The 57,671-nt window shown below is 66.5% G+C and carries 43 protein-coding genes and 1 tRNA gene (2 of these 44 cut by a window edge); 17 read left to right on the top strand and 27 right to left on the bottom strand.

From position 1 onward, the window contains the following. The 5 genes from D579_RS0100480 to D579_RS0100465 form a co-directional block, all read right to left on the bottom strand. On the bottom strand, positions 1-816 hold the 5' portion of the coding sequence (locus D579_RS0100480; RefSeq protein ID WP_026289393.1) for a 5'-nucleotidase. It extends 165 nt beyond the left edge of the window; only the first 816 of its 981 coding nucleotides appear in the window; it begins with the start codon at positions 814-816; its stop codon lies beyond the left edge, outside the window. Between the two features lie 5 nt (positions 817-821). Beyond that, positions 822-2,321 (bottom strand): reverse transcriptase domain-containing protein, encoded by a 1,500-nt coding sequence (locus tag D579_RS14435; protein ID WP_081621671.1) that lies wholly within the window; start codon positions 2,319-2,321, stop codon positions 822-824. Beyond that, the gene (locus D579_RS15170) at positions 2,308-2,457 is read right to left on the bottom strand and encodes a hypothetical protein (RefSeq protein ID WP_018950741.1); all 150 of its coding nucleotides are present in this window, start codon (positions 2,455-2,457) and stop codon (positions 2,308-2,310) included. The genes D579_RS14435 and D579_RS15170 overlap by 14 nt, the downstream gene beginning before the upstream one ends. Positions 2,458-2,689: 232 nt before the next feature. Then, complete coding sequence (locus D579_RS0100470) at positions 2,690-3,928, bottom strand: ribonucleotide-diphosphate reductase subunit beta (protein ID WP_018950740.1); 1,239 nt, start codon at positions 3,926-3,928, stop codon at positions 2,690-2,692. 97 nt (positions 3,929-4,025) lie between these two features. After that, positions 4,026-6,920 (bottom strand): ribonucleoside-diphosphate reductase subunit alpha, encoded by a 2,895-nt coding sequence (locus tag D579_RS0100465; RefSeq protein ID WP_018950739.1) that lies wholly within the window; start codon positions 6,918-6,920, stop codon positions 4,026-4,028. A 437-nt stretch (positions 6,921-7,357) separates the two neighbouring features. Between D579_RS0100465 and trxB the strand changes: the two genes are divergently transcribed. From trxB to gloA, 5 genes are all read left to right on the top strand, one after another. Next, a complete protein-coding gene (gene trxB, locus D579_RS0100460; protein WP_018950738.1) occupies positions 7,358-8,473 on the top strand; it encodes a thioredoxin-disulfide reductase in 1,116 nt (371 codons plus the stop codon). 4 nt (positions 8,474-8,477) lie between these two features. Next, the gene (locus tag D579_RS0100455; protein WP_018950737.1) at positions 8,478-9,755 is read left to right on the top strand and encodes a GNAT family N-acetyltransferase; all 1,278 of its coding nucleotides are present in this window, start codon (positions 8,478-8,480) and stop codon (positions 9,753-9,755) included. Positions 9,756-10,202: 447 nt separating this feature from the next. Then, positions 10,203-10,958, top strand: a complete 756-nt coding sequence (aat, locus tag D579_RS0100450) for a leucyl/phenylalanyl-tRNA--protein transferase (RefSeq protein WP_018950736.1) — start codon at positions 10,203-10,205, stop codon at positions 10,956-10,958. A gap of 581 nt (positions 10,959-11,539) precedes the next feature. Beyond that, positions 11,540-12,115: a lysozyme-like domain containing protein gene (locus D579_RS0100445; RefSeq protein ID WP_231362682.1), complete on the top strand. Its 576-nt coding sequence runs from the start codon at positions 11,540-11,542 to the stop codon at positions 12,113-12,115. A 714-nt stretch (positions 12,116-12,829) separates the two neighbouring features. Further along, the gene (gloA, locus tag D579_RS0100440) at positions 12,830-13,330 is read left to right on the top strand and encodes a lactoylglutathione lyase (protein WP_018950735.1); all 501 of its coding nucleotides are present in this window, start codon (positions 12,830-12,832) and stop codon (positions 13,328-13,330) included. Positions 13,331-13,454: 124 nt separating this feature from the next. Here the strand turns inward: gloA and D579_RS0100435 are convergent, their stop codons facing one another. The 5 genes from D579_RS0100435 to D579_RS0100415 all read right to left on the bottom strand — a co-directional run bounded on the left by D579_RS0100435 (position 13,455) and on the right by D579_RS0100415 (position 19,095). Then, positions 13,455-14,081, bottom strand: coding sequence for a peroxiredoxin (locus D579_RS0100435; RefSeq protein ID WP_017941735.1), 627 nt, complete (start codon positions 14,079-14,081; stop codon positions 13,455-13,457). A gap of 181 nt (positions 14,082-14,262) precedes the next feature. After that, on the bottom strand, positions 14,263-14,919 hold the full coding sequence (locus D579_RS0100430; protein ID WP_018950734.1) for a hypothetical protein: 657 nt from the start codon (positions 14,917-14,919) through the stop codon (positions 14,263-14,265). Positions 14,920-15,095: 176 nt separating this feature from the next. Next, positions 15,096-16,577 carry a sigma-54-dependent Fis family transcriptional regulator gene (locus D579_RS0100425; RefSeq protein ID WP_018950733.1) on the bottom strand — a complete coding sequence of 494 codons (1,482 nt, stop codon included), beginning with the start codon at positions 16,575-16,577 and terminating at the stop codon, positions 15,096-15,098. Positions 16,578-16,680: 103 nt separating this feature from the next. Continuing rightward, complete coding sequence (gene cydB, locus D579_RS0100420) at positions 16,681-17,685, bottom strand: cytochrome d ubiquinol oxidase subunit II (protein ID WP_018950732.1); 1,005 nt, start codon at positions 17,683-17,685, stop codon at positions 16,681-16,683. 3 nt (positions 17,686-17,688) lie between these two features. After that, positions 17,689-19,095, bottom strand: coding sequence for a cytochrome ubiquinol oxidase subunit I (locus D579_RS0100415; protein WP_018950731.1), 1,407 nt, complete (start codon positions 19,093-19,095; stop codon positions 17,689-17,691). A gap of 368 nt (positions 19,096-19,463) precedes the next feature. Here D579_RS0100415 and D579_RS0100410 point away from each other — a divergent pair, with 368 nt between their 5' ends. Genes D579_RS0100410 through cydC form a run of 3 tightly spaced genes read left to right on the top strand, consistent with a single transcriptional unit; the run spans position 19,464 to position 24,258 of the window. Continuing rightward, the gene (locus D579_RS0100410; protein ID WP_018950730.1) at positions 19,464-20,849 is read left to right on the top strand and encodes an NAD(P)/FAD-dependent oxidoreductase; all 1,386 of its coding nucleotides are present in this window, start codon (positions 19,464-19,466) and stop codon (positions 20,847-20,849) included. A gap of 3 nt (positions 20,850-20,852) precedes the next feature. Further along, complete coding sequence (cydD, locus tag D579_RS0100405; protein ID WP_018950729.1) at positions 20,853-22,580, top strand: thiol reductant ABC exporter subunit CydD; 1,728 nt, start codon at positions 20,853-20,855, stop codon at positions 22,578-22,580. Further along, the gene (gene cydC, locus D579_RS0100400) at positions 22,573-24,258 is read left to right on the top strand and encodes a thiol reductant ABC exporter subunit CydC (RefSeq protein ID WP_018950728.1); all 1,686 of its coding nucleotides are present in this window, start codon (positions 22,573-22,575) and stop codon (positions 24,256-24,258) included. Before cydD ends, cydC begins: the two co-directional genes overlap by 8 nt. A gap of 355 nt (positions 24,259-24,613) precedes the next feature. On the opposite strand, the gene D579_RS0100395 is transcribed toward cydC, so the two are convergent. The 10 genes from D579_RS0100395 to D579_RS0100350 form a co-directional block, all read right to left on the bottom strand. After that, positions 24,614-24,704 (bottom strand) — tRNA-Ser (locus tag D579_RS0100395). A 95-nt stretch (positions 24,705-24,799) separates the two neighbouring features. Further along, entirely contained in the window at positions 24,800-25,054 is a 255-nt protein-coding gene (csrA, locus tag D579_RS0100390; protein WP_018144301.1) for a carbon storage regulator CsrA, read from the bottom strand. Positions 25,055-25,122: 68 nt separating this feature from the next. Next, positions 25,123-26,367, bottom strand: a complete 1,245-nt coding sequence (locus tag D579_RS0100385) for an aspartate kinase (protein WP_018950727.1) — start codon at positions 26,365-26,367, stop codon at positions 25,123-25,125. Between the two features lie 281 nt (positions 26,368-26,648). Then, entirely contained in the window at positions 26,649-29,258 is a 2,610-nt protein-coding gene (gene alaS / locus D579_RS0100380; RefSeq protein ID WP_018950726.1) for an alanine--tRNA ligase, read from the bottom strand. Between the two features lie 345 nt (positions 29,259-29,603). Further along, positions 29,604-29,894: a GIY-YIG nuclease family protein gene (locus tag D579_RS0100375; protein ID WP_018950725.1), complete on the bottom strand. Its 291-nt coding sequence runs from the start codon at positions 29,892-29,894 to the stop codon at positions 29,604-29,606. A gap of 339 nt (positions 29,895-30,233) precedes the next feature. Next, positions 30,234-30,713 carry a regulatory protein RecX gene (locus D579_RS0100370; RefSeq protein WP_038050062.1) on the bottom strand — a complete coding sequence of 160 codons (480 nt, stop codon included), beginning with the start codon at positions 30,711-30,713 and terminating at the stop codon, positions 30,234-30,236. Next, the gene (gene recA / locus D579_RS0100365) at positions 30,688-31,734 is read right to left on the bottom strand and encodes a recombinase RecA (RefSeq protein WP_018144305.1); all 1,047 of its coding nucleotides are present in this window, start codon (positions 31,732-31,734) and stop codon (positions 30,688-30,690) included. The genes D579_RS0100370 and recA overlap by 26 nt, the downstream gene beginning before the upstream one ends. Before the next feature lie 228 nt (positions 31,735-31,962). After that, positions 31,963-35,283, bottom strand: coding sequence for a mechanosensitive ion channel domain-containing protein (locus D579_RS0100360; protein WP_018950723.1), 3,321 nt, complete (start codon positions 35,281-35,283; stop codon positions 31,963-31,965). Positions 35,284-36,003: 720 nt separating this feature from the next. After that, positions 36,004-36,528: a CinA family protein gene (locus D579_RS0100355; RefSeq protein ID WP_018937809.1), complete on the bottom strand. Its 525-nt coding sequence runs from the start codon at positions 36,526-36,528 to the stop codon at positions 36,004-36,006. Between the two features lie 7 nt (positions 36,529-36,535). After that, positions 36,536-36,838: a PilZ domain-containing protein gene (locus tag D579_RS0100350; RefSeq protein WP_018144308.1), complete on the bottom strand. Its 303-nt coding sequence runs from the start codon at positions 36,836-36,838 to the stop codon at positions 36,536-36,538. Between the two features lie 562 nt (positions 36,839-37,400). Here D579_RS0100350 and mutS point away from each other — a divergent pair. Then, on the top strand, positions 37,401-39,998 hold the full coding sequence (gene mutS, locus D579_RS0100345) for a DNA mismatch repair protein MutS (RefSeq protein WP_018950722.1): 2,598 nt from the start codon (positions 37,401-37,403) through the stop codon (positions 39,996-39,998). A gap of 15 nt (positions 39,999-40,013) precedes the next feature. On the opposite strand, the gene D579_RS0100340 is transcribed toward mutS, so the two are convergent. Genes D579_RS0100340 through D579_RS0100330 form a run of 3 tightly spaced genes read right to left on the bottom strand, consistent with a single transcriptional unit; the run spans position 40,014 to position 45,914 of the window. Beyond that, the gene (locus D579_RS0100340; protein ID WP_018950721.1) at positions 40,014-41,501 is read right to left on the bottom strand and encodes an efflux transporter outer membrane subunit; all 1,488 of its coding nucleotides are present in this window, start codon (positions 41,499-41,501) and stop codon (positions 40,014-40,016) included. Beyond that, entirely contained in the window at positions 41,494-44,640 is a 3,147-nt protein-coding gene (locus D579_RS0100335) for an efflux RND transporter permease subunit (RefSeq protein WP_018950720.1), read from the bottom strand. Before D579_RS0100335 ends, D579_RS0100340 begins: the two co-directional genes overlap by 8 nt. After that, the gene (locus tag D579_RS0100330; RefSeq protein ID WP_018950719.1) at positions 44,640-45,914 is read right to left on the bottom strand and encodes an efflux RND transporter periplasmic adaptor subunit; all 1,275 of its coding nucleotides are present in this window, start codon (positions 45,912-45,914) and stop codon (positions 44,640-44,642) included. Before D579_RS0100330 ends, D579_RS0100335 begins: the two co-directional genes overlap by 1 nt. Before the next feature lie 714 nt (positions 45,915-46,628). On the opposite strand from D579_RS0100330, the gene fdxA reads away from it, so the two are divergent. Continuing rightward, a complete protein-coding gene (gene fdxA, locus D579_RS0100325) occupies positions 46,629-46,952 on the top strand; it encodes a ferredoxin FdxA (RefSeq protein WP_018168634.1) in 324 nt (107 codons plus the stop codon). A 259-nt stretch (positions 46,953-47,211) separates the two neighbouring features. Here the strand turns inward: fdxA and D579_RS0100320 are convergent, their stop codons facing one another. Genes D579_RS0100320 through D579_RS0100305 form a run of 4 tightly spaced genes read right to left on the bottom strand, consistent with a single transcriptional unit; the run spans position 47,212 to position 50,099 of the window. Then, entirely contained in the window at positions 47,212-48,177 is a 966-nt protein-coding gene (locus D579_RS0100320) for an arsenic resistance protein (RefSeq protein ID WP_018950718.1), read from the bottom strand. Between the two features lie 33 nt (positions 48,178-48,210). Beyond that, positions 48,211-48,600 carry a hypothetical protein gene (locus tag D579_RS0100315; protein ID WP_018168632.1) on the bottom strand — a complete coding sequence of 130 codons (390 nt, stop codon included), beginning with the start codon at positions 48,598-48,600 and terminating at the stop codon, positions 48,211-48,213. 56 nt (positions 48,601-48,656) lie between these two features. Continuing rightward, positions 48,657-49,547: an EamA family transporter gene (locus D579_RS0100310; RefSeq protein WP_018950717.1), complete on the bottom strand. Its 891-nt coding sequence runs from the start codon at positions 49,545-49,547 to the stop codon at positions 48,657-48,659. Positions 49,548-49,586: 39 nt separating this feature from the next. After that, positions 49,587-50,099, bottom strand: coding sequence for a hypothetical protein (locus D579_RS0100305; protein ID WP_018950716.1), 513 nt, complete (start codon positions 50,097-50,099; stop codon positions 49,587-49,589). A 123-nt stretch (positions 50,100-50,222) separates the two neighbouring features. Between D579_RS0100305 and D579_RS0100300 the strand changes: the two genes are divergently transcribed. The 7 genes from D579_RS0100300 to D579_RS14420 all read left to right on the top strand — a co-directional run. After that, on the top strand, positions 50,223-51,101 hold the full coding sequence (locus tag D579_RS0100300) for a decaprenyl-phosphate phosphoribosyltransferase (RefSeq protein ID WP_018950715.1): 879 nt from the start codon (positions 50,223-50,225) through the stop codon (positions 51,099-51,101). Next, positions 51,098-52,072: a lysylphosphatidylglycerol synthase transmembrane domain-containing protein gene (locus tag D579_RS0100295; RefSeq protein ID WP_018950714.1), complete on the top strand. Its 975-nt coding sequence runs from the start codon at positions 51,098-51,100 to the stop codon at positions 52,070-52,072. Before D579_RS0100300 ends, D579_RS0100295 begins: the two co-directional genes overlap by 4 nt. Before the next feature lie 213 nt (positions 52,073-52,285). Further along, the gene (locus tag D579_RS0100290; RefSeq protein ID WP_018950713.1) at positions 52,286-53,584 is read left to right on the top strand and encodes an FAD-binding oxidoreductase; all 1,299 of its coding nucleotides are present in this window, start codon (positions 52,286-52,288) and stop codon (positions 53,582-53,584) included. Between the two features lie 5 nt (positions 53,585-53,589). Beyond that, positions 53,590-54,342 (top strand): SDR family oxidoreductase, encoded by a 753-nt coding sequence (locus D579_RS0100285; RefSeq protein WP_018950712.1) that lies wholly within the window; start codon positions 53,590-53,592, stop codon positions 54,340-54,342. Between the two features lie 286 nt (positions 54,343-54,628). Next, the gene (locus D579_RS0100280; RefSeq protein ID WP_018950711.1) at positions 54,629-55,309 is read left to right on the top strand and encodes an HAD-IB family hydrolase; all 681 of its coding nucleotides are present in this window, start codon (positions 54,629-54,631) and stop codon (positions 55,307-55,309) included. Beyond that, positions 55,306-56,817 carry a glycosyltransferase family 39 protein gene (locus tag D579_RS0100275; protein ID WP_018950710.1) on the top strand — a complete coding sequence of 504 codons (1,512 nt, stop codon included), beginning with the start codon at positions 55,306-55,308 and terminating at the stop codon, positions 56,815-56,817. Before D579_RS0100280 ends, D579_RS0100275 begins: the two co-directional genes overlap by 4 nt. Before the next feature lie 149 nt (positions 56,818-56,966). Beyond that, positions 56,967-57,671 carry the 5' portion of an autotransporter domain-containing protein gene (locus D579_RS14420; protein WP_018950709.1) on the top strand. 3,057 nt of this gene lie beyond the right edge of the window, so only the first 705 of its 3,762 coding nucleotides appear in the window; it begins with the start codon at positions 56,967-56,969; its stop codon lies off the right edge, out of view.

Here is a 57,671-nt window from a genome sequence, read left to right as displayed (position 1 = left end):
AACGCCTCCGAGAAAAAACACCTCATCCACGTAAATACCCCAGTTCCGGAGGGTGTTTACCACCCGAATCTCTGCAGGCGCATTTCGAGCGGTGACGATAGCCACACGGACCTCACACCCCTCCACCCCCCCGGGCAATCTTTCCTGAAGCCGCGATAGCTTTTTCAAAAATGACGCGTATGGACCTTCGGCCATCGGCTCATCTTTTTTCTGATCCTCGTGTTTATGAAATCCTTGCAAGCCGTCGCGTTTATAGACCAACTCACTCTGCTCATCAAAAAGAACCGCGTCCCCATCAAACGCAATCCGAACCTGGTTTTCGATGGGTGAATTACCTTCCGAGGGAGGATCCTTAAGAATCGCTGCGGGGCAATACCCCCCATCAATCACAGCTTGGGCATCATCCTTGTCCGTGGTAAGAAAAAGATCGACATCGAACGCCTCAAGATACTCAACCACGCTCTCGCCACCCGTAAACGCAAATCGCGAGACCTCCAATCCAAGATTCCTGACATTATGAAGGACCCTGACGGCTGTCTCAGGGCTATTTCTTGACATCACGACCACCTCGACCAGCGGGGTCTTGTCGGCTTCTGCATGTCGATTCAATCCCACAAGACCTTTCATTAGCGGCATGCCAGTGCCGTCCGAAAGAGACTCGAGCTCCCTTTCCAACATATACTCTCGGTACCGACGAACCGCTTGGGAAGGATTTTCAGAAATCTGCTTTTTAAAGAACTGGTCTTCTTCTGAAAGATCAAACAGTGCGGTAGCCGAAATACCAACGACCAAAGTGTCTCTTAAATCAAATGCCATATGAATTAATACTCATAATCAAGAGAGGATGGGTTCATTACTCCTTCAACACCCCTCCTTTCTATTCCTTTTTGGATCGCGTTATAAATTCGAAGGAAACTCGGCACGTCTATCTCTATCCCTACTTTCCGGCCGTGCTGCCGACATACCTCCGGAAGATTATTTAGATTCTCACGATAGGGAAAGCAATCTGATACTCGAGCTACGCCCTTGAACTCCAAGAGCTCCCTTCTCTTTACCAAGCTTCTCCGAAACACACTAACCAACCACCCATCAAGCTCTTGCAGCTGTTTCTCATTGGTCACCAATGGGTAAAAACTCATCAACCCCTTAAATTTGATACTTCGGGCCCGCCCGGATATGTATTTCCGAATTTTATCTTCGTTTAGTTCACCGTATAGATAGCGCCGAACTTGCATAATCGAACGCACGAATTCGGGATCCAGCTCTCCTACCCGCAACGACCTCGGACCACCCCAGCGCCCGCGAAGCGGTAGAATTAGATTGCGGTAAAGTATGAGGCCAATCTCACGCTTGATCCTAGAAATTTTTTCTTCTTTGATCGATACGGCATCTACTGATATGGAATACCCAAGAAAATCGACTTTGGTTGCGGGATTACTCAACTCCACTGGAAGTCCTTCACGAGACAAGAGCCGAATCCCGTTCGATTTTCTGGCGTTTATTGGAACACCCGCCGAATCAGAGAAATTATTTATTAACGAGAATGCGCGGCAAATCTTAGAATAATCTGGATCCCAGATTAAAGTGTCGTCAGCGTAGCGCGCAAACTTCAGGCCCTCTCGCTCAAAACCTAGGTCCAACCTCCAACAGACAATATTTGCTAAAAACAGTGAAAGCGATGTCCCTTGCGGTATACCGGAACCAGTTCCATCTAGAAATGACCGGACTATCCGGCGCTCCTCTTCAGAGACAACGAAGCCATTCTGATCAAACTGGTCGAATAGGTAGCTGTGAGAGATTGATCCGAAGAAATCTGAAAAATCGAATTCCGCCACAAAGGTCCGAGCTTCTCGAGCAATATCCACCCATGCATCTTGTATGGCAAAATGGACGTTTCGGTCATTCCGGTAAGCATAAGAGAATGCGCTGAATCGGTGTTTATTTTTGTACAACAAACGGCGATAGTAAATACTAGATACGGCAGCATCTGGGATCTGAAAGATATTTACATCACGAACCCCACCATCAGACTTCGGTACTTTGTGAACATGGGGAGGATAGGGAGCGTACACACCAGCAGAGATCTTTCGAGATATCGATTTCGCTATGCTTCGAGAATTTGCTCTTACGTAGAATGGGTTAAATTTCCTATCATGACCCCAATAATCCGGCTTATAGATCTCCTTCTTCGGAGGATTGAGGAATCTGTCGCGATTACGGGAAAACTCTATGTGAAGTGCATTATGGTAAGCATGGTAACGGTTCGTGAGTTTTTCCGCCTCCTGCTTGATCTCCCTCTCCAACAATTCACGAAAACTCATCAACCCTCCTACTAAAAACAAAAGGCCCGATCATCTTGATCGGGCCTTCCACGGGCGTCACCACGAAAAAGTACGTTTCCATCTGGTTGAGCAGAATCGCTTCATACTCCCCAAAAGCCGGGTCGAGCCCGGCCAAAGGCCGCCCGTTTCCTCCCTTGGAGGATGCCTCAACCGTAAAGCAAACTTTGGGGCAGGGCAACCGTGGCTAGGCACGAGTCAGGATCTAGCGCATAGGCCGCGGGATCCAACCTTGCTTCTTGCCCCGAACACGATGAGTTCAGTTACAAAAGAGGGCGCCGACCGGCGCCCTTTTCGTCTGGGTCGTGGCCGCTTCCCCGGCTCCTTCCCTGGTGGCTCGCTTCGCCGGGTCAATCCCAGCTCAGCGCCCCCCCCGTCTGATACTCCGTAACCCGCGTCTCAAAGAAGTTCTTTTCCTTCTTCAGGTCCAGCACTTCGCTCATCCACGGGAACGGGTTGTCGGCGCCCGGGTACATTTCGGTCAGGCCGATCTGCGCGCAGCGGCGGTTGGCGATGAAGTGGAGGTATTCCTCGAACATCTGCGCGTTCATGCCGAGCACGCCGCGGGGCATGGTGTCGCGGGCGTACTGGGCCTCGAGCTCCACCGCATCACGGATCAGGGTGTGCATCTCGTCCTTGAAGTCTTCGGTCCACAGGTGCGGGTTCTCGACCTTGATCTGGTTGATCACGTCGATGCCGAAGTTCATGTGCATGGACTCGTCGCGCAGGATGTACTGGAACTGCTCGGCGACGCCGGTCATCTTGTTGCGTCGGCCCATGGAGAGGATCTGCACGAAGCCGACGTAGAAGAAGATGCCCTCGAACACGACGTAGAAGGCGATCAGTTCGCGCAGCAGCTTCTGGTCCGCCTCCGGCGTGCCGGTGCGGAAGTTCGGGTCCGCCAGGTGCTTGGTGAACGGCAGAGCCCATTCGGCCTTGACGGCGACGGAGGGCACCTCGCGGTACATGTTGAAGATCTCGCCCTCGTCCAACCCCAGGGACTCCACGCAGTACTGGTAGGCGTGGGTGTGGACTGCTTCCTCGAAGGCCTGGCGCAGCAGGTACTGGCGGCACTCGGGGTTGGTGATGTGGCGGTACACGGCCAGCACCAGGTTGTTCGCCACCAGCGAGTCGGCGGTGGAGAAGAAGCCCAGGTTGCGCTTGACGATGGTGCGCTCGTCCTCGGTCAGCCCGTTCGGGTCCTTCCACAGGGCGATGTCCGCGTTCATGTTGATTTCCTGCGGCATCCAGTGGTTGGCGCAGCCATCCAGGTACTTCTGCCAGGCCCACTTGTACTTGAAGGGCACGAGCTGGTTGAGGTCCGCGTGGCAGTTGATGATCTTCTTGTCATCCACGCGGATGCGCTCGGCACCCATCTCGATGTCTTCCAGGCCGGTGCCGGTCAGGGCCTCTTCGTTCGGCTCGGCCAGCGGCTGGCCGGCGTTCTCCGGCTCCGGCGGGACGCTGGGCGCAGCGCCGGCGGTGCTCATCAGGGCTTCGTTCTCCTGAAAGCCCATGCCCGGGCGTACGGCGGGTTGTTTCTGGCCTTCGCCTTTTACGGCGGCAATCGGATCGTCCCAGGAAAGCATAGTGTCCCTCTTCTTTCGGTGGCGGCCCGGCGCGGTGGCTGGGCCTTTGTTCAGTTTGCTTGGTCGTACGGTTTCGCTGCCCGCTCGCGGGCGGACCTTACTGGCAGGCCTCGCAGTCCGGGTCGAGGATGGAACACGCCGTGGGCGCTTCCGGCTCGGACGCCTGCTGGCCGCCGGAGACGGCGTTCAGCTTGTTGGCGCGCGAGGAGTCGGCCACGGTGCTCTTCTCCACGTGGGTCGCGCCCATGGAGCGCAGGTAGTAGGTCGTCTTCAGCCCGCGCACCCAGGCCAGCTTGTACAGGGCGTCCAGCTTGGGCCCGGAGGGCTCGGCCATGTACAGGTTCAGGCTCTGCGCCTGGTCGATCCACTTCTGCCGGCGCGAGGCGGCCTCGACCAGCCAGCGGGTGTCCAGCTCGAACGCGGTGGCGTACAGGGCCTTGAGGTCCTCCGGCACGCGGTCCAGCGGCTGCACCGAGCCGTCGTAGTACTTGAGGTCGTTGACCATGACCTCGTCCCACAGCTCGCGGTCCTTCAGATCGCGCACCAGGTACGGGTTGATCACGGTGAACTCGCCCGACAGGTTCGATTTGACGAACAGGTTCTGGTAGGTCGGCTCGATCGACTGCGACACGCCACAGATGTTGGAGATGGTCGCGGTCGGCGCGATCGCCATGGTGTTGGAGTTACGCATGCCGACCTTCTTCACCCGCTTGCGCAGCTTGTCCCACTCCAGGCGCTGGGTGGTGTCCATCTGCAGGTAGTCGCCGCGGGTCTCGGCCAGCTTTGCGACCGAGTCGATCGGCAGGATGCCCTGGCTCCACAGGCTGCCGGGGAAGCTCTCGTAGCGCCCGCGCTCCTCGGCCAGATCGGTCGAGGCCTTGATGGTGTAGTAGGACACCGCCTCCATGGAGGCATCGGCGAACTCCACGGCGGCCTCGGAGGCATACGGCAGGCGCAGCTTGTACAGCGCATCCTGGAAACCCATGATCCCCAGGCCCACCGGGCGGTGGCGCATGTTGGAGCGACGCGCCTGCGGCACGGAGTAGTAGTTGTAGTCGATCACGTTGTCGAGCATGCGCATGGCGGTGTTCACGGTGCGCTCGAGCTTGGCCTGATCCAGCTCGCCGTTGTCGCCTATATGCGCGGCCAGGTTGATCGAGCCCAGGTTGCACACCGCGATCTCGTCATCCGAGGTGTTCAGGGTGATCTCGGTGCACAGGTTGGAGCTGTGGACCACGCCGGTGTGCTGCTGCGGGCTGCGCAGGTTGCACGGGTCCTTGAAGGTGACCCACGGGTGGCCGGTCTCGAACAGCATGCCGAGCATCTTTCGCCACAGGTCGACGGCCTTCATGGTCTTGTACACGCGCATCTCGCCGCGCGCGGCCTTCTCTTCGTACTCGCTGTAGCGCTTCTCGAAGTCGGCACCGATCAGGTCGTGCAGGTCCGGCGCCTCGTTCGGGGAGAACAGGGTCCAGTCACCGTCCTCGGCCACACGCTTCATGAACAGGTCCGGGATCCAGTTGGCGCTGTTCATGTCGTGGGTGCGGCGGCGGTCGTCGCCGGTGTTCTTGCGCAGCTCGATGAACTCCTCGATATCGATGTGCCAGGTCTCGAGGTAGGCGCACACCGCGCCCTTGCGCTTGCCGCCCTGGTTCACCGCCACCGCGGTGTCGTTGGCCACCTTGAGGAACGGGACCACGCCCTGCGACTTGCCGTTGGTGCCCTTGATGTGGGCGCCCATGCCGCGCACGCGGGTCCAGTCGTTGCCCAGCCCGCCGGCAAACTTGGACAGCAGCGCGTTGTCGCGGATGGCGCTGTAGATGCCGTCGAGGTCATCCGGGACGCTGGTCAGGTAGCAGCTGGAGAGCTGCGGACGCAGGGTGCCGGAGTTGAACAGGGTCGGCGTGGAGCTCATGAAGTCGAACGAGCTCAGCAGGTTGTAGAACTCGATCGCGCGCGCCTCGCGGTCGATCTCGTTGATCGCCAGGCCCATCGCCACGCGCATGAAGAACGCCTGCGGCAGCTCGAAGCGGATGCCGTCCGAGTGGATGAAGTAGCGATCAAACAGGGTCTGCAGGCCCAGATAGGTGAACTGCAGGTCGCGCTCGGGCTTGAGCGCGGCGCCCAGGCGTTCCAGGTCGTAGCGGGTCAGCTCGCTGTCGACCAGCTCCAGCTCGGCGGCGCGCTTGATGTAGGCACCGAAGTAATCGGCGTAGCGCTCGGCCAGCTGGGCCTGGGTGGCCTCTTCCGGGCGGCCGTGCACGAAGCTCAGGGCCTCGCGGCGCAGCGCGTCCATCAGCAACCGCGCGGTGACCTCGGAGTAGTTGGGCTCCTTCTCGATCATCACCCGCGCGGCCATCACCAGCGCGGTAGAGACATCCTTCTCGGCCACGCCGTCGAACAGGTTGCGGCGGGCCTCGGTCAGGATCTTCTCGCCATCCACCTGCTCGATGCCGGCGCAGGCCTCGGCGACCACCGCCTGCAGGCGGTCCTCGTCCAGCGGGGCCAGGGTGCCGTCGGCCCGGGTCACGTTCAGCGTGGCGGCGTCGGCTTGTTCGTCCGCACCCTGCTCGGCGGCCTCGGCGGCGCGCTTCTGCGACTGCTGCTCGCGGTAGATCACGTAGGCCCGCGCGACCTTGTGGTGGCCGCTGCGCATCAGCGCCAGCTCCACGTGGTCCTGGATATCCTCGATGTGGACCGTCATGCCCTGGGTCCCGGCGCGGCGGAACAGGCTGTCCACCACCTGCCCGGCCACTTCCTTCGACACCTCGTGGATGCGCCGGCTGGCGGCGGCATTGCCGCCCTCCACCGCGAGGAAGGCCTTGGTCACCGCGACCTCGATCTTGGAGGCATCGAAGCCGGTCACCTTGCCATTGCGGCGAATCACCTGGTGCTGGCCCGGGCTGGTCGCCAGGACCTCGGCCGACGGTTCGGCTTGCGGCGGGTACTGGGTGCCCTGCTGGGCTGTGGCAGTATGGGAATCGCTGTGCATGACGGGCCTCGCGCTGGTGTTGGATCGAACGTGAGATACTATAGATCGGGGATCGAGAACTGCATAGCCACTAGATATAGTGGCTCCCGGAAGAACAAACCGCGCACAAGCCGTGGGCAAGCTGTGGATAAAAACGCCCATTCCCCGTCCTGTCGCCATTCCTGGCGAGGCACCCCGGTTATCCACCAAACGCCGATGTAGTGACTCCCCGCCGGGTGCCTGCGGCCCACGCGAACATGAAAATGTTTTATGGCCCGCGATTACCGAATCGGTATCGCGCGCGGGGACCGCTTTGGGGCATCCACGTCCGGCGTGGCGATGTTGGACAAAGACCCGCCGCGTCCCAATAATCCCCGCCTTATCGAACCCGTATTTTTCGCGTTGCCGGCCACCCTGGCAGCGCCAGCCGTATTCATCGTATCGACAGGGAGTACCGCATGAGCGACGCCAAGGACCCATCCGACAAGAAGAGCAAGCAGGCCGGCAAGAAGGACGCCCCCAAGGCCGCCGTCGCGACGGGTGCCATGCAGGCAGCCGCCGGCGCCGTCTCGCTCTCCTCCGGCGGCGACACCGCGACCCAGCCGAAAAAGGGCGGCAGCGAGAAGGCGCCGCGTCACTGCCCGCTGCTGATCCTGGGCTCCGGCCCGGCCGGCTGGACCGCCGCCGTCTACGCCGCGCGCGCCAACCTGAACCCGGTCGTGATCACCGGGCTGGAACAGGGTGGCCAGCTGATGACCACCACCGATGTGGACAACTGGCCCGGCGACAACGAGGGCGTGCAGGGCCCCGAGCTGATGCAGCGCATGCAAAAGCACGCCGAGCGCTTCGACACCGAGGTGATCTTCGACCACATCCATACGGTGCAGCTTAAAGACAAGCCCTACCGCCTGATCGGCGACTCCGGCGAGTACACCTGTGATGCGTTGATCATCTGCACCGGCGCCTCCGCCCAGTACCTGGGGCTGGAGTCCGAGACCACCTTCGCCGGCAAGGGCGTGTCCGCCTGTGCGACCTGCGACGGCTTCTTCTACCGTGGCCAGAAAGTGGCGGTGATCGGTGGCGGCAACACCGCGGTCGAGGAGGCGCTGTACCTGTCGAACATCGCCTCCGAGGTCACCCTGGTGCATCGGCGCGATTCGCTGCGCTCGGAGAAGATCCTGCAGGACAAGCTGTTCGAGAAGGAAAAGAACGGCAACGTCACGATCGAGTGGAACCACACCCTGGAAGAGATCCTCGGCGACGAGACCGGCGTGACCGGTGCGCGTCTCAAGAGCACCGAGTCCGGAGAGACCAAGGATCTCGAGCTGATGGGCGTGTTCATCGCCATCGGCCACAAGCCGAACACCGACATCTTCCAGGGCCAGCTGGATATGGCGGGCGGCTACATCAAGGTGCAAAGCGGGCTGGAAGGCAATGCCACGGCCACCTCCGTGCCGGGCGTGTTCGCCGCCGGCGACGTGATGGATCACGTCTATCGCCAGGCGGTCACCTCCGCCGGCACTGGCTGCATGGCCGCACTGGACGCGGAGAAGTACCTGGACAAGCTCGGTTGATCGCGTGAGCGCCGAGGGCGACACCCAGGCAGCGGACCCGTCGGAGGACGCCACGGGCAACACGGCGGAGCGCGTCGAGCTGCGTGACGGCCTGGCCGAGGTGGACCCGGCCGCCTGGGATGCCCTGACCGGCGGTACCGAGCCGTTCCTGCGCCACGCCTTTCTGGAGGGCCTGGAGCGCCACGAGTGCCTGGGCCGGCAGTTCGGCTGGTTCCCGCAGCATGTGCTGATCTTCCGCGAGGGCCAGCTGGTCGCGGCGGCCCCGGCCTACGCCAAGACCAACAACTACGGCGAGTTCGTATTCGACTTCGCCTGGGAAGGCGCGTGGAACCGCCACGGGCTGAACTACTACCCCAAGCTGGTCGTCTCCGTGCCCTACACCCCGGCCACCGGCCCGCGCCTGCTGGTGCACCCGGAGGCGCCGGACTTCGATCACCTGCGCACCCTGCTGGTGCGCGCGCTGGTGACCCGCGGGCGCGAGCTGAACGCCTCCGGCGTGAACATCCTGTTCCCCAACCAGGACGATCTGGACGTGACCCGCGAGCTGGGCCTGGCCGAGCGCATGGGCTGCCAGTATCACTGGACCAACGCCCCGGACGGGGGGTACGCGGACTTCGACGCCTTCCTCGGCGCGCTCAGCTCGAAGAAACGCAAGAACATCAAGCGCGAACGCCGCCGCGTGAACGAGGCCGGGATCGTCTTTCGCACCCTGACCGGCGCCACCGGCAAGGCCGAGGACTGGGCGCGCTTTCATCGCTTCTACGTGGACACCTTCGAGAAGCACATGGGCATCCCGACGCTATCGGAAGCCTTCTTTGTCGAGACCGCGGCCGAACTGGGCGACCAGGTGGTGCTGTTCGAGGCCCGGCGCCCCAGCGCGACGGATCCGGATGCGACGGAACCGGACGCGAAGGGAGACGGCGAGACCATCGCCGCGGCGCTTTGCTATCGCAGCCACGACACCCTGTACGGCCGCTTCTGGGGCTGCACCGAGGAGCTGGCCGACCTGCACTTCGAGACCTGCTACTACCAGGGCATCGAGTTCTGCATCCGCGAGGGGCTGGCCCGCTTCGAGCCGGGCGCCCAGGGCGAGCACAAGATCCCGCGCGGCTTCCTGCCCACACCCACCTACTCCGCCCACATGATCCTGACCGAGGGCTTCGAGCAGCCGGTGCGCGACTTCTGCGAGCGCGAGGCCCAGATGATGCGCGCCCAGTGCGAACGCCTGCACGAACACTCGCCCTATCGCCAGGCCCATTCCGATGATGTGCCCGACCGCTAACCCGAGCCCGGCTCGCTGCGGCCGTCATCCCGGCCACAGCGCCCCACCTCGTCATCCCGGCCGTAGCGCAGCGAAGAGCCGGGATCTCCCGACCCAGGCAACAGGCTCGCCAACTGGACCTTCCCCGCACTCCGGGACCCCGGGTCGCCCTGTGGGAGCGGGCTCGCCCGCGAAGCCCCTGCCCGCGCTGGACTCCCCCACACCCCATTCGCCTGCAAGCAGGCTCCTACAATGCCGCCGGCACACCGACACCCATCATCCCGGCCGCAGTACCCCACCTCGTCATCCCGGCCGTAGCGCAGCGAAGAGCCGGGATCTCCCGACCCAGGCAACCGGCTCGCCGACTGGATCTTCTCCGCACTCGGGGATCCCGGATCGCCCCGTGGGAGCGGGCTTGCCCGCGAAGCCCCTGCCCGCGCTGGACTCTGGCCGTTGGGGGCTCGCCCCATGACCTCCGGCCCCCAGATCACCCTGCCCTGGCTCGATCCGGAGCATCCGGAGGCGCCGTTTCCGGACCCGGCGCAGGCGTTGCCCGAGCCCAACGGGCTGCTGGCCGCCGGGGGCGATCTCTCCGTGCCGCGTCTGCTGAATGCCTATCGCTCCGGCGTATTCCCCTGGTTCGAGGCCGGGCAGCCAATCCTCTGGTGGAGCCCGGACCCGCGCGCGGTCCTGGAGCCGGGCCACTTCCGCCTGCATCGCAGCCTCAAGAAGGCGATCCGCAATCGCGGTTACACGGTGAGCTTCGATCGCGCCTTCGAGGCCGTCATCGAGGCCTGCGCCGGCCCCCGTGACTACGCCGATGGCACCTGGATCACCACCAGCATGCAGCAGGCCTATATCGCACTGCACCGCTCGGGCCACGCGCATTCGGTGGAGGTGTGGGACGGCCCGCGCCTGATCGGCGGGCTTTATGGCGTCGCGGTCGGGCGGCTGTTCTGCGGCGAGTCGATGTTCTCGCGCGAGCGGGATGGCTCCAAGATGGCGCTGGCCTGGTTGTGCCGCCACCTGGTCGCCTGGGGCTGGCCGCTGGTCGACGTACAAATGGAGACCGCCCACCTGCGCAACCTCGGGGCCATCACCCTGCCCCGCCAGGCGTTCATCGACCGCATCCGCGAAATCGCCCGCGAGCCGGTCGAGCCAGGCCCATGGCGGACCGACCCGACCCTGAGCCCCCTCGACCCCGACTGGAACACCCCCCGATAGGAGCCTGCTCGCAGGCGAAGCCCCTGCCATTGTCGGACGCGGGCAGGAGCGTTCGCCTGCAAGCAGGCTCCTACGGGGAGATCCGGCCTGGCGTCTCTCGGGCAGGGTCTCTCCCACACAGACGGCCGGAGTCGATGAACCCTGACACCGCGCACGACGGCCGATTCGGGTGGCCCCGGACGGAGATCGCCGCGGCGCTGCACGCCTCGCGATGACGGGCATGTGGGGCGTCTCCCCGCTCCCGTCACAGCGAGGAGGCGCAGCCGAAGTGGCAGTCTTTTGGGGGCCACCCCGGTCCGGGGACCGCGTCGGGAGATCGCTTACAGCCGCTCGCGATGGCGGGTGGCGCGACCCTGTCGTTGTGCGGCCCCGCAGGGGCCGCGGCAAGCTCCGGAAGCAGGCCCGGTGCACGGCGCGCCCGTTGCCCTCGCCGCGGGTGCTTTATACTCGCGGGCCATTGGGAAACCGGGCGGGAGATTCGGGTGGACAAGGCAGAATCAAGGAAGACGCGGCGGGCGATCGTCGCCATTTTGCGGGCCGGGCTGCTGCTGGCGCTGGCAGCCATCACCGCTGGGTGCTCCATGCTGTCGCCCTCCCCGCCCGATGACCAGAGCAACATCTGCGAGATCTTCCGCGAGCAGCCGCGCTGGTACGATCATGCGCGGGATTCCGAGCGGGAATGGGGCACGCCGATCGCGACCCAGATGTCGTTCATCCAGCAGGAGTCCTCCTTCCGCAGCCACGTGCGCCCGGACCGCGAGCGTCTGCTCGGCTTCATCCCGTGGAGCCGCCCCTCCTCCGCCCGGGGCTATGCCCAGGCCCAGGACCCGGTCTGGGGCGAGTACCAGGACGATGCCGGAAGCCGCTTCGCGCGACGTTCGCACATGAAGCACGCGACCGACTTCATCGGCTGGTACAACGCCCGCACCCAGCGCATGACCGGCGTGTCGTTGTACAACTCGGAACACCTCTACCTCGCCTACCATGAGGGCCAGGGCGGCTATAACCGCGGCAGCTACCAGAGCAAGCCGCAGGTCCGGGCCGCGGCCCGACAGGTAGCGCAGCGCGCCGACCGCTACGAGTCCCAGCTACAGAGCTGCGAATCCGAGTTCCGCTGCCGGCGCTTCTACCAGGTCTGGCCGTTCTGCCGGCAGTAGCCGAACCGACGAACGCCATGCCTGCCCCGGGAGATCCCGGATAACCGCTGCGCGGTTTCCGGGATGACGGTGCTTTTGGACGCGGGCACGCGCCCCAAGCCCAGCATCTCGTCATCGCGAGCGCCGCGAAGCGAGCACCCCACGCGTCCCCGGCGCCGGGGTAACCCCGACAGACTGCCACGGCGGCTACGCCTCCTCGCAGTGACGGGGATGTGTGTTCCCGGCCGCTCCACCATCCCGTCATTGCGCGCATCGCGAAGCAATCGGCCAACGCCGCCTCCGGCGTCGGGGCATCCTCAACAGACTGCCGGCGTCGGCTGCACCTCCTCGCGGTGACACAACCCCAACCGCCCCACCAAGGCCACGCCTCCCGTCATCGCGAGCGAAGCGAAGCGATCTCCCAACGCTGCCTCGCCGCCGGAGAGCACCCCCAACAGACAGCTACGTCGGCTGCGCCTCCTCGCAGTGACGGACAATGAACTGGCCGGGCGCGTCACAAATCCCGTCATCGCGAGGCGCGCAGCGCCGTGGCGATCTCCCGACGCAGCCACCGGCGCCGGGGCACTCCCTGAAGCCAGCGACGCTACCTGTGCGACTCGCGGTGCCGGAGCCCCTCGCTCCGAGCGCAACGCGTGACGGGCGCACTTGAGGGAACCTCGCCGCCTGTGTTCCAGTCTTCCGGGACACCCCCTTTGGCCGAGACAAGGACGCACCATGAGCGACAATCCCACCGCAGGCTTTCGCTTCAACCACACCATGCTGCGCGTGAAGGACCCACAGAAGGCGCTGGACTTCTACCAGCGCGTGTTCGGCATGGAGCTGGTGAAGACCCTGGACTTCCCGGAGTTCGAGTTCACGCTCTACTTCCTCGCGCAGCTTGGCGAGGACGAACCGCAGCCGCCGAAGGACGCCGGCGAGGCCACCCGCTGGATGTTCAGCCAGCGCGGCATCCTTGAGCTGACCTACAACTACGGCACCGAGAACGACGCGGACTTCCACTACCACGACGGCAACGAGGAGCCGCAGGGCTTCGGCCACATCTGCTTCTCGGTCCCGGACCTGGACGCCGCCGTGCGCTGGTTCGACCAGAACAACGTCGAGTTCGTGAAGCGCCCCGACGAAGGCGGCCTGAAGGACATCGCCTTCGTGAAGGACCTCGACGGCTACTGGATCGAGATCCTCGAACCCGGCCGCCTGACCGGGCTGGGCCGCTGAAGACGAGCGGTTCGCCGTATCCAGGCGTAACCGACAGACACAAAAAAGGGGCCTTGCGGCCCCTGCTCCCACCTGGGGAGAACGGCCCCGCCCGTAGTCGGGCGAGGCTGCTGGTCGGTCCGGATCAGACCTTGGTGTAGCGCAGGTAGGAGCGGATCTCCTCGAAGCCCTGCGGGAACTTCTTCTGCGCGTCCTCGTTGCTGACCGTCGGCGGGATGATCACGCGAGCACCCGGGGTCCAGTCAGCCGGGGTTGCGATGCCATGCTTGTCACCGGTCTGCAGCGCATCGATCACGCGCAGGATCTCGTCGAAGTTGCGGCCCACCGACATCGGGTAGGTCATCATCAGACGGATCTTCTTGTTCGGGTCGATGATGTAGACCGAACGCACGGCGGCGGTCTCGCTCTCGCCCGGGTGGATCATCTCGTAGAGCTCCGAGATCTTCTTGTCGGCATCCGCGACGATCGGGAACTCCAGCGTGGTGTCCTGGGTGTCGTTGACGTCTTCAATCCACTTGTTGTGTTCCTCGACGGTATCCGTCGACAGACCCAGCGGCTTGGTGTTGCGGTCCGCGAACTGCTTGGCCAGCTGCGCGGTGCGGCCCATCTCGGTGGTGCACACCGGGGTGAAGTCGGCCGGGTGGCTGAAGAAGAAGCACCAGGAGTCGCCGATCCATTCGTGGAAATCGATCTTGCCCTTGGTGGTATCAATCTGGAAATTCGGTGCGGTATCGCCCAAACGCAGTGCCATGATGTAACTCCTTTCGGTTTAGATAGTGATTCGGAAGCTCATGGGGCCTTGCCTCCATGTACGTTCTACTTTATACGCCCTTCCGAATTTCGTGAATTACTAATTAATTAACGTCCCGATAGTTTGCCCCTAACGATGAGCCGGGCAGGGCTTGCGCCCCTCCGGCCCACCGCGCGCTGACTCACATGCGGCGGAACAGCTCCACGAGGTCCTCGCGCATGTCCTGGCGACCCATCTCCTCGGTCGTGAAGCTCTCGCCGTCGAAGTTCACACCCAGCATCACCGCCTGCCCCGCATCCAGGTCGGGCTGGAGCGCCACCATGTTGATCCCCTGAAGATAGTCGGCCACGGCCGTGTCTGCCTCCGCGACGGCCTGGACCTGCTTCTGCATCCAGGAGGAGATATGCAGCACCAGCGTGCCGTCCCATTCGGAGGCCGCGAGTTCCTGCAGATAGGCGTGGGCCAGGGCCACGTTTTCGTCACGCGCGAGATTTCCCCCGAGTGCGAGATAGGCCACGTCCTTGTCCGCGGTCACGCGCACCGCGGCCGCGGCGTCGTCAGCGGAGCGCAGGGTGGCGATGCGGAAGCCGGCCTGCGGATCGGCCGACAGCATCGACGCACCCAGCCCACCGGCCAGGGCGCCGCAGACGGCGGACGGGTTGTTGATCACGGCCATCGAACCGGCCCCCATCTCGTTCACGATGGCCTGGCCGATGCCGGCACTGGCCATCGAGCGGATGGTCTGGTGCTCGCCGAACGACAGCGGCTCGGCCGAGGCCAGCATCGGGGTCGCCAGGAGGGCGGCGGAGAGAGACAGCGTGATTGCGGTCTTTTTCATGACAGGCTCCAGTTCGGTTTTTCTATCGGTACTTGGTGTTTTGCTAATTCTTGTGGCGGTACTTCAGCGTCCCCGTCGCTCATGACGGGCTCGTGACACGTCGCCCGGCCGCTCCCCCGGACCCCGTTCCATCACGGACGGGCGGGGCACAACCCGCCTCGTCCTGGTGGGCCGTCTCAGTGGCCTTCGCCGCCCTCGCCTTCGAGCTGGCGCAGGCGCCGATACAGGCTGCGTTCGCTAATCCCCAGGGTTTTCGCCAGCGCCCGGCGATCGCCCGGATACACTGCGGCGGCATGCCGCAGGTATTCGCGTTCAATCTCTTCCAGGGGGCGCAGGGACTGCGGATGGAGCAAGCCATCCAGGCCACCGGCCTCCGCCCCGCTCGGGGACTGCCCTCTTTCCCGCACGCGATCCGGAAGATGTTCCGGACGGATCGCCTCGCCGTCCGCCAGCAATGCCGCGCGCTCGAGGATGTTACGCAGCTCGCGCACGTTGCCGGGGAAGGAATACTGCTTGAGGATTCGCAGGGCCTCGTCTTCGAGGCGTGGGGGTACGGCCAGATCCAGGCGCTCGCCGAGGGCTTCTACCAGCAACGGGAGATCCTCGGCCCGCGCGCGCAGCGGGGGCACCTCGATCGGGAAGGTGTTGATACGGTAGTAGAGGTCCTCGCGAAACTCGCCGGCCCGGACCATGGATTCGAGATCGCGGTGGGTCGCACAGACCAGGCGGAAATCCGCCCGCCGCGACTCGACACCCCCGACACGGCGATAGGCGTGGGTCTCCAGCAACCGCAGCAACTTGACCTGCTGGCTCAGCGGGATATCCCCCACCTCGTCGAGAAACAGGGTGCCGCCGGCCGCCGTCTCCACCAGCCCGGCCTTGGCCGAGGTCGCCCCGGTAAACGCCCCCCGCTCATGGCCGAACAGCTCGCTTTCGAACAGGGTTTCGGTCAGGCCGGAGCATTCCACGGGCACGAACGGCAACTTCTGGCGCGGGCTCGCTTCGTGAATGGCGCGCGCGATCAGTTCCTTGCCCGTACCGGACTCGCCGAGCAGAAGGGCGGAGGCATTGCTCGGCGCCACCCGACTGATCATCCCCAGCATGGCATTGAAGGCCTTCGAGCGACCGACCAGCCCGCCACTCCCCGCCTGCGGCGCCGAGACGGGCATGTGGTGCAGCCGTTCGATCAGGTAGCGGATCTCGCCGCCCTCGCCCCGGATCGGCAACAACTCGACATCCACGTGCTCGCGCCCGGTCTCGGTGTGGTGCACATGCAGGACGCGTTCGCGGTGACCACTGCCCAGGGCCGCCCGCAGGGGGCAGGATTCGCCGGCCTCGTCGCAGGGGCGGCGGAAACTATGAGAAGCCTCGAAACAGGTGCGACCCGAGCCGTCTCGGTCAGTCCCGTAGACACTCTGGTAGGCCCCATTGGCGGCCAGGATGCGGTAGTCCGGCGACAGCAGGATCGCCGGCTCCCGGAACCCCTCCAGTACCTGCCGCAGGGTCTCGACATGCATGTCCTGCGGTTCCGGCGCTTTCTTCGTGATGCTCGTCACTTCGCCTCGCACAAGGGAGTCCAGGAATGCGGTTCCGATACTCGTCACGTCACCGTCGCGCTGCCCAATAGACACGTTCAGTCGAGTGATGTTCAACGGCATGGAGTCACTCCCATAGGTTGCGACAGCATTGAAATCCGGTCTCCGGACGGCGCCGGCGGGTCGGCCGCGACCCACCGGCGTGCTCGCGCGCGCCCGGACAGACCTAGTGATAGCCGGTCTCCGGGGTCACCTTCCCGCGGAAGACCCAGTAGGTCCACGCCGTGTAGCCCAGGATGATCGGGATCACGAACAGCGCGCCCACCAGGATGAACAGCTGGGCATCCGGCGACGAGGCGGCGTCCCAGAAGGTGTAGTCCGGCGGCACCACGTACGGCCACTTGCTCACCAGCAGGCCCAGGTAGGTCGTGATGAACAGGGCAATCGTGGCGACGAACGGGATCCCCTCGTCGCGCCGGCGCACCGCGCGAATCAGAATCCAGGAAGAGAGCAGCGCCAGGGCCGGGAGCACCCAGAGGTACTGCCAGGTTCCCATCCAGCGCTCCATCACCTTCGGATCGATGAACGGGGTGATGAGACTCACCGCGCCGAACACCAGCAGCACGGCCGCCAGCATCCAGGGCGCGACGCGGTAGGCAAAGGCCTGCGTCTCGCCCTCGGTCTTGACGATCAGCCAGGTGGCCCCCAGCAGGGCATAGCCCGCCAGCAGCCCGATCCCGGTGAGCACGGTGAAGGGCGTCAGCCAGTCCAGCGGTCCGCCGGCAAAACTGAACCCGTCCATCTCGAAGCCCTGGATGTAGGCACCCACGACCGCGCCCTGGGCGAAGGCCGCCACCGCCGAGCCGATCGCGAACGCGGCATTCCACAACCACTTGGAGCGATGCGCCTTGAAGCGGAATTCGAACGCGACACCGCGGAAGATCAGCCCCGCCAGCATCAGGAAGACCCCGATATAGAGCGCCGGCAGGAACACCGAGTAGACCAGCGGGAAGGCCGCCAGCAGCCCGGCACCCCCGAGGATCAGCCAGGTCTCGTTGCCGTCCCATACCGGGGCGACCGAGTTCATCATCACGTCGCGCGAGGTCTCCCCCGGGGCGAAGGGGAAGAGGATCCCCACCCCGAGGTCGAACCCGTCCATCAGCACGTAGGCGATGACGCCCACGGCGATGATGACGACCCAGATCAGTGTGATATCAATCGTGGTTTCCATGACTTAGCTCCTTTCACCGCTTACCGCGGCGTCATCGATCCAGGTATCGGCGGCCGACAGGGGACGCTTGGCGTGCGCCGCTGCATGCGTGGCATCGGCCGGTTCCGGGCCCTGGCGCACGATGCGCACCAGGTAGTAGACGCCCCCGGTGAACACCGCCGCGTAGACCGCGACGTAGCCGATCAGGGTGAACAGGGCCATGCCGCCGGTCAGCGCCGGGGTAATGCCCTCGGCGTGGTTCATCACACCGTACACCAGCCAGGGCGCGCGCCCCGTCTCGGTCACGAACCAGCCCGCGACCACCGCAAAGAACGGCGCCGGGATCATCCAGGACAGCCCCCTGAGGAACAGCGGGGAGGCGTACATCCGGCGGCGGAAGCGCAGCCAGGCACCGGCCAGGGCGAACAGGATCATCACCATGCCGATCGCGACCATGATGCGGAACGACCAGAAGGTGATGCCCACCGGCGGGCGTTCCTCCGCGGGGACCTCCAGCAGACCCGGCACCTCGCCATCCAGCTCGTGGGTCAGGATGAAACTCGCCATCTTCGGGATGCCGATCTCGAAGTGATTGGTCTCGTTGGCCGAGTCCGGGATGGCGAACAGCAGCAGCGGGGCACCGCGCTCGGTCTCCCACACGCCTTCCATCGCCGCCACCTTGGTGGGCTGATGCTCGAAGGTATTGAGGCCGTGGATATCCCCGACCACCAGCTGCGCCGGGGCCGCGAACAGCAGCACCCACATGGTGGTGCCCAGGGCCTTGCGATTCATCACCACGTCGCGCTGGCGCAACAGGTACCAGGCCGAGACCCCGGCGACCACAAAGCCCGCCGTCAGCAGCGAGGCCAGGCCCATGTGGAAGAAGCGCGGCCAGAAGCTCGGGTTGAAGATCGCGGTGATCCAGGAGGTGACGTGGAACACACCGTCCTGCAGTTCGAAACCGACCGGCGTCTGCATCCAGCTGTTGGCCACCAGGATCCAGAACGACGAGATGAACGTGCCCAGCGCAACCATCAGCGCCGCGAACAGATGCACGCCCTGCGGGACCCGGTCGCGCCCGAACAGCAGCACCCCGAGGAAGGCCGCCTCCAGGAAGAACGCGGTCAGCACCTCGTAGGACAACACGGGCCCGAGGAAATTGGCCGTGGCGTAGGAGAACGCGCTCCAGTTGGTGCCGAACTGGAACGACATCACCAGCCCGGAGACCACCCCCATGCCGAACACCACCGCGAAGATCTTGATCCAGAACTTCGAGATCTGGGTATAGAGCGTGTCGCCGGTCTTCCAGGCGCGGAATTCCAGAAACGCGATAAACGAAGCCAGCCCGATCGTGAAGACCGGGAAGATCGCGTGAAACGAAACAACAAACGCGAACTGGATTCGCGATAGCAGTATGGGGTCGAGCTCCATGGCCTTTCCTCCGTCGTCAGGGGCACGCCGAAATGACGTATCGATGAATCCCTAACAAGTACCGTGCCAGACTGCCTGTCCGGACCACGGCGACGGGCTGTAAGCTGTAAACCAGTGTTTTCCCCCCGGGCCGACGCCAGCCAACGCCGCCTCGGTGCTGCCAAATGTGTCAGTCGGGTCGCGCATGACTGTCATAAGTGGCAGCCTGATGGCGCCAATACCGGCACACAAGGCCCGGTGGAGGGGCCTGCCGGTGTTGGCATGTAACTTGTAAGCAATCCGTCACACGAAGCGCCTGCAAGACGGCGCGACCATCGCAACTGACCCGCCCGGTCTCCGGCGCGGCAGACGGATACGCGGAGAGAGCCATGCATCATCCCGAAGACCCGAAGCATCCCGAGATTGAAAAGGCCCTGGCCCGTCAAGCCGACGAGACGCTGCGGGGCCTGTCCCGGCGCGATTTCCTGAAGATCGCTGGCGCCGCCGGCCTGGTGTCGGCGACCGGCGTACAGGCCGCCCCGGCCCGCGCGGCGGTCTCCAGCCAGGCCCGCATCGTGGTGCTGGGCGGAGGTGCCGCGGGCATGACCATGGCCGCCCGCCTCCGCGACCTGCTGGACGGGGCCCGGATCACGATTGTCGAGCCAAGCGAGATCCATCATTACCAGCCCGGCTGGACCCTGGTGGCCGCGGGCGTCTACTCGGTGGGCGAGGTCCAGCGCCGCAACGAACGCTACATCCCGCGCGGGGTGGAATGGGTCCGCTCCGCGGTGGCAGCCATTGATCCCGAGTCGCAGCGGGTCGAGACCACCGGCGGCGACCGGCTGGACTACGACTTCCTGGTGGTCGCGACCGGGCTGCACCTGGATTACGAGGCGATCGAGGGGCTGCGGCGCGAGGATATCGGCCGTCCCGGGCTGACCAGCCTGTACGCCAGCGCCGAGGCCGCACGCGATGCCTACGAGCAGATCCATGCGTTCGGCGAGAACGGCGGGGTGGCACGTTTCACCATCCCCAATACGCCGATCAAGTGTGCCGGTGCGCCGATCAAGGCGACCTTCATCGCCGATGACCTGCTGCGCTCGGCCGGTCAGCGCAACGGGGCCGATTTCCACTATCACACGGCATCGGACACCCTGTTCAGCGTGCAGCGCTTCGACCACATGGTGCGCGACCTGTACGCCGAACGCGGCGTGAGCGTAAACGACGGCGGCGCCTTGCTGGCGGTGGATGTCGACGCCCGCCAGGCCCAGTTCCAGACCCGCGATGGCGGCCGCGAGACCGTGGACTACGACTACCTCCACGTAACGCCGCCGATGCGCGCGCACGACTTCGTCCGCGAGGCCGGGCTGGCAGTCGAGGACGGCCCGTTGGCGGCCGGCGGCTGGCTGGCGGTGGATGATCGCACGCTGCAACACGTGGACTACCCGAACATCTTCGGTGCCGGTGACGTGGTCGCAACCGCGATCGGCAAGACCGCCTCCACCGTGCGCTCGCATGGCGCAGTGATGCCCGACAACCTGGTGGACGTGATCCAGGATCGCGAGCCGTCGCGCCAGTTCGACGGCTATACCTCCTGCCCGCTGATCACCGAGGTGGGCAAGGCGGCGCTGGTCGAGTTCGACTACAGCCTGGAGGAGGTCCCGACCTTCACCTTCCTGGATCAGGGCGCCCCAAGCTGGATGTGGTGGCGCCTGAAGGTCCACATGATCAAGCCGCTGTATTTCAACATGCTGCGCGGGCGCTACTTGCGCTAGTCGATGACGCAAGTGCCCGGAACAGACGCGGAGGCGACAGACGCCCGGACCTCGCCGGGCCCATGGCTGCGCGCGCGCCAGCAGCCGCACCGCCGCTGGCTTGTGCTAAGTGCGGCCAGCACGCTGGTGGCGACATTTGCCACCATTGCCCTGGCGGGGCTCGTGGCCTGGGCGGTCCACGGCACCCTGTTCGCCCCCGAGGCCCCGTACCTGCCCGGGATCCTGCTCGCGGGCCTCGTGTTGCTCGCCCTGCGCTACGCCGCCCAGGCCCTGCGGGACCTGGCCGGTCACCGGCTCGCCTTTGCGGTGAAGCAGGAGCTGCGCGCCGATCTCCTGCGCCAGGCCCGGCAGGCTGGACCGGCGCGACTGGCCGGGCTGACCACCGCGGGCGCCTGGGCGGAGCAGTTCCAGACGCGGGTGGATGACCTGACCGGCTACTACGCCCGTTACCTGCCGGCGCGCCAGGCCGTCATCCTGACGCCGCTGGCCATCCTGGTCGCGGCGCTCTGGCTGGACTGGCTCGCCGCCCTGCTGTTGCTGTTCGCCGCCCCGCTGATCCCGGCGTTCATGGCGATCGTTGGCATGGGCGCGGAACAGATCCACCGGCGTCAGCAGGAGGAGGAGAACCGCCTGGCGGGGCACTTTCTCGACCGCATCCGCACCCTGGACTGGCTGCGCCGAGCGCGCGCGATCGCCGCAACCGAGGCCGAGGTCGTCGAGCGCAGTCACCAGCAGCGGCGCCTGACCATGCGCACCCTGCGGGTCGCGTTCCTGTCCTCGGCGATCATGGAATTCTTCAGCGCGGTCGCGATCGGCATGGTCGCGATCTACATCGGCTTCGCCCTGTTCGGCGCCATCGACTACGGCCCGGCCGGCGACATCACCCTGTTCACCGGCCTGTTCATCCTGCTGCTGGCGCCGGAGTATTTCCTTCCGCTGCGCCAGTTTGCCCAGAGCTACCATGACCGCGCCGGCGCCCTGGCCGCCGCCGAGACCCTTGCCCCCGCCCTGGCGTCGCCCTCGGGCCCCGTTGGGCCCGAGCACTCCCCAGAGGCCACCGCGGCCCCCGACGAGGGCGCAGTGGTCCCCTGGCTGCAACTGAAGGGAGTCACCGTGCACTACCCGGGTCAGCGCACGCCCACACTGGCGGAGCTCGACCTGGCCATTCACGCCGGGGCGCATCTCGCGCTGACCGGGCCCAGTGGCAGTGGCAAATCCACCCTGCTCGCGGTGTGTGCCGGCTTTCTCACCCCCACCACGGGCACGGTACAGCGCCATCCCCAGGCCCGGCAGTTCGCCTGGATCGACCAGGACGCCCATCTGTTCCACGGCAGCCTGCGCGATAACCTGCAGCTCGCCCGCCGCGACACGATCGCAGACGCGGAGATGGCCACGGCACTGCAACAGGCCGGCCTGCCGCTCGACGCACCCGAGCTGCCCGACGGCCTGGATACCGCCATCGGCGAGGCCCGGCGCGGGCTCTCCGGCGGTCAGGCCCAGCGGGTCGCGGTGGCGCGCGCCCTGCTCTCGGGGCATCGGCTCTGGCTGCTCGACGAACCCACCAGCGCGCTCGACCCGGACACCGAACAGGCCCTGCTCGACACGCTGCTTCGGCTGGCCGAGGCCCGTGGCCTGACGCTGGTGATCGCGAGTCATCATGCCGCCATCCACAAACGCTGCCCGCAACGCCTGGACCTGGCGCCGGCGACACCGGGGGCGCGCCATGCGTAACGCTACCCGCGCGGAACTGGCCTTTCTGCACCGCGTATTCCGCCAGCGCCGGGGCTGGTACTGGGGTGCCTGGGGACTGCTGGCGCTGACCTGGATCGCCGGCATCGCCCTGCTGGCATTGTCCGGCTGGTTCATTACCGCCACCGCCCTGGCCGGCGCGGGCCTGCTGGCCACACTCGACCTCTACGTGCCCTCCGGCGGCATCCGTACCGCCGCGATCAGTCGCACCCTGGCGCGTTACTTCGAACGCCTGGTCAGCCACGAGGCGGTGCTGCGCAGCCTGGCCGACCTGCGCGGACGCAGCTTTCGCGGCCTCGCCGCGCTGCCCATGGAACGCATTCGCGCCTACCGCAGCGGCGACCTGCAGACCCGCCTGACCGGCGACATCGACACCCTCGATGCGATGCCCCTGCGGGTGGTCGGCCCCATGATCGCGGCGGCGCTCAGCCTGGTGGTCACGCTGGTTATCGCCGTCTGGCTGGCACCCTGGCCCGCCGCGGTCGTACTCGCCGCCTCCGGTGTCGCGACGCTCGCGGTCTCCGCCGTGCTCGCCCTTGCCGGGCAGCGCCGCAGCCACGCGCTGGTGCAGGCCCGGGCCGGCGAGCGCGTTGGACTGTTTGACTTCATTGGCGGCCTGGCCGAGTTGCTGGCCTACGACCGTGCCCGCGAGCACGAGGCCCGCCTGCGCCGGGAAAACGACCAGTACGCGCGCCGGCAACGGACGCAGGAGGCGTTCGGGGTCGGCTCCGAGCAGATCGTGCAGGCCGTGGTCGGCGCCTCCGCCCTGCTGATGCTGGTGCTGGCACTGGGCTGGTACCGTGACGGAATGCTCGACGCTCCGGTCGCGGTGTTGCTGCCGCTGATGACCCTGGGCCTGGGCGAGGTTCTGGGCAGCCTGCCCGGCGCATGGTGGCGTGCCGGCGAGAGCCTGGAAGCCGCCGGGCGGGTGCAGCATCTGGAGGTGGCCGCCACCCATACCCCCACAACCGCCGAGTCCGTGGACCCGACCCCGCCTGACGAGGCCCCTGCGCTACACGCACACGGCCTGACCATCGGCTTTCGCCGCGAGCGCCCGTTGCTCGGCCCCCTGGACCTCGAACCCGCGCGTGGCTATCCCCTGGTGATCAGCGGGGCCAGCGGGCACGGCAAGAGCACACTGCTGGACACCCTCGCCGGCGAACTCCCGCCCCTGGCCGGTACCGTAGCGCTCGGCAACGACGATCTGGCAAGGATCCCGACCGATGCCCGGTACCGCCACATCAGCTACCTGCCCCAGGGCCTGCAACTGCCGGACACGACCCTCCGAAGCATCCTGTCCCCGGCGCACAGGTCGTTGAGCGATGCCGCACTGTGGGAGGCCCTGGAGCAGGTCGATCTCGCCGAGGCCGTGCGCGGCACCGACGAAGGTCTGGACTACCGCATCGGCGAGGGCGGCGCGTCCCTCTCCGGCGGTCAGCGCCGCCGTCTCGCCCTGGCGGCGGTCGTCCTTCAGGACCGACCGGTCGTCCTGCTCGACGAGCCGTTTTCCGGTCTGGATACCCCCACGCAACAACGAGTGGTGGAACGACTGCTGCCCTGGCTGCAGGACCGTCAGTGCATCCTCGTCACCCATGCCCCGGGACAACTGCCGGCCCGCTGGCCGCGCCTCGAGCTCGCGAAACCGCTCGGCCGGAGCTAAGGCCGGCGACGGGACCTCGCAGCGAAACGTGCCCGACACACCGGCGCCCGACTTTCGGTGGCCGCACAAACAGGTTCGGATCACGAAGCAATGGGGGACGGGCTGGGGGACGAACGCCGGGGCCAGACGTGCGAAAGGGGCCACTCGGGCCCCTTTCGCAGGATTTGGCGGAGAGTGAGGATTACGCCCGGCTGCGCCGGTCGCCCTTCGGGCCGCCTACGCTACGCTGCGGCGTTCCGGTGTCGCTACGCGCCACCGGTCGAACCATCGTTCTTACTTGTATCTCGGGTTCGAATCCCGGAAATCTCGGGGGCCAGACATGCGAAAGGGGCCACTCGGGCCCCTTCGCAGGATTTGGCGGAGAGTGAGGGATTCGAACCCTCGATGGGCTTTTGACCCATACTCCCTTAGCAGGGGAGCGCCTTCGACCACTCGGCCAACTCTCCGGAAACGCGGCACAGGATAAGGCCTTGGGCCTTCAAATGAAAGGCCCGGAAGGCTGATCGCAGCCTCCGGGCCTTTCGCTTTCCTTACGGGAGGTTCAGTCGTCGCGTGCGCCTGCCGCGGCACCACCCGCCCCAGTACCACCGCCACTGGAGTTCTCGCCGCCGCCCTCACCACTGGCGACGTTCGCTTCACGCTGAATGCGCTGAAAGATTTCCTCGCGATGGACCGCGACGTCCTGGGGTGCGTTGATGCCGATGCGGACTTGATTGCCCTTGACCCCCAGGACGGTGACGGACACATCATCGCCGATCATGAGGGTCTCGCCCACACGTCGAGTCAAAATGAGCATGCTCTTCTCCGCAGTGCCTGTGTCGGACGGAGTCGGTCGTCCGGTAACCGTTTTACGGTCTGTCATCCTTAACCGTCCTCCTGTTGACCGACTGGGGTCTGTTCGAGTTCAAACGCATCGTGCAATGCACGCACTGCAAGTTCGAGGTACTTCTCATCTACGACCACGGAGATCTTGATCTCCGAGGTGGAGATCATCCGGATGTTGATGGTTTCGCGCGACAGGGCCTCGAACATCTTGCTGGCGATGCCCGCGTGCGAACGCATACCGACCCCGACCACCGAGATCTTCACGATGTGCGTATCCCCGGAAACCTCGCGGGCGCCCAGCGCCTTCGCGGCCGCCTGCAGGATCTCCAGGGCCTTGTCGTAGTCATTGCGATGGACGGTGAACGTGAAGTCGGTGGAATTATCCGCCCCGACGTTCTGCACGATCATGTCCACCTCGATATTGGCATCCGCGATCGGGCCAAGGATGCGATGCGCGACCCCCGGCTGATCGGGGACGCCCTGAACCGTCAGCTGGGCCTCGTTCTGATTGAACGCGATACCCGCAACCAGCGCCTGTTCCACTTGCGCATCCTCCTCCGTGGTAATCAGGGTTCCCGGGCCTTCCTCGAACGAGGACAGCACTCGTAAAGGGACGTTGTACTTGCCGGCAAATTCCACCGCGCGGATCTGCAGCACCTTGGAGCCCAGGCTGGCCATCTCCAGCATCTCCTCGAAGGTGATGCTATGCAGGCGGCGGGCCGTCGGCACCAACCGCGGATCGGTGGTGTAGACGCCGTCGACATCAGTATAGATGCGGCATTCGTCGGCCTTCAGCGCCGCGGCCAGCGCCACCGCGGTGGTATCCGATCCGCCGCGGCCCAGGGTGGTGATCGCACCCTCCTCGTCCACGCCCTGAAAACCGGCCACGACCACGACGCGCCCGGCCTCGAGATCGCCGCGCACCCGGGCATCGTCGATGCTGCGGATACGGGCCTTGTTGTGCGCACTATCCGTACGGATGGTCACCTGCGCCCCGGTGTAGGACCGCGCATCACAGCCCCGCGCCTCCAGCGCCATCGACAGCAACGCGATGGTGACCTGCTCCCCGGTGGACAGCAGCACATCCAGCTCGCGACCGTCCGCGCGCGGATTCAGTGCGTGCGCCAGGCCCAGCAGGCGGTCGGTCTCGCCGCTCATCGCGGAGACCACGATCACCAGCTGATGGCCTTCCTCGCGCAGCTTCAGCGCGCGTTCCGCCACCGCCTGGATGCGTTCGGGCGAACCCACCGAGGTGCCGCCAAATTTGAGTACCAGCAACGCCATTTCAAGATTCCGTTCCGTGCCCGGTCCTTGCGACCGTCCGGACAGGGCGCACCCCATCCATTAGCGTTTACTTAAGAAGCGGGCATTAAACACCAACTGGCCGCCGCATTAAAGCCCACCGCCCCGGCGAACCCCGCGCGTGGCCCCGTCATTGCGAGGCCCCGACGGGGCCGTGGCAGCCTCCGTCCAAAACCACCGGATCCCGCCGAACCCTCCGGCGCAGGGGCTGCCCGCGGAGATCGCCACGGCGCTACGCGCCTCGCGATGACGGGGATGGACGATCAGGCGCGTTCGCGCACCCAGGCCTCCACCGAGGCCAGGGCCGCATCCAGCTTGTCCGGGCTCTGGCCGCCGGCCATCGCCATGTCCGGACGGCCGCCGCCCTTCCCGTCGACCTGCGTAGCGACATGGCCCACCAGATCCCCAGCCTTGAACTGGCCGGTCTCGGCCTTGGTCACACCAGCCACCAGGCTGACCTTGCCCTCGCCTGTCGCGGTGCCCAGCACCACCACAGCCTTGCCGAGCTTCTGCTTGAGCTGGTCGACCATGTCGCGCAGGGCCTTGGGCTCCACGCCCTCGACCTTGGCGGCCAGCACCTGGATGCCGTCGACATCCTTGGCCTGCGAGCCGAGGTCGTCGCCGGCCTGGCTGGCCAGCTTACCCTTCAGCTGCGTGACCTGCTTCTCCAGCTCGCGGGTACGCTCCTGCAGCTGGGCAACCTTGTCGGCCGCCTCGCCGCGCCCGGCGCGCAGGCGATCGGCGATCGCGTCCAGGTGGCCGATCTGCTCGTCCACCCAGCGCAGGGCGACCTCGCCGGCAACCGCCTCGATACGCCGGATGCCCGCGGCCACCCCGCCCTCGGAGGTAATGCGGAACAACCCGATGTCGCCGGTGCGATCCACGTGCGTGCCACCGCACAGCTCCACCGAGGTGCCGATCTTCAGCACGCGTACGCGATCACCGTACTTCTCGCCGAACAGCGCGACCGCGCCGGACTCCATCGCGGAGTCGATGTCCATGACGTTGGTATCGGTGGCCTCGTTGGCCAGGATCTCGGCGTTCACCTGGGCCTCGATGGAGCGCAGCTGTTCGTCGGTCAGCGGTTCCATATGGGTGAAATCGAAGCGCAAACGATCCGGGTCCACCAGCGATCCCTTCTGTTGCACGTGGTCGCCCAGCTGATCGCGCAGCGCCTTGTGCAGGAGATGAGTGGCCGAGTGGTGGCGGCGGATGTTCTCGCGGCGGGGGCCTTCCACCGCGGCCTGCAGGGTCTGGCCGCGCTCCAGTGTGCCGGCGCGGACCTGGCCTACGTGGATGTGCGCCGCACCCTGCTTGCGGGTGTCGGAGACCTGGAAGCGCACGCCGGAACCGCTGAGCGTACCGACATCGCCCACCTGGCCGCCGGACTCGCCATAGAACGGCGTGCGGTCCAGTACCACCAGCCCCTCGGCACCGACTTCCAGGCGATCGACGGCCTCGCCATTCTGGTACAGCGCCAGCACGCGGCCCTCGTCATCCACCGTCTCGTAGCCGGAGAATTCGGTCGCGACATCGACCTGCGGCAGGCCGCCGTCGTCCATCGAGAAGTGGCTGGCCGCACGCGCCCGTGCACGCTGGCCGGCCATGGCGGACTCGAAGCCCTCCATGTCCAGCTCCAGCTCGCGCTCGCGCGCAATGTCGCCGGTCAGGTCCACCGGGAAGCCGTAGGTGTCGTAGAGCAGGAAGATGGTCTCGCCGGGGATCACCTTGCCCTCGAGATCGCGCAGGTCCTCTTCCAGGATCTTCATGCCCTTGTCCAGGGTCTCCAGGAACTTGCGCTCTTCCTTTTCCAGGACCTTCTCGACCTGGGCCTGCGCCTCGGCCAGCTCCGGGAAGGCCTCGCCCATCGCGCGCACCAGGTCGCCCACGGTCTGGTAGAGGAAGGCGTCCTGCGCGCCGACCTTGAAGCCATGGCGCGCGGCGCGGCGGATGATGCGGCGCAGCACGTAGCCACGCCCCTCGTTCGACGGCAGCACGCCATCGGTAATCAGGAAGGCGATGGAGCGAATGTGATCCGCGATCACGCGCAGCGAGGCGGAATCCTTCTTCGTCGCACCGGTTACCCGTGCGGCGGCCGCGATCAGGTCCTGGAACAGATCGATCTCGTAGTTGGAATGCACGCCCTGCAGCACAGCCGCCAGGCGTTCCAGACCCATGCCGGTATCCACGGACGGGCGCGGCAGCGGGTTCAGCGTGCCGTCCGCATCGCGGTCGTACTGCATGAACACCAGGTTCCAGATCTCGATGTAGCGATCGCCGTCCTCGTCCGGCGAACCGGGCGGGCCACCCGCGACCTCCGGCCCGTGGTCGTAGAAGACCTCGGTGCAGGGGCCGCAGGGGCCGGTTTCGCCCATCTGCCAGAAGTTGTCGGAACCGCCGTCAGGGTCGTCGCCGATACGGATGATGCGTTCGGCCGGGACCTTGATCTCGTCGGCCCAGACCTTGTAGGCATCATCGTCGGTCTCGTAGACCGTGACCCACAGCTTTTCCGGCGGCAGGCCGATGGTGTCGGTCAGGAACTGCCAGCAGTAGTGGATCGCGTCGCGCTTGAAGTAGTCACCGAAACTGAAATTGCCCAGCATCTCGAAGAAGGTGTGGTGCCGCGCGGTGTAGCCGACATTCTCGAGATCGTTGTGCTTGCCGCCGGCGCGCACGCAGCGCTGGCTGGACACGGCCCGGGTGTACGGGCGCTTCTCGCGCCCGAGAAACACATCCTTGAACTGCACCATGCCCGCGTTGGTGAACAGCAACGTGGGGTCGTTGCCGGGCACTAGCGGGCTGGACGGCACGATCGTGTGTCCGTGCCCTTCAAAGAATTCGAGGAAACTCCGGCGAATGTCGGCGCTTTTCATGCGGTTCCGATAGCAATGGGGTCAAACCCGGAATGCTATCACGCAAGCGCCCCACCCGCGTATTGCCGGGCCCGTCTTCCGGCCATCTTCCTCGTCATTGCGAGGCCCCCAAAAGGGGCCGGAGCGATCGTTTGGGACATGCCCCGCCGCCGGATCCGGTGGCCTTGGGCACCGATTGCTTCGTCGCTGCGCTCCTCGCAATGACGCTGTTCTTGCCCCGTCATTGCGAGGAGCGCAGCGACGAAGCAATCTCCATCGGGACCCAACCGATGCAAGAACCACGACTCCGGTCGCCTATCGCCGGGTCCCGTAGGACCCGGGAGCCCTACAACGCCTTACCGATACTCAACCCACAATATCGTCGAACAGGTCGCGCCACTCGGGGTTCGTCTGCTCGATCAGCGCGACCTTCCTGCGGCGCGGACCCGCTTTCAGCTGCTTCTCGCGCTCGATCGCGGAGGTCATTTCCTCACAGGATTCGAACCAGACGAGCCGATGCAGACCGTAACGGCTGGTGAACCCGGACGCCTCGCCCGAGCGATGCTGCCAGACCCGCTGCACAAGGTTGCTGGTCACCCCGACATAAAGCGCCCCGTCACGGCGGTTGCTCATGATGTAGACACAGGGCTGTTTCATCGCTCCCTCCCTGGGCGACGGGGCATGGGTACTCACCGGCCGAGAATCCTTTCGGCCGTTTACTACGGGGACGCTAGCACGCCCCCAACACCAGCACGTCATTGCGAGGCCCCGAAGGAGCCGTGGCAATCACTGGCGGTTTGTTCGACGTCTGGATCCGGTGGCTCTGGACGCAGATTGCTTCGTCGCGGAGCTCCTCGCAATGACGGGGCTCGAGAAACGTCATTGCGAGGGCCTGAAGGGGCCGTGGCAATCGCTGACGGTTCGCGCGGCGGCTGGATCAGGTGGTTCCGGACGCAGATTGCTTCGTCGCGGAGCTCCTCGCAATGACACTGGGTCTCAGGGCTCGTCTTTCCAGGCGGCGAGGGCCTGGTGGGCGACACCGCCGGGGAATCCGCGACCCGCGAGGTGGCGAAGATAGCGGGCCTCGTCCTCGCGGGTCTCGGGCGGATGACGGAAGTGGCGTTCGAGCTGGCCACGGGCCTGGTCGATCCAGTCGATCTCCAGGGCATCGATGGCGGCGTTCACGGTGTCGTTGCCGATGCCGTTGTGGGCCAGTTCGGCGCGGATGCGCTGTTCGCCGTAACCCTGTTCGGTACGGTGGCGGGCCATGAAGTCCGCGTAACGGGTATCGCTCAGATAGTCGAGCTCGCGCGCACGCTCCAGCGCGGCGTCCACGGCACCCCGTTCGAAGCCGCGCTCACCGAGCTTGCGCGCCAGCTCCAGACCGGAGTGTTCACGCCGAACCAGCAACCGCAGGCCCACCTCAAGCGCAGCCTCGGGGTCGGCCGGGTCAGCCTTGCTCCTCGACCGGGGCATCGACCGGCACGTCCTCTACCGTGGCCTTGTTGCGCTTGGGCAGCAGGCGTTCGCGCAGCGTCTTTTCGACTTCCTCGGCGATGTGCGGGTTGTCCTTCAGGTACTGGCGGGCATTTTCCTTGCCCTGGCCGATGCGCTCGCCGTTGTAGCTGTACCAGGCGCCGGCCTTGTCGATCAGGCCTTCCTTTACGCCCATCTCGATGATCTCGCCAACGCGGGAGATGCCCTCGCCGTAGAGGATCTCGAAATAGGCCTCGCGGAACGGGGGCGCCATCTTGTTCTTCACGACCTTCACACGGGTCTCGTTGCCGATGACCTCGTCGCCCTTCTTGATCGCGCCGATGCGGCGGATGTCCATGCGCACGGAGGAGTAGAACTTGAGCGCGTTGCCGCCGGTGGTGGTCTCGGGGCTGCCGAACATCACGCCGATCTTCATGCGGATCTGGTTGATGAAGATGACCAGCGTGTTGGAACGCTTGATGTTGGCGGTCAGCTTGCGCAGGGCCTGCGACATCAGCCGCGCCTGCAGGCCGACGTGGGAGTCGCCCATCTCGCCCTCGATCTCGGCCTTGGGCGTCAACGCGGCCACCGAGTCGACGACCACGACGTCGATCGCGCCGGAACGCACCAGCATGTCGGAGATCTCCAGGGCCTGCTCGCCGGTATCCGGCTGCGAGACCAGCAGGTCGTCCACGTTCACGCCCAGCTTCTCGGCGTAGGTCGGGTCCAGTGCGTGTTCGGCATCGACAAACGCGGCCGTACCGCCGGCCTTTTGCGCCTCGGCGATCACCTGCAGGGTCAGGGTCGTCTTGCCCGAGGATTCCGGCCCGTAGATCTCGACCACGCGCCCGCGCGGCACACCGCCGATGCCGAGCGCGATATCCAGTGCCAGGGAGCCCGTGGAGATCGCGGGGACGTCCACCGCCTCCTGATCGCCCATGCGCATGACCGCGCCCTTGCCGAATTGGCGTTCGATCTGCCCGAGTGCGGCGGTCAGGGCCTTCTTGCGATTGTCGTCCACGGTATGCCTCCCGATACTTGCTGCGATGGTTTCCGACCCGTTGCCCAAGACGGGGCGGATACGGGGCCGCAGTATCCCACAGGGCGGGGAGTGACCCAACCCGTGATCGTGCAGGGACAAAGGACTTGCCCAAGACACCCGCGGCGCGGGAGCCAAGCCGCCTGGCCTGCGGGCGGGACGCTTGGGTTGGCCCGGGTCACGGCCCCGGGCCAACGAACCGGGCACCCGTCACCGATCCATGGGGTTTCCGGGTTCGTCGGGACCCGCCGCGGGGGGCACGGCACGACGCCTCCGGGTTTCGTCGTCGTGCAGGTGAACATCCATCTGCGGAAAAGCGATCTCGATCCCCTGTTCGCGGAAACGCTTGATGATCGCGGTGTGGAGCCCGCTCAGCGTGACCAGCCGGTCCGCCATCTGGCAGACGAACACCCGCAGTTCGAAATTCAGCGCGTTATCGCCAAACCGGAGGAAATACACTACCGATTCGGGATCCTCCAGGACGTGCGGGTCATCGTGGGCCACCTCCAGCAGGGTCTCCCGGACAAGATCGACATCGGACGCATAGCTGACCCCCACCGGGATCACCAGCCGCGTGGTGGTGTCGCTCAGAGTCCAGTTGATCAGATGGTCGGAGATGAACGTCTTGTTGGGAACGACGATCTCCCGGTTGTCCCAGTCGACGATCGTGGTAGCACGGCCCCGGATCTTCGATACCGTCCCGCTGTATTCGCCAACGGTGATGGTATCGCCCACCCGGACCGGGCGCTCCAGCAACACGATCAGCCCGGCAACGAAGTTGGCCACGACCTCCTGCAGACCAAAACCCAGACCGACGGTCAGCGCCGCCACCAGCCACTGGATCTCGCTCCAGCGCAGGCCCAGAAGCGAAAACACCACGATAACCGCCACCACGGCCAGCAAATAGCGCAGGAGCATGGTGAACGTGTAGCGCCCGGGCGCATCCATCTGCGTGCTGCGCGACAGCAGGATCTCCACCAGCCCCGGCAAGTTGCGCGCGGACAACAAAAACAGCAGCCCCAGAAACCCGGCCAGCAACAGATCCTGGAGGGACACGCTGGTGAGGATCTCGCTCTCGCCGATCTCGATCGTGCGCGACCACAGTGTGATCCCGTCCAGCCAGGCCAGGGCCGGCAGGATGTCCGACCACACCCACAACAGTCCCACTACCGTGCCGCCCAGCGCCGCCACCCGCAGCAGCGTGCGGCTTTGCAGATTGACGTCCTCCATGCTCAGCTGCGGCTCGGGGACGTCCAGCCCAGTTTCGCCGCCGCTGCCGCCCTCGGTGACCGCCTCCTGCTCGCGCCGCTCACGGTTCCGGAGCAGCGCCAGCCGCATCTCTCCCAGGACCAGCCACCGGGCCGCCAGGCTGTAACCAAGACCGACAACAATCAGCACCAGCACCGTCCCGATCAGGTGCCGCAGGAGCTCGGCCACGGTGTACAGATAACCGGCCAGGGCAAGGGTCGCCAGGCCCACCACCATCACGATCACGAGCCCCCGCAGCAATAACCGGCGGCGCTCGTCCAGCGTGCCGCCTTTCGAACCGTCCGGGACCGGCGCCAGAAGCAGCCAGGCCACCATCGCAAAATTCACGATGACCGCCAGGAGTCCCAGACGGCCATAAAGGTCGAATACCTCGTCGCTCGGGTGCCCGAAGGCCAGGGCCACGAACAGGAACAGCAGGGTCTGCACCGGAAGAAACCAGTGCAGGTGACGATACAGACGCGTCAGCAATGGCTCGGGCCAGCCGAAATGCACGGTCCCGACCCCATGGCGGCTGATGAAGAGCAGAAGGAGGTGGCCCGCCATCCACCACACCGAAACCGTGATCAGTGCCAGGGACAGGACCTCCACTGCAAAACCCGGCTCCGGGACCGAGTGCAACTGGAATGAGAGAGTCAGCAGCAGAAACGGCACGGGTAAAACGCGCAGCAGACTCCACCCCAGGGCCCGGACGGTGACCGCAATACTGTCCGTGTAGCGGTGACGGGTCGTTTCGGCGAGACGCTCCAGATGCCGGTGGACATTGCGCCCGGCGAGATACAGCAACCCCGCCACCAGCAGAATGAACCCGATGAACCATGGCCGGTGCAGCGTCTGGCCCAGGAATGTCTCCCGCAACTCCGCCCAGGCGGCGGGGTCCACCAGCGCCAGGGTCGCGGCCGGCGCCCGCTCGAACCACGCGACCCCGACCGGGGAATGGCTTGGCCACCAGAGCAACGCTTCTTGCAGGATCCGGTCGAGCTCCGCCACCAGATCGACGACCGCACGCAGCCGCAGGTCGGCCTGGCGCAGTTGTTCGGTCCGCGCCTCCTCGGCATGCAGCTCCGCATTCAGTGTCTGGCGGCGCAGCTCGCGCAAGGCCGCACGGGCCGCGGGTTCCCATTCCGCCACCGGGTCCGCCGGCAGCACAGCCAGACGCTCGCGCAAGCTGATGGTCCGTAACTGCGACTGCGCCAGCTCCCGCTCCAGATCACGTAGCTGGAAACGGACCTGGTCAAGATCGCGCAGGCGTCGCTGCTCCTCCAGGAAGACCCCACCCAGCGCCTCGGTCAGACCACTGATCTCCAGACGCTCGTGGACATGGGACAGGGATTGCGCCAGTTCCCGCTCGACCCGGACCAGCCGGTCACGCTCATACTGCAGGGTGCGGGTCTGTGCCTGGGCCTCCGCGATGCGGTCGAACGCCGCATGCAGTTCCTCGATTTCCTCCGCATGGTGCAGCTGCGCTTCCGGCTGACGCTCCAGCAGGGTACGCAGCTCCGCCCGCAGCTCCTGCAGTTCCTCGCTGGACAGTTCGGTCAACCGGACCTCCAGCCGACTCTGCAGGACACTCTGCCAGCGCGCCTCCAACTCCAGACCGCGGATCAGCAGGCCCCGCGCCTGCATCCGCGGCGGCAGCGAAACGGCATCCAGCTGCGCCGCAAGCAGGCGAGCATCCGCCTGTCGCGCCCGGGCCTCCTGCACGGCTGCGTGAGCCTCCGTCCATTCGACCTCCTCGGGCAGTGGCTGTGGCCCGTCCTCCAGCTCCTGACGCTCCCGGCGCAGGCGTTCCAGGGTCTCCGCCTGAACCTCCGCCTGCTCTTCCAGTTGCGCGTGCAGGATGCGCTGGTCATCGAGTTCCGCTTCCAGTCGCTCGCGGTCGCGCCCCACCCGTTCCAGCTCATCCTCGATGCGGCGGATCGAGACCTCTTCGCCCAGCCCGGCCGGGAATGCCCCGACCCCGTCCAGACCCTGTTCCAACTCGCCCAGACGCTCCGGCACCTCCCGGGCGGTGGTCGCACGGTCCAGCGCTCCCCGCACTCGCTCCACGGCCGCCTGCTCGTACTCGCGGGCCTCCTCCCACAGTGCCCGTTCCGCTTCCGCCCGGTCCTCGTCAGCGCTGCGCGCCTCGAGCTCGTCCAGCGGACTGGCCTCCAGCCACTCCTCCGCCGGCTGGGTATCCACGGCTTCCAGAAGCTCGGGGAGACGGTCGCGGAAAACGGCCAGATCGGCCTCCAGGGCCGCCACTTCCGCCGGGCTGACCACAACCGGCGAGGATGACTCCGGATCCGCGTCCGCCCCCGCCAGTGGACCGGCCACCAACCACAACAACAGGGCGATCCCAAGAAACGCGAGCCGCCACGTCCGGCGGCACTTGTTGCATCCGTCGATCCTTCTCATGATCTACCTGTCCGCGAACCCGCCCGCCGTCGACTTGCGATCCCGTCCCGCCCGGCATACTCCGCGCGTTCCGGGGCATACGACCTCCGTATGCACAACATATACCGTATACCGCGTTGCCCCGGTTCGCCTGCCCGGTTCTGTGACTGCGTTAATCCCGCAGCGGTATCCCCGACCGCGATCCCGGCGGTCATGCAACCCCGACGCCGCGGAACGGACGCCGGCACACACCCGCGCAATCGGGCCCCCCGCCCCGAACGCGGCCCACACAGGCGTGACCCCGCACACGTTCCGGCGCGGGGTTCAGGACGAACTTCGGGGTCTGTGAGCCAGTTGGCTTGCGAGGATCAAAGGGGGCGAATAGCGTTTCCTGCGAGCACCCCTCCCCCCCTGTGTGCTCGACGCCCCGCGCCTCCAGAGGCCGGGGCGTTTTCACTGGCGGGGCCCGTTTGCCCAGGAGACTCCAGGTGCGGCGCGTGCAGGCGTTACGACTCCCTTGCGCCGGGTGACTGCACGGCGGTCACTGCGCCTTGTTCGCACGCAAGACCGACTCGCGCGCGAACGGGTCCCTTGATCAGGGTTTCCCTAGTGCGCCAGCAGTTCGCTCAGGGCATGCAGCATGGACTGCAGGCGGACCTCGTGGCGTTCGCCATCGAAATGGCAGGTCTCGACACGGGCATCCTGGCCTCGCTGTTGCCAACCGAAGCAGACCGTACCGACCGGCTTGGCGTCGGTCCCGCCCCCAGGTCCGGCGATTCCGGTGACCGAGAGCGCGTGATTCGCCCCGCTGCGGGCCAGCCCACCCTCGACCATTGCACGGGCCACCGCCTCGCTGACGGCGCCGTGTTCCTCGATCAACTCGGGCGGCACGCCAACCATCGCGGTCTTGGCGGCGTTCGAGTACGCCACCCAGCCGCATTCGAACCACTGCGAGCTACCCGGAATATCCGTCATCGCCTGCGCGATGCCGCCGCCGGTGCAGGATTCCACGGTGCACAGGCGTTCGCCCTTCGCCATCAGGCGCTCGCTCAGGTCATAAACCAGGGCCGACAGGCTCGGGGCGTCGGACTCGCGGAGGGTCAGGAGGGTGGTGCTCGATTCTGCCGTCATGGCGCGATCATCCCTCCGGATCGAAGGCGACCGCAACCCGCCAGCCGTTGCCGGATGCGCCCTCGACGGGCGCGCAGCGCACCACGCGGCCGTGACGCTCAAGCCCTTCCAGGCGACCGTCCGGGCTTGGCACCGAGACCGTAATCCCCACACCGGCATCGGTCTCGCGCTGCGCCACAAAGGCGCAACCCATGGCGGAAAGGTCCTCCAACTGCACGCTGATGGACTCGCCACTGGAGCGCCAGGTCACGCGCGCCGCCGTGCTGACCTGCATCCGCCGGTGATCGCGCCGATCCTCTTCCCCGATCATGCTCGCCTCCTCCCTGACATCGCGTCGCTTGCGCTGTCCCGAGTGTGGCACAACTCCCGCACCTGACCCAGCTGCCATGCCGGGCACCGCATCCGTATACTGCGCATCTGCCCGAATCGAGCGCCGCCGGACCGATGAGCGCCGCCGCCCATACGCCGATGAGATGTCGCATTAGCCGGGCCAATCGCGGGCAGACCACGCCACAGGGCCATGCCAGCCGCGCGAGCGCCGGCCCCCTGCTTGAGGGCGTTACAGGCAGAGGTATGGAGCGTTAGTTGGCCTGCTTGCGGTCCGCATGGGCGCGGGATAGCGTGACTGAAGAGCACCGCCCCCCTGTGTGCTCGGCGCCCCGTGCCTCCCCCCCTGAGGCCGGGGCGTTTCTCGTTGGGGTACGGAGCCCGCACGGGAGCACGGGGGATTGCCAACCGATGCCGCCGCGCGCGTGATACCGTGCGCGGCGAACCGCCGAGTATTGGACAAATGTCTGATTGCGAATCCCGATTTTCTGGACAGCCGCTAACAAGTGACTGACAAGACGCCACTTTCCGCACACACCCCGATGATGCAGCAGTACCTCGGTATCAAGGCCGAGTACCCGGATACGCTGCTGCTCTACCGCATGGGTGATTTCTACGAGCTGTTCCATGATGACGCCGAGCGCGCCGCGGGACTGCTCGATATCACCCTGACCCGGCGTGGCGAATCGGCCGGACAGCCGATCCCCATGGCCGGGATCCCGGTGCACACGCTGGAGAGCTATCTCGCGCGCCTGCTGAAGCTGGGCGAGAGCGTGGCCATCTGCGAGCAGACCGGCGCCGTCGGAGAACAGAAGGGCCCGGTCAAGCGCGAGGTCGTACGCATTGTTACCCCCGGCACGGTCACCGAGGAGGCCCTGCTGGAGGCCCGCAGCATCAACCGGATGGTCGCGGTGTGCCCCGCCGGCTCGGCCGCGATCAAGGGCCGCAAGGAGGGCTACGGGATTGCCAGCCTGGAGTTCGCCTCCGGCCAGTTCCGCCTGCTGGAGGTGCGCGACGCGACCGAACTGGCCGCCGAGCTGGCACGGCTGGACCCGGTGGAATGCCTGATCCCCGACCAGGCCGCGCCCATCCCCGGGATCGAGGGCTTCGCCCCGCAGCGCCACGCGGACTGGCATTTCGACGGTGTCTCCGCCCGCCGGGTCCTGACCACGCACTTTGGCACCCGGGATCTCTCCGGCTTTGGCTGCGATGGCCTGGATCTCGGCATCGCCGCGGCCGGCGCCCTGCTTGCCTACGTGCAGAACCGCCATCGCGGGGATCTCGCGCACATCACCGGCCTGGCGCACGAACTGCGCAGCCAGATGCTGGTGCTGGACCCGGCCACCCGCCGCAACCTGGAGCTGACCCGCACCCTGGGCGGCGAACGCCACGGATCCCTGCTGGCCCTGCTGGACACCACCCGCTCGGCGATGGGTTCGCGCCGACTACTGCAGTGGCTGCACCAGCCACTGCGCGACCGCGCCATCATCCGCGAGCGCCAGACCGCGATTACCGGACTTCTGGAGGCGGGGGCCACCGCGCCCCTGCGCGAGGCCCTGGCCGGCAGCGCGGATGTCGAACGCATCCTGTCGCGCATCGTCCTCGGCAGCGCCCGGCCGCGCGACCTGACCGCCCTGCTCGCGAGTCTCGAACGCCTGCCGCCCCTGCACCAGGCTCTGACCCCACTGGCCGCCAGCGCGGCCTCCCTGCAGGCGCTGTACGAGGCCCTGGCGCCGGAAGGCGAGCTGAGCGCGACCCTGGCCGCCGCGCTGGTCGAGGAGCCACCACTGCGCGTCACCGACGGCGGCATGATCCGCGCCGGCTTCGATGCCGAGCTGGATCGCCTGCGCGCACTGGAGAACGATGCCGACTCGTTCCTGCGCGAGATCGAGGCGCGCGAGCGCGAGGCCACCGGCATCCCCACGCTGAAGGTCGCCTACAACCGGGTGCACGGCTACTACATCGAGGTCTCGCGCACGCGCTCGGCGGAGCTGCCCGGGCGCTTCATGCGCCGCCAGACGCTGAAGAACGCCGAGCGCTACACCACCGAGGAACTCAAACGCTTCGAGGACGAGATCCTCTCCGCCCGCGAGCAGGCCATGGCCCGCGAACGCGCCCTGTTCGACGGCCTGATCGCCGAGCTCCAGGGTCGCGCCCCGCGTCTGCGCGTGATTGCGGACGCGCTGGCCGAACTGGATGCCCTGGCCTGCCTGGCCGAGCGGGCCAGGCGCCTGGACTGGCACTGCCCGGAACTGGTCGACACGCCCGGCATCCGCATCGAACAGGGCCGCCACCCGGTGGTGGAGGCCGGCCTGGATGCGCCCTTCGTCGCCAACGACACCGAGCTGGACCCCGAAGAGCGCCGGCTGCTGGTGATCACCGGCCCCAACATGGGCGGCAAGTCCACCTACATGCGCCAGACCGCGCTGATCGTGCTGCTGGCCTGCATGGGCAGCTTCGTGCCAGCCGGGCGTGCGCAGATCGGGCCGGTAGACCGGATCTTCACCCGCATCGGGGCCTCCGACGATCTGACCTCCGGGCGGTCCACCTTCATGGTGGAGATGACCGAGGCCGCCAATATCCTGCACAACGCGGGCCCCGAGAGCCTGGTGCTGATGGACGAGATCGGCCGCGGCACCAGCACCTTCGACGGCCTCGCCCTGGCGCTCGCCTGCGCCGAACGCCTGACGCGCCACAATCGCGCCCTGACCCTGTTCGCCACGCACTACTTCGAGCTGACGGCGCTGGCCGAACGCGAACCGGCGGTCGCCAACGTGCACACGGATGCCATGGAACACGAGCACAGCATCGTGTTCCTGCACCAGGTCCGCGAGGGGCCGGCCAATCAGAGTTACGGCCTGCAGGTAGCGCAACTGGCCGGGGTACCGGCCGATGTCCTGAAGCTCGCGCGCCAGCACCTGCGCGAGCTCGAGGACCGCGCCGCCGAGAGCGACTCGCCGCAACTGGGGCTGTTCACGCCCAAACCCGACCCGGCCAACGTGGCCGCACGCGAACCCGAGCCGTACGAAGCGGAGGCACGCGCCCTGAAGGCCCTGTTCGATACCCTGGACCCGGACGACATGTCCCCGCGCGAGGCCCTGGATGCCCTCTATCGGATGAAAGACGCCCTGCGCGAAAAGTAGCCGCTGCGTCGGAGGTCAGTCGTCCGGATCCGCGGGCGTGACCGCCTCTTCCTTGGCATCGTCCGGATCGCCATCTTCCAGCACATCCGACGGGATCGCCGCGCTGTCCCAGCCGCCACCCAGCGCACGGAATAGCGTCGCGGTGGCCGCCAGCCGATCGCGCGAGGCCTCGGTCAGGGTCAGGCTCGCACCCAGCAGGGCGCGACGCGCGTCCAGCACCTCCAGATAGCCCACGAAGCCGCCAAGATAGCGCCGCTCCGCCAGGTCAAGGACCTCGATCCGGGCACGCATCTCGCGCTGGCGTGCCTCCACCCGCTCGTGGGCCGCGTTCAGGACGCTCCAGGCATTGCCCACCTCGACCAGGGCCTCCTGGATCGCCAGGCGATACTCCAGCTCCGCGATCGCATATTCGGCCTCCACCCCGTCAATGGTCGCCTGACGTCGCCCAAAATCGAGGAGCGGAACCGTGGACCCGACCAGCAACTCCCAGATCGCCGAATCACCGGAGGCCAACTGGCTCACCCCGCTCGCCTCCTGCCCAAACAGGGCCGCCAGATTCAGGCTCGGCAACCATTCGGCCCGCGCCACCCCGATATCCGCGTTGGCCGCGATCAGCCGGGTTTCCGCCGCGCGAATATCAGGCCGCCGGGTGATGAGATCCGATGGCACCGAGTGCGGCAGGCCGGAAAGCGTCTCCGGGAGGGCTTCCAGGCCCTCGTCGCCGAGGCCGTCGAGCCCGTCGATCACCGCCCCGATCTCTCCGACTAGCACCGCCAGGGCGCGCCGCTGTTGGTCTGCATCCGCTTGCAAGCCGGGCAGGCTCGCCCGGCTGGTCTCCAGCTCGGCCTGTGCCTGACGCACCGTCAGGTCGGTGGTCGCGCCACTCTCGCGGCGTGACCGCTCGAGTTCGAGGGCCTCGGTCTGCGACTGGATGGTGGCCTCGGTGGTCTCGATCTGTTCGCGCGTCGCGCGGTAGTCGAAATACGTGCTGACCACGTCACTGACCACGGCCAGACGCAGGGCATCCCGGGTGAAGGCCGCGTTCAGCAGACGGGCTCGCGCCGCCTGGTTCGCCCTCGCGAGCCGCCCCCACAGGTCGACCTCGTAGCTCAACACCGCGGCGATCGTGATCTCGGTCTCGGGATCGTCCCCGCGCGCCGGATTCTCGCGCAAGACCTCGGCCTCGCCATCCAGACGGGGAAACTGTTCAGCGCGGCTGAGCCCCAGCACGGCCCGCGCCTGCACCACACGGGCCGCGGCGATCTCGGCATCGAGGTTGTTCTCCAGGGCGTCACGCACCAGGCGGTCGAGCCGCGGGTCCCCGAACATCTCCCACCAGAATTCGGCATCGGCGTAGTCCTTGTCCATCTGCTCGCCAATCGCCTCCGGCCATGCCTCCGGGAGGGCGACCTCCGGGCGCTCGTAGTCCGGCCCCACCGCACAGCCCGCCAGCACCAGGGCCAGGGCTGCACCGGTCAGGGTCCTTGGCAGGGTGCTACGCATGCGTTCCGGTCTCCCCCGAAGGCTCCGTTCCGCGCGGGCGGCCGTTCAGGCGCTCCACGCCACTGCTAATGACGTAATAGAACAACGGCACGAACAGAAGCGCGAGGAAGGTCGCGCTCAGCATGCCGCCGATAATGCCGATGCCAATCGCATGCTGACTGTTCGCGCCGGCACCCGAGGCCAAGGCCAGCGGCACCGCCCCCAGGATGAACGACATGGCGGTCATCATGATCGGCCGGAAACGCAGACGTGCCGCCTCCACGGCCGCATCGAACAGATCCAGTCCCTCGTCGCGCTTGAGCTGGGCAAATTCGACGATCAGGATCGCATTCTTGGCCGCCAGCGAAACCAGTACCAGCAAGCCAATCTGGAAGTAGATCCCGTTCTCCTGCCCAGTGAGCCAGATCGCGACCAACGCCCCGAAGATCGCGAAGGGCACGGCCAGCAACACAGCCAGCGGCAGGCTCCAGCGTTCGTATTGCGCCGCCAGGATCAACACCACGAACACCACGCCCAGCACGAACGCCAGCATCGAGGTCCCGGCCGCCTGCTGCTCCAGGTATTCTGCCCCGGTCCAACTCAGGAGGTAGTCGTCCGAAAGGGTCTCGTCGACCACTTCGTTCAACGCACGGATCGCCTCGCCCGAGCTGTAACCCGGTGCCGGCTCGCCCATGATCCGCGCGGCCGGAAACACGTTGAAGCGCTCGACCTCGTCCGGTCCCTGCACGCGCTCGACCGTGAGCAGGCTGGACAGCGGCACCAGCGTGCCGGTATCGGAACGGACGAACACCTTGTCGAGATCATCGGGCCGCTGGCGATATTCGGCCTCGGCCTGCATATGGACCCGCATCACCCGCCCGAACAGCGAGAAGTCGTTCAGATACACGGCTCCGAACGTGCTCTGCATGGCATCGAAGACATCCCCCAGCGGCACCTCGGCGGCAAAGGCACGCTCGCGATCAATCTCCACGTCGTACCGCGGCACCTCGACATTGAGGGCCGTACGCACGTCGGCCAGCTCCGGCCGCTCGCGCGCCGCCTCGATGACCTCGTCGGCGCGTTCGCGCATGGTCTTGAAATCATCCCCAACCCGGCTCTGCAGATAGGCATCAAAGCCCCCGGTGGTAGAGATCCCGGTAATCGGCGGCGGATTGAATGCGCGGATGTTCGCCTCCGGCTGGCGCTCGCCCTGTGCGACCAGCCGGTCGATCACCGCGTCGCTGCCCTGGTCCGCATCGCGGCGCTCGGACCAGTCCTTCAGGGTCACGTAGGCCACGCCGGCGTAGGTCTTCATGCCACCGGACAGGAGATCCATCCCGGAAAAGGCGACGACGTCCGTCGTATCCGGGTCCGCCAGTGCCTCCTCCGCCAGCTGGTCCATCACGGACTCGGTACGGTGCAGCGAGGCGGCGGCGGGCAGTTCGGCCGCGGCAAAGACATAGCCCTGATCCTCGTCCGGCACCAACCCACCCGGGACGATGCGGAACAGGACCACGATGGCCACCAGCAGCAATGCGAACAGACCCATGCCCAGGACATTGCGCCGCAGCAGGAAGCGTACGCCGACCATGTAGACAGCGGTAAAGCGTTCGAACGCAGCGTTGAACCAGCGAAACGGAAAGGCCGGACGGCGCGGCTTATCGGACAGCAAGCGGGCGCACATCGCCGGGCTCAGCGTCAGTGCGACGACACCGGAGATCCCCACCGAGACGGCGATCGTGATTGCGAACTGCTGGTACATCTGCCCGCTGAAGCCCCCGATAAAGGCCACCGGCACGAACACGGCAATGGTCACCAGGGTCATGGCGATAATCGGCGTGGCGACTTCATCGACCGTCTGGTAGGCCGCATCCACTGCCTTCATGCCTTGCTCGCGCATCAACCGCTCGGTGTTCTCCAGCACAATGATCGCGTTGTCCACGACGATCCCGATCGCCAGCACCAGGCCAAACAGCGTCAGCATGTTGGCGGAGAAGCCCAGCAGGTACATGCCGGCGAGCGTGCCGATCAACGAGACCGGCACCGCCACGATGGGAACCGCGGTGGCGCGGACCGTCTGCAGGAACAGGTACACCACGGCCACCACCAGGATCAGCGCCTGCACCAGGGTCAGCAGGACGCGCTGCACCGACTGGTCGATGAAGGTCGTGGTGTCGAACGGGATGTGGTACTCGAGACTGTCGGGGAAACGCGGCTCCAGCACTTCGAGGATTGCGCGCACCCCGCGCGCCGTCTCCAGCGCGTTGGCCCCGGGCTGGAGATAGATGCCGACCGGCACGGCGACCTCGCCGTTGTGTCGCGCGCCGAAGTTGTACAGATGCGCGCCCAATTCCACCCGCGCCACATCACCCAGACGCAGCGCCGACCCGTCCGGAGTACTGCGCAGGATCACCTGCTCGAATTCTTCCACCTCGGAGAAGCGCTCGGGGGTCGTCACGGCGTAGGTGAAATCGACCGTCTCGTCCATCGGCTCGGCGCCGAACTGTCCGGCCGCGTACTGCTCGTTCTGTTCCTGCACCGCGGTCCGGATATCACTCGCGGTCAGGTCGAACTCGGCCATCTGGTCCGGCTGCAGCCAGATCCGCATGGAATAGATCTGCGCCCCGAAGAACGTCTGGTCACCCACCCCCGGCGCCCGCCGCAGCTCGGCATACACGTTGCGCCAGACGTAGTCACTGATCGCACGGGGGTCCAGACTGCCATCGGAGGAGGTGAAGGTAATCATCTGCAGCATGGACGGGGCGCGCTTCTCCACCGCGATGCCGGAGCTGACCACGGTATCCGGCAGCCGCCCCATCGCCCCCTCGACCTCATTGCTCACATTGATCGCGGCGATGTCGGGATCCGTGCCCACCTCGAAGGTGATGATCAACTCCATGTCACCTTCGTCGCTGGCCTTCGAGCGCATGTAGGCCATGTTGTCCACGCCATCGACGGTCGCCTCGATCGGCGCCGCGACGGTCTCCGCCACCGCCTCCGCACTGGCACCGGGATAGCTGGCGGTCACGACCACCTTGGGCGGCAGGATGTCCGGGTACTGGTCAACGGGCAGGAACAGTGCCGAGGACAGCCCGGCGAGGACGAAAAGGATCGAGATGACCGAGGCCAGTACTGGCCGGCCAATGAAAAAACGCAACATCAGTCGCTTGCCCGGTCGCGGTCAGGGCCGTTCCCGATCCCGTCCAGGATGTCGTCCACCGCGTCCTGCTCGGTCGCCGGATCCATGACCTCATCCAGCAGGTCGGTCGATACCTCGGGCAGCAACCCCGGGGCCACCGGTTCCTCGGCCGCGCGCGGCGAATCCAGGGGACGGATGCCGGTACCCTCCTCGATCCCGGCCACGCCCCCGATCACGATCCGGTCGCCGTCACTCAACCCCCCGGTAACGAGAAAGTCCTCCCCCAGATCCATGCCGATCTGAATGGGCCGCATGTGCGGGACATTGTCATCATCAACGACAAAGACCGCCGTCCCCTCGGGGCCCTCGACCACCGCAGCATGGGGCACGCGCTTGCCATGTCCGGCGATCAGCCCACTCAACGTGACCCGCACGAACTGGCCGGGCAGCAACTGCACATCGCGATTCGGGAACAGGGCACGCACCTCGACCATGCCAGTTGCCTCGTCCACCGACACCTCGGTTACATCGATCTGACCCTGATGGGGGTACAGGGCATCATCCGGCAGGGCGAGCAGCACCGTGAGGCCAACACCGGAACGAATCTGCGGCCCGTAGGTGGCCAAGTGGGCCTCGGGTATCGCGAAATCGGCACGGATCGGATCCAGCTGGGTCACCGTGGCGAGCAGATCACCGGCCTCCAGCAGGCTGCCCTCCGGGCGTTCCTCCAGCCCCCCGACCCCATCCAGGGGCGAGACGACCGAGGTGTAATCGAGATCAAGACGGGCCTCGGCCAATGCCGCCTCGGCGGCGGCCACCTCGGCCTCGGCCAGCTCCAGTTGCGAGCGGGCCTCGTCACGCTCGCGGCCACTGGCCGCGTTGTCCTCGTACAGTCCCAGCACGCGTTCCCACTCGCGCTCGGCCTGACGCCTCTCGGCCTCGGCCCGTTCGAGGCTCGCTTCGCCACTGCGTACACGGACGGCGTAGGGCGACGGATCGATACGGAACATTTCGGCGCCGCGCTCGATCTGCTCGCCCTCTTCATAGCGGCGGCTTTCGAGCACACCCGAAACCCGCGCACGCACTTCCACTTCGCGCGGACTGCGGGTACGCGCAGTATAGGTACGGGAGATCGAGACGAGTTCGTTTTCCAGCGAGCGCACCGGGACTTCCACGACCTCGGGAGCCGCCTCATCCTCTTCTTCGGATTCCGCCGCGCAACCCGGCAGCAGGACAAGCAACAGCCAGCCGAGGATCAGAGCGGTCACGGGGGTGGCCGAACGCAAGTGATGCATAGATCGTTCTCCCACTACTCCGGGCGCACCCGGTTCCCGCCCCGCTCGTTATCCGGGGCACAGATTGTCGGGGCCCGGCCCACCAACAGGGACACGTAGGGGCCAATGGCACCGGGCGCAGGCGGAAAACCGGCCCCGGCGGCGCAGCAAACGCTTCTGGTATCCACCCTAGCGCGACGCCTCGGCGCCCGTAAACCAACGCCTGCGTCTTTTGCGGTCGCCCCAAAAGTCCCCGTAGCCGCAGGCCATTTCGCCAACGCCATTAAGGAAACACTGATCAATGAACGCGTTCGCGTTGGTACCCCAGGTTTTCCGAGACAAGGCGCGTCGTGCAACAGGTAGTGGTTCTACCTGTAAGCGGCGCAACGCAGGATCGGGGAACCTGGGGTGCCAACCCCAGGGGGCTCGGCCGCTTTTGCGCGCGCACGGCGTTGCGGCTCCCTTGTGCAGAATGACTGCACGGCAGTCACCGCGCCTTGTTCGCACGCAAAAGCGACTCGAGCGCGAACGCGTTCATTGATCAGTGTTTCCTTAAGGGTAGCGGCCCAACGCATGCTGAATGACGCCGACCTGTGCCCGGGATTCACGACTCCCGCGATGGAGGCGTTACAATGCCGCAATAACCCGTCGGCAAGGCCAGGGACACGTGCCGCCGCGACCATGACCGGGCCTCAAAAATCCCGGTCAACTGACTGAATTCAAAGGGAGACAAGCATGGCTTTCATCGTTCTCGATAACTGCATCAAGTGCAAGTACACCGATTGCGTCGAGGTCTGCCCGGTCGACTGCTTCCATGAAGGACCGAACTTCCTGGCCATCGACCCCGACGAATGCATCGACTGCACCCTGTGCGAGCCGGAATGCCCGGCCGAAGCCATCGTGCCGGAGGACGACGTCCCCGAAGACCAGCTCCAGTTCATCGAACTGAACGCCGAACTCGCCCGCACCTGGCCGGTCATCACCGCGCGCAAGGACCCGCCGGCCGACGCCGAGGATTGGGACGGCGTGGAAGGCAAACTCCAGTACCTGGAACGCTAACCCCGGCAAGACCGGTCCCAGCCAGCCGCCAGCCTGGGCGCAGCTCACAGTCAGGAGCTGCGCCACCACCCGAGGAGCGGCTCCTCCGCTGGCCCCGCGCAACGCCCACCCGCCCTCCTACGCACCCGCGCCAGGAAGTGCTTGCCGCGCGGCCGCCTCCGCTGACGGCCGCATCGTCCCGCGAGCGGCCCTGCACGCAATGGATGATCGACCCAGCACGAGAAGGCCGGACGACGATCCGGGGCCCGGAAGTGCCGCCTCAGGCGGCAGGGCGATCGGGGAACAGGTGGCAGGGAATCCACCACAGGTACACCATCATTCCGATCAGCTCGACCAGGGACTGGAACACCACCACGACCACGGCGAGTTCCAGCCCCTGCGGCAGGGCGAGCGCGATGGGCAGGACCACGAAGGAGTTGCGCGACCCGAGGCTGAAGGCGAGCACCCGCCCTTCGGCTATCGGCAGGCCGAACACCTGGGCCAGGGCCCGCGCCAGCAGGGCCGCGACCACCAGGAAACCGGCAAAGATCAGTAGCAGCGGCAACAGCACACCGACTCCGTCGAGCACCGTGTTGATCTGCGAGGCCGCAATGATGAACACCACCACGGCCAGCAACGGGACCGGCAGCCAGGCCAGGCCCGAGATCAGGTGTCCGCGGCCGGGGTCGTCGTAGGCCCAGCGTTCGGTCAGATAGGCAAGGATCAGCGGGACCAGGATCAACCCCGCGAAGGCCTTCAGCACGTCCTCGCCAGCCAGCGCCAGGGTGAACTCACCGCCAAAGAACAGCCACAGGTACAGCGGCAGCAGGGCCAGCTGCAGCAGGAGCGAAATGGGTGAGAAGGCGATGGCCCGGCGGGTATCGCCGCCGCCGAGATGGGTAAAGGTGATGAACCAGTCGGTGCAGGGCACCAGCAGCACGAGGGCGATCCCCAGCAGGATCGCTGGATCGCCCGGCGCCACCTGGAGGATCGCCCAGACCAGCGGCGGGATCACCACGAAGTTGCCGATCACCGCTGCCAGCAGCAAACGCGGCTCGCGGAACGCCTCGCCCAGGTGGAGCAGCGGCGTCTGCGTGAAGGTGGCGTACAGCAGCACCCCGAGTACGGGCCAGAGCACCACATCCAGCCACTCGCTGGCCTCCGGCGCGGACAAGCCCAGGAAAAGCCCCAGTGCGATCGTCACCAGGTAGATCAGTACCTGATACTGCTCCAGCCGCTCACGCATCCTCGAACGCGGCTCCGGCACGACACAAGGCGTTTACCAGAGCCAGGTTTCAGGTTGCTCGATAGCGCGGTTGTCGTTGTTGGCCAGCAGGCCCTTGATGCAGCGCACCAGCAGCCAGATCACCAGGGCGAGGAAGATCACGAAGCCGATGCCGATCGGCGTCGTGATGACCCCGAGCACGGCAAACAACAGCCCGATCCAGAACGTGCGGATCTGGTAGGTGAAGTGGGAGACGCTGACGGTATCGGCCTCGCCGCGCTTGATATAGGCGATGATCAGACCGGCGATGGCGGTCAGCGCGGTCAGGAAGCTGACCAGATAAAGCACGTATACCACGGTGACCATGGTGGCATCCTTGCGCGGGCCGAGCGTGGGCTCGCTCACGTCGCTGCGCACAACTTCCGGTTTCGGATCTTCGGACACTTCGCACCTCCTGTGGCGTGAATGACGGGGACCAACTTATCAGACTCGCCCGATGCCTATCCGGGCCCGCCCAGCACGATGAGCAGGATACCGACAAGGGCAAAGAAGAACCCGGCCAGTTGCACCCGTGACATGCGCTCGGCCTGGAACAATCGCGCCATCAGCGCCGTCGGCGCCGGGGACAGCGCCCCGGCCACCGCGATGATCGACAACAGGCCCATGCGCACCGCGACCACGAAGGCTACGGTCGCCGCCGCCTGTAACAGACCTGCCAGCGACAGCAACACCAGGGTCGAACGGCTCATCCCCAGCTGCGGACGGCGGATCAGCATCACCACCAGAAGGGCCAGGGCACCCACTGCCGAGGTCGCGACTACCGGCCACAGCGGCGAGCCGGCCTCGGCCTCGTTGAGGAACACGAATATCAGACCGAAGCAGGCCCCCGCGATCGCCGCGTCGAGCAGGCCACGAACCGGATGCTCCCCCCTCGCCAGCGCCATCAGGCCACGTACCGGTTCATCCAGGTTGCGCGGACTCGCCTTGCGCGCCCCGCCAGAAATCATCCCGATCGCGATCACGATCGCGGCGATTCCGAGCAACGCCAGCAGCCCCGGCTGTTCACCCAGCGCGAGTCCGACCAGCAGCGGCACCAGCGCCGAGATCACCCCGGTCACCGCAGCGACCAGCCCCATCGAACCCTGGGCCAGGCCGTGGTAATACGCCAGCAGGCCCAGCGCCAGGGCAAGCCCCGCGGCCCCACCCCAGATCAGGGCCTGCGCTCCAGGCACACCCGCCAGCGGAAGGGCGATCACCAACAGGGCTGCGGTCGCAAGGATCTGCGAATAGCAGGCCACCACCAGCGCCGGAATGCGTCGCGAGGCCAGCCCGCCGAAGAAATCGCCGGCGCCAAACCCCAGGGCCGTCAGCAGGCCCAGAAAGAACGCCAACTCAGACCCTGCCGCGGTTCGAACCCATCATGCGCGAGCTTACTCGTGCGCGCCGTCGAGCATGTCCTTCAGGGCCTCTTCGCTACCGGCATGGCCGACGCCGGTCACCACACCCTCGGTGTCCAGCAGGATCACGGTCACCTGCTCGCGCTGATGCGGGAGGAAACCGGCATCGGCCTCGCTGGAGGTCACCACGATGGAATAGTCCCGCGCCTGCATGCGCGGCAGCACCACGTTCTGCATCGGTTGCGCCGGCATCTCGTGGATATCGGCGATGTAGATGATGCCCAGCGCATCGCGCGCCTCGGCGCCCATGCCATCCAGCACCGCATTGGCCACACCAGCCGGCGCGGCCTCCACGGTCTTCAGGATCACGCGGGCATCGCCCGGCAGCTCCACCGGATTGCCGTGCTGGTCGTTCAGGGTGCGCTCGGGAAAGGGCTGGCCCTCGGCGAACTCGGGCTCCGGGCCACCGCCGGACATGCAACCGGCGACAAGCCCGGCCGCGGCCAGCAGGACGGCGGGCAGGAAGGATCGGGCGATACGGGACATGACAGTTCTCCTGCGAATCGAAACATGGAATCGAGCGCGCAGCACGGGCGCGCTTCAGCGCCGCCGATGGTAACGCATCGAGTGCGTCAGTAGACTGCAACGACCTTCACGACCGACGCCTGCATGCTGTATTCGCTGATCAAACTGCTGCGCCCGCACCAGTACATCAAGAACGGGTTCGTGTTTCTCGGCGTGGTGTTCGCGCACGAGTGGGGCGAACCCGGCACGGTGCTGGCGGCCAGTCTCGCCTTCCTCGCCTTCTGCGCGATCGCCAGCGCGGTGTACGTGCTGAACGACATCGTCGATGTCGAGGCCGACCGCCAGCATCCGACCAAGCGCGACCGCCCCATCGCCAGCGGTGCGATCAGCGTCCCCACCGCCTGGGCGATCTTCGCAACGGCGGCGGTCCTCGCGCTGGTCCTCGCGGCGATGGTCAGTACCTGGGTCATCGCGCTGATCCTGACCTACCTGGTGCTGAACGTGGCCTATTCCTGGTCGCTGAAGCACATCGTGATCCTTGATGTATTCAGCATCGCGGCCGGCTTCATGCTGCGCATCCTCGCCGGCACCCTGGGCCTGGGCATCGAGCCCTCGCAGTGGCTGCTGCTGTGCGGCCTGATGCTGACGCTGTTTCTTGGCTTCGCCAAGCGCCGCGCGGAGCTGGCCGACGACACCATCGAACGCCGCGGCAACGCCGATCGGCCGCGGCGCGTACTCGACGACTACAGCCTCAGCCTGCTCGATCAGTTCACCTCCATCAGCGCCGCCTGCACGGTACTCGCCTATGGCCTGTACACCGTCAGCGCGGAGACCATGGCCCTGCACGGCACCGACGGGCTGATCTACACCCTGCCGTTCGTGATCTACGGCATCTTCCGCTACCTGTTCCTGCTGCACGCCCGCGGCGGCGGCAACGACACCTCGCGCGACCTGGTCACCGACCCCCACCTGCTGGCCACTGTTGCGGTGTGGCTGGGGGTCACCATCGCCGTGCTCGCATGAGCACGGTACGGCTCTCCGGCTGGCGCCTGCGCGCGGTGATGTTCTCGGTCATCGTGGCCGTCGCCCTGTATCTCGGGGTCGCCCTGTGGGCCGGTGCGGACGAGGTCTGGCGCGCCCTCAAGCTGGTGGGCTTCGGCGGACTGCTGCTGGCCCTGGCGCTGTCACTGGTGAACTACAGCCTGCGTTTCACCCGCTGGCAGCTGTACCTGCGCACCCTGGGCCATGCCGTCCCGACCCGCGCCAGCCTGCACATCTACGTGGCCGGCTTTGCCCTGACCACCACCCCCGGAAAGGCCGGGGAAGCCCTGCGCGGGGTGCTGCTGAAACGCCGCCACGTACCCTACCCCGACAGCTTCGCGGCATTCGTCTCCGAACGCCTGTCCGACCTGATCGCGGTGGTGCTGCTGTCCATGCTGGGACTGACCCTGGTCGCCCAGGGCACCTGGCTGATCCTGATCGGTGCCGCCTGCATCCTGGCCGCGCTGGTGGTGCTCGCCTGGCGCCGGCCGCTGGCGTGGCTGCAAACCGTGAGCGACCGCCCGGGCCAGCGCCTGTGGCGCACCCTGCACCATCTGGTTACCGTCCTGCTGCAGGCGCGGCGCTGCCACCGGCCCGCCCTGCTGGCCGGCGCCACCGTGCTCAGCGTGATCGCCTGGAGCGCGGAGGCCCTGGCCTTCTGGTGGATCCTCAACGCCATGGGCTTCGAGGCCACGTTCGCCTTTGCCGCGTTCGTGTTCGCCCTGGCCATGCTGGCGGGCGCATTGAGCTTCCTGCCGGGGGGGCTCGGCGGCACCGAGGCGGTGATGATCGCCCTGCTGCTATGGGCCGACATGCCACCGGCCGATGCGGTCGCGGCGACCATGCTGATCCGCTTCACCACGCTGTGGTTCGCGGTGATCCTCGGCCTGATCGCGCTGGGCACCAACCCCGAGGCCCGCGGCCGCGAATTCCCGGACCCGCACCATGGCTAGGCTCGCCGCGCCAATCCCGTCATTGCGAGGCCCCGCAGGGGCCGCGGCAATCTCCCGAAGCTGTTCCGGGCGTTGGGGGCAGGAGACGGCGATAACTCGCTGCGCTCGCCCGTCGGGCCGGCCTGCGGTCGTTCAACGCGCTACGCGCCTTTGTGCCGCGGCCGCGCAGCGGCCTCGCAATGACGGGGACATTGGGCGCGCGGAGGCCATGGCATGACCGCCAGCTGGAACCGCATCCCTCGGGTGGAACACGCGGCCGAGGTCGCGCTCGGTCGCCGCGGGCGGGCATTGCCCGACGTGCCACGCCCCCTGCTCGCCCACGGGCTGGGGCGCAGCTATGGGGACGTCTGCCTGAATCCCCTGGCCTCGCTGCTGCACACGCCGGGGCTGGATCGCTTCGTGGCCTTCGACGCCGCCACTGGAGAGCTCACGGCCGAGGCCGGGGTATCGCTGGATGCGCTGCTGCGCTTTGCCGTGCCACGCGGCTGGTTTCCGCCGGTGGTGCCCGGCACGCGCTTCGTTACCCTGGGGGGTGCGATCGCCAATGACGTGCACGGCAAGAACCACCACCAGGCCGGCAGCTTCGGCGACCATGTACGCGCCCTGACCCTGCGTCGTTCCGATGGCCAGGTGCTGGAGGTCACCCCCGAGAACACACCCGACTGGTTCGCCGCGACCGTCGGCGGCCTGGGCCTGACCGGCCTGATCGAGACCGTGACCCTGCAACTGGCCCCGATCCGCAGCGCCTGGATGCGCGCCTGGTCGCAGCGCTTCGACTCGCTGGACGCGTTCTGGGAACTGAACACCCAGTCCGAGCGCGAGTGGCCCTACACCGTGGCCTGGATCGACTGCCTGAACCCGGGAGCCGGCGGCCGGGTCGGTCGCGGCATCTACAGCGGCGGGCGCCATGCGACCACCGCGCCGCGCAAGGACGCCTGGCACGAACACCGCCGCAGCATCCCGCTGGACCCGCCGGTGTCGCTGGTCAACCGCCTGACCCTGCGCGCGTTCAACCACCTCTACTACCGCCAGCCGGTGCACGCGACCCCGCGCGCGGTCCATCACCTGCCCTGGCTGTTCCCGCTGGACGCGATCCGGCACTGGAACCGGATCTACGGTCACAACGGTTTCTACCAGTACCAGTGCGTGCTGCCACCAGCGGCTTCAAAGGACGGCGTGCAGGCCCTGCTGGATGCCATCGCCGCCAGTGGCCAGGGCTCGTTTCTCGCGGTGCTCAAGACCTTCGGCGACCGCGCCGCCCCGGGCCTGCTGTCCTTCCCGCGCCCGGGTGCCACGCTCGCGCTGGACTTCCCGGAAAAGGGCCGCGACACCGAACGCCTGTTCGCGCGCCTGGACGCGATCGTGCAGGAGGCCGGCGGTGCCCTGTACCCTGCGAAGGACGCACGCATGCCGGCCGACGTCTTCCGCCAGGGGTTCCCCCGCTGGGAGGCCTTCGCCGAGTATGTGGACCCCGAATTCTCCTCCGGCTTCTGGCGCAGGGTGACTGCATGAACCCAATGAAGAACGTTGTCCTCTTTGGTGCCACCTCGGCCATTGCCTCTGCGGTGGCGCGGGAGTTGGTGGACACCGGTGCCCGGCTGTTCTGCGTGGCCCGCGACGGCGAGGCGCTGGAGGCCCTGCTGGCCGACCTGCGGGTGCGTGGCGACGACCCGGACGGCGCCCGCATCCTCGGCGCCACGGCGGATCTCGCCGACATCGACGGCCACGCGGCCATCTGGCAACAGGCGCAGGAGGCCCTGGGCGAGGTGGACAGCGTGCTGCTGGCCTGGGGCACCCTGCCCGACCAGGCGGCCTGCAACGCCTCGGTGGACGAGACCCTGCAAGCGATCCACGTCAACGGCACCAGCGCCATCGCCCTGCTCGCCCGCATCGCGCCGGACTTCGAGGCCCGCGGCCGGGGCGTGATCGCCGCCATCGGCTCGGTCGCCGGCGACCGCGGGCGCCAGAGCAACTACGCCTATGGCACGGCGAAGGGCATGCTCGCGATCTACCTGCAGGGGCTGCGCAACCGGCTGTTCTTCAGCGGTGTGGACGTGGTCACGCTCAAGCCCGGCTTCGTGCGCACCCCGATGACCGAGGGCTTCAACCGCGCCGGCGCCCTGTGGGCCGAACCGGAAACGGTCGCCCGGGGCATCGTCCGCGCCATGCACCGTGGCCGCGACGTGGCCTACCTGCCCGGCAAGTGGTGGGTCATCATGACCATCATCCGCCTGATCCCCGAATACCTGTTCAAGCGCCTCAAGCTCTAGGGAAACACTGATCCATGTACACACTCGCGTTGGAACCCCAGGTTTGCCGAGACCAGGCGCGGTGCGCAGCCGGTAGTGGTTCTACCGGCAAGGGCCGCAACGCAGGATCGGGGAACCTGGGGTGCCAACCCCACAAGCGATTGAATGCAGGGGCTCGGCCGCTTTTGCGTGGGAACGGCGTTGCGGTTCCCTTGTGCAGAATGACTGCACGGCAGTCACCGCGCCTTGTTCGCACGCAAAAGCGACTCGAGCGCGAGCGTGTACATGGATCAGTGTTTCCCTAGCCATGTCCGCCCCCACCCGGCCCGGCCCCGCGCGGCACATCGTGCTGTTCGATTTTGATGGCACCCTGACCCGGCGCGACAGCCTGTTCCCCTTCCTGCGTCACGCACTGGGGACAGTGGAATTCCTGCGACGCCTGCCGGACTGCCTCCCCGCCCTGACCGGCCTGGCGCTGAAGCGCCTCTCCAACCAGGACGCGAAGGAAGCCGTGCTAACCCGCATGCTGGCCGGCGAGACCCTCGCCCACCTGCAGGCAAAGGGCCGCGAGTTCGCCGAGGGCCGCCTGGACCGGCTGCTGCGCCCGGCGGGCATGCGCGCGCTCCAGACCCACCAGGCCGCGGGCCATGACTGCGTGCTGGTGTCCGCCTCGCTGGATCTCTGGCTGCAGCCCTGGGCCGAGCGCCACGGCCTTGCCGGCGTAGTCAGCTCGCGCCTGGCGGTCGATGACAGCGAACGCGTGACCGGGCGCCTCGACGGTACCAACTGCCGGGGCGCGGCCAAGCCGGCCGCCATCGCCGCCTGGCTGGCGACCCTGCCCCCGGAGGAGCCGGTGGACCTGGTCGCGGCCTACGGCGACAGCGACGCCGACCAGCCAATGCTGGAGCTGGCCCGCAGCGGCTACCAGCTGCGTCGGGGCCGCTTCCGGCGCGTCCACGGACCCGCCCTGGAGGACACCCCCGAGTGAGACCGACACCCACCGCGTGGCCGTGGCTCGCGCGCCACTACGGCGCGATCCTGCTGGCCGTCCTGCTGGTCAAGATCGGCATGGCATGGGCGCTGCCGATCACCGGCGACGAGGCCTATTTCCTCATCTGGGGCCATAACCCGGATCTGGGCTATTACGACCACCCGCCGATGATCGGCTGGTGGCTCGGCGCCATCCTGCCGCTGTCGGACCACCCGCTGGCGATCCGCGCGCTGGGCATCTTCGCCTCCATGGCCCCGGCGCTTGCGGTCTTTCTCTGGTGGCGACATACCGATCCGGTCCGGGCGCGCCTGGTCTCGCTGCTGGCGCTGTTCATGCCGCTGTTCTTCATTGCGGTCATCACCGCGACGGACACCCCGCTGATCCTGTTCGCCCTGCTCGCCACCGGCCTCGCCTGGCTGGCGCTGCGCACCGGGCGCGCGGCCTATTTCCTGCTCGCCGGGCTGGCCCTGGGGCTGGCGTTCCTGTCCAAGTACTTCGCGGTGCTCCTGGGCATCGCGCTGGGGGTGCACATCCTGCTGTTCGCGCGGCAGCACTGGCGCGGCCTCTTGCTGATCCTCCTCGGCGTGGTGCCGGCGGTCGCCCTCAACCTGTACTGGAACTGGGACAACTGCTGGTACAACGTGATGTTCAACGTCGTGAACCGGCATGGCGACGGCGGCTTCGACCCGGGCAACTGGCTGACCTACGCGATCCTGCTCGTCTATCTGTTCACGCCCTGGCTGCTGTGGTTCTACGCCCGCCAGTGGCGCGCCCTGGCCGCCGGCATCCGCGAGTACCAACTGGGCGTGTTCCTGTCCGCCGGGCTGATCCCGCTGATCCTGTTTGCCCTGCTCGCCCCGTTCAAGAGCATCGGGCTGCACTGGCTCGCCGCCTTCGCGCCCTTCCTGCTGCTGCCCGCGCTGTTCCTGGCCCGACGCTCGCTGACGCTCGGCGGCTGGCTCTCCGGGGCCCTCGCGATGCTGCACGCCGTCGCGATCCTGACCCTCGCGCTGATGCCGGTGGAATGGCTGAAGGGCCAGGACCGCTACGCCGACGCCGTGTTCTACCTGGCCCCGGAATCGGTGGCCGGGGTGGTGGGCGAATACGACGCGGACTGGCACGTCTTCACCCGCAGCTACTCGCGCTCGGCGGTACTGGGCTACTACGCCGGCCGCGAGGTCGGGGTTTTCGGCCCCGGCTCGCACTATGGCCGCCAGGACGACCTGCTTACCGACTTCCGCGCCCTTGACGGCGCCAACCTGCTCTACGTCCCTACCCGCGGCGAGCTGGATCCGGCGCAGGTCGAGCCCTACTTCGACGAGGTGCGCATACGCGAAGTCACCATCCGCGGCGTCGACTGGACCCTCGCCGAGGGCCGCGGCTTCGACTACGCCGCCTACCACGAGGACGTCCTGCGCCCGACCCTCGAACGCTACTACGACATCCCCGCCTGGCTCCCCGACGGCCGCTGCGCCTTCCGCGAGCGCTACGCCGACACCCCGTGACCCCACGGGGCCTTCTGAGCGCCCCAAAAATCCCGCCCCCCCCCGTTCAGACGGGGCCCGACGCGCCATGAGGCGCCAGAATCCCTGTACCCGCCCCATTTCGCGGGTCTTCGTGTTTCGTTCACACAAGGATTCCAGGGAGACTCAGGATGCCAGTATTTCGACCCACCCCGCTCAGTCATGCCGTTTACCGTGCTCTGAGGCCGCGCGCCTCCGCCCGCCGCCACTGGACCATCCCCGGACTGGTGGCCCCCGCTATCCTCGCCATCGGGATCAACGGAGCCGGCGCCGATCAGACCGAATGGACCGACGGCGTTGCGGCCAACTTCGACTGGTTTCAGGACGGTAACTGGGATCAGGATGCCCCCGATGCTGACACCGAGGCCCTGATCCTCGACGAGGATGACCGCGTACAGATTGCTGATACGGGAGCGGAAGCCGACGGGATTCAACTCCTTGACGGAGAGCTGGAAATCACGACGGACGGTTCGCTCGAAACCCACGACGATTTCCGCCTCCAGGGAACCGCGAACCTCCGGGTGGAAGGCGCCGTCGTCACCAACGCCCGTGTCGACATCGGGAGATGGCCTTCCGCCGACGCAGAAGCCGTGATCTCCGGCGGTAATGCGGAATGGCAGCACAACAGTCTCAATTTCAATTTGGGTAGGGCAGGTGGCACCGGCACACTGGTCCTGGAGGATGGCGCCCGATTCGAGCAGGGATCGGGAACCACCTTCATGGGGAACAGTGCGGACTCGAACGGAACCATCCGGATCACCGATGCAACGCTTGTCGGGGACTCCTTGCTAGTCGGTACCTCGGGAACCGGCACGCTCGAAATGGACGACGAAGCC

This window comes from Thioalkalivibrio sp. AKL12, assembly GCF_000377925.1.
Taxonomy (GTDB): domain Bacteria; phylum Pseudomonadota; class Gammaproteobacteria; order Ectothiorhodospirales; family Ectothiorhodospiraceae; genus Thioalkalivibrio; species Thioalkalivibrio versutus.
Note: the sequence above shows the minus strand (reverse complement) of the source record. Positions and strands in the feature narration are given on the sequence as shown.

What these genes read in the sequence shown, in the direction of transcription:
- csrA (WP_018144301.1), bottom strand. Translation starts at nt 25,054, where the DNA reads ATGCTCATTTTGACTCGACGTGTGGGCGAGACCCTCATGATCGGCGAT.
- D579_RS0100430 (WP_018950734.1), bottom strand. Translation starts at nt 14,919, where the DNA reads ATGAAAAAGACCGCAATCACGCTGTCTCTCTCCGCCGCCCTCCTGGCG.
- D579_RS0100435 (WP_017941735.1), bottom strand. Translation starts at nt 14,081, where the DNA reads ATGGCACTGCGTTTGGGCGATACCGCACCGAATTTCCAGATTGATACC.
- cydD (WP_018950729.1), top strand. Translation starts at nt 20,853, where the DNA reads ATGACGCAAGTGCCCGGAACAGACGCGGAGGCGACAGACGCCCGGACC.
- D579_RS0100470 (WP_018950740.1), bottom strand. Translation starts at nt 3,928, where the DNA reads ATGCTTTCCTGGGACGATCCGATTGCCGCCGTAAAAGGCGAAGGCCAG.
- D579_RS0100465 (WP_018950739.1), bottom strand. Translation starts at nt 6,920, where the DNA reads ATGCACAGCGATTCCCATACTGCCACAGCCCAGCAGGGCACCCAGTAC.
- cydC (WP_018950728.1), top strand. Translation starts at nt 22,573, where the DNA reads ATGCGTAACGCTACCCGCGCGGAACTGGCCTTTCTGCACCGCGTATTC.
- D579_RS0100280 (WP_018950711.1), top strand. Translation starts at nt 54,629, where the DNA reads ATGTCCGCCCCCACCCGGCCCGGCCCCGCGCGGCACATCGTGCTGTTC.
- D579_RS0100295 (WP_018950714.1), top strand. Translation starts at nt 51,098, where the DNA reads ATGAGCACGGTACGGCTCTCCGGCTGGCGCCTGCGCGCGGTGATGTTC.
- D579_RS0100305 (WP_018950716.1), bottom strand. Translation starts at nt 50,099, where the DNA reads ATGTCCCGTATCGCCCGATCCTTCCTGCCCGCCGTCCTGCTGGCCGCG.
- D579_RS0100415 (WP_018950731.1), bottom strand. Translation starts at nt 19,095, where the DNA reads ATGGAGCTCGACCCCATACTGCTATCGCGAATCCAGTTCGCGTTTGTT.
- D579_RS0100340 (WP_018950721.1), bottom strand. Translation starts at nt 41,501, where the DNA reads ATGCGTAGCACCCTGCCAAGGACCCTGACCGGTGCAGCCCTGGCCCTG.
- D579_RS0100320 (WP_018950718.1), bottom strand. Translation starts at nt 48,177, where the DNA reads ATGCGTGAGCGGCTGGAGCAGTATCAGGTACTGATCTACCTGGTGACG.
- D579_RS0100410 (WP_018950730.1), top strand. Translation starts at nt 19,464, where the DNA reads ATGCATCATCCCGAAGACCCGAAGCATCCCGAGATTGAAAAGGCCCTG.
- D579_RS0100370 (WP_038050062.1), bottom strand. Translation starts at nt 30,713, where the DNA reads ATGCCCCGGTCGAGGAGCAAGGCTGACCCGGCCGACCCCGAGGCTGCG.
- D579_RS0100290 (WP_018950713.1), top strand. Translation starts at nt 52,286, where the DNA reads ATGACCGCCAGCTGGAACCGCATCCCTCGGGTGGAACACGCGGCCGAG.
- D579_RS0100445 (WP_231362682.1), top strand. Translation starts at nt 11,540, where the DNA reads ATGCTGTCGCCCTCCCCGCCCGATGACCAGAGCAACATCTGCGAGATC.
- D579_RS14435 (WP_081621671.1), bottom strand. Translation starts at nt 2,321, where the DNA reads ATGAGTTTTCGTGAATTGTTGGAGAGGGAGATCAAGCAGGAGGCGGAA.
- gloA (WP_018950735.1), top strand. Translation starts at nt 12,830, where the DNA reads ATGAGCGACAATCCCACCGCAGGCTTTCGCTTCAACCACACCATGCTG.
- D579_RS0100355 (WP_018937809.1), bottom strand. Translation starts at nt 36,528, where the DNA reads ATGACGGCAGAATCGAGCACCACCCTCCTGACCCTCCGCGAGTCCGAC.
- D579_RS0100385 (WP_018950727.1), bottom strand. Translation starts at nt 26,367, where the DNA reads ATGGCGTTGCTGGTACTCAAATTTGGCGGCACCTCGGTGGGTTCGCCC.
- mutS (WP_018950722.1), top strand. Translation starts at nt 37,401, where the DNA reads ATGCAGCAGTACCTCGGTATCAAGGCCGAGTACCCGGATACGCTGCTG.
- D579_RS0100375 (WP_018950725.1), bottom strand. Translation starts at nt 29,894, where the DNA reads ATGAAACAGCCCTGTGTCTACATCATGAGCAACCGCCGTGACGGGGCG.
- D579_RS0100330 (WP_018950719.1), bottom strand. Translation starts at nt 45,914, where the DNA reads ATGCATCACTTGCGTTCGGCCACCCCCGTGACCGCTCTGATCCTCGGC.
- alaS (WP_018950726.1), bottom strand. Translation starts at nt 29,258, where the DNA reads ATGAAAAGCGCCGACATTCGCCGGAGTTTCCTCGAATTCTTTGAAGGG.
- cydB (WP_018950732.1), bottom strand. Translation starts at nt 17,685, where the DNA reads ATGGAAACCACGATTGATATCACACTGATCTGGGTCGTCATCATCGCC.
- D579_RS0100335 (WP_018950720.1), bottom strand. Translation starts at nt 44,640, where the DNA reads ATGTTGCGTTTTTTCATTGGCCGGCCAGTACTGGCCTCGGTCATCTCG.
- fdxA (WP_018168634.1), top strand. Translation starts at nt 46,629, where the DNA reads ATGGCTTTCATCGTTCTCGATAACTGCATCAAGTGCAAGTACACCGAT.
- aat (WP_018950736.1), top strand. Translation starts at nt 10,203, where the DNA reads ATGACCTCCGGCCCCCAGATCACCCTGCCCTGGCTCGATCCGGAGCAT.
- D579_RS0100350 (WP_018144308.1), bottom strand. Translation starts at nt 36,838, where the DNA reads ATGATCGGGGAAGAGGATCGGCGCGATCACCGGCGGATGCAGGTCAGC.
- trxB (WP_018950738.1), top strand. Translation starts at nt 7,358, where the DNA reads ATGAGCGACGCCAAGGACCCATCCGACAAGAAGAGCAAGCAGGCCGGC.
- D579_RS0100300 (WP_018950715.1), top strand. Translation starts at nt 50,223, where the DNA reads ATGCTGTATTCGCTGATCAAACTGCTGCGCCCGCACCAGTACATCAAG.
- D579_RS0100425 (WP_018950733.1), bottom strand. Translation starts at nt 16,577, where the DNA reads ATGCCGTTGAACATCACTCGACTGAACGTGTCTATTGGGCAGCGCGAC.
- D579_RS0100285 (WP_018950712.1), top strand. Translation starts at nt 53,590, where the DNA reads ATGAAGAACGTTGTCCTCTTTGGTGCCACCTCGGCCATTGCCTCTGCG.